This is a genomic window from Candidatus Neomarinimicrobiota bacterium, assembly GCA_018651745.1.
Classification (GTDB): Bacteria; Fidelibacterota; Marinisomatia; order Marinisomatales; family TCS55; genus JAAZYX01.
This window is the reverse complement of the sequence record JABIDL010000014.1, coordinates 1-57,671: the sequence shown is the minus strand read 5'-3', so window position 1 is coordinate 57,671 and position 57,671 is coordinate 1. Positions and strand designations below refer to the sequence as shown.

General features: G+C 38.7%; 45 protein-coding genes (1 of these 45 running past the window's edge). 36 read left to right on the top strand and 9 right to left on the bottom strand.

The features are described from left to right. The 14 genes from HOD97_02465 to hflX form a co-directional block, all read left to right on the top strand. On the top strand, positions 1–876 hold the 3' portion of the coding sequence (locus tag HOD97_02465) for a glycosyltransferase (GenBank protein MBT4280476.1). 270 nt of this gene lie to the left of the window's left edge; only the last 876 of its 1,146 coding nucleotides appear in the window; its start codon lies off the left edge, out of view; its stop codon occupies positions 874–876. Between the two features lie 4 nt (positions 877–880). Further along, complete coding sequence (locus HOD97_02460) at positions 881–1,774, top strand: hypothetical protein (protein ID MBT4280475.1); 894 nt, start codon at positions 881–883, stop codon at positions 1,772–1,774. 59 nt (positions 1,775–1,833) lie between these two features. Next, positions 1,834–2,850, top strand: coding sequence for a GDP-mannose 4,6-dehydratase (gmd, locus tag HOD97_02455; protein ID MBT4280474.1), 1,017 nt, complete (start codon positions 1,834–1,836; stop codon positions 2,848–2,850). A gap of 15 nt (positions 2,851–2,865) precedes the next feature. Further along, positions 2,866–3,438 (top strand): methyltransferase domain-containing protein, encoded by a 573-nt coding sequence (locus tag HOD97_02450; protein MBT4280473.1) that lies wholly within the window; start codon positions 2,866–2,868, stop codon positions 3,436–3,438. Positions 3,439–3,477: 39 nt separating this feature from the next. Next, entirely contained in the window at positions 3,478–4,950 is a 1,473-nt protein-coding gene (locus tag HOD97_02445; GenBank protein MBT4280472.1) for an oligosaccharide flippase family protein, read from the top strand. Further along, the gene (locus HOD97_02440; GenBank protein ID MBT4280471.1) at positions 4,950–6,125 is read left to right on the top strand and encodes a HAMP domain-containing histidine kinase; all 1,176 of its coding nucleotides are present in this window, start codon (positions 4,950–4,952) and stop codon (positions 6,123–6,125) included. The genes HOD97_02445 and HOD97_02440 overlap by 1 nt, the downstream gene beginning before the upstream one ends. Before the next feature lie 290 nt (positions 6,126–6,415). Beyond that, complete coding sequence (gene yajC / locus HOD97_02435) at positions 6,416–6,745, top strand: preprotein translocase subunit YajC (protein ID MBT4280470.1); 330 nt, start codon at positions 6,416–6,418, stop codon at positions 6,743–6,745. Next, positions 6,745–7,269, top strand: a complete 525-nt coding sequence (def, locus tag HOD97_02430; GenBank protein ID MBT4280469.1) for a peptide deformylase — start codon at positions 6,745–6,747, stop codon at positions 7,267–7,269. The genes yajC and def overlap by 1 nt, the downstream gene beginning before the upstream one ends. A gap of 57 nt (positions 7,270–7,326) precedes the next feature. Then, a complete protein-coding gene (locus HOD97_02425; protein ID MBT4280468.1) occupies positions 7,327–8,253 on the top strand; it encodes a methionyl-tRNA formyltransferase in 927 nt (308 codons plus the stop codon). Then, complete coding sequence (gene rsmB / locus HOD97_02420; protein MBT4280467.1) at positions 8,253–9,575, top strand: 16S rRNA (cytosine(967)-C(5))-methyltransferase RsmB; 1,323 nt, start codon at positions 8,253–8,255, stop codon at positions 9,573–9,575. The genes HOD97_02425 and rsmB overlap by 1 nt, the downstream gene beginning before the upstream one ends. After that, positions 9,575–10,330, top strand: coding sequence for a PASTA domain-containing protein (locus tag HOD97_02415; protein ID MBT4280466.1), 756 nt, complete (start codon positions 9,575–9,577; stop codon positions 10,328–10,330). The genes rsmB and HOD97_02415 overlap by 1 nt, the downstream gene beginning before the upstream one ends. Next, positions 10,323–10,922, top strand: a complete 600-nt coding sequence (locus HOD97_02410; GenBank protein ID MBT4280465.1) for a hypothetical protein — start codon at positions 10,323–10,325, stop codon at positions 10,920–10,922. The genes HOD97_02415 and HOD97_02410 overlap by 8 nt, the downstream gene beginning before the upstream one ends. Further along, the gene (locus HOD97_02405) at positions 10,919–13,009 is read left to right on the top strand and encodes a hypothetical protein (GenBank protein ID MBT4280464.1); all 2,091 of its coding nucleotides are present in this window, start codon (positions 10,919–10,921) and stop codon (positions 13,007–13,009) included. The genes HOD97_02410 and HOD97_02405 overlap by 4 nt, the downstream gene beginning before the upstream one ends. Positions 13,010–13,043: 34 nt before the next feature. Beyond that, positions 13,044–14,273 carry a GTPase HflX gene (gene hflX / locus HOD97_02400; protein MBT4280463.1) on the top strand — a complete coding sequence of 410 codons (1,230 nt, stop codon included), beginning with the start codon at positions 13,044–13,046 and terminating at the stop codon, positions 14,271–14,273. Here the strand turns inward: hflX and HOD97_02395 are convergent, their stop codons facing one another. From HOD97_02395 to HOD97_02365, 7 genes are all read right to left on the bottom strand, one after another. After that, on the bottom strand, positions 14,274–15,098 hold the full coding sequence (locus HOD97_02395) for an SDR family oxidoreductase (GenBank protein MBT4280462.1): 825 nt from the start codon (positions 15,096–15,098) through the stop codon (positions 14,274–14,276). After that, a complete protein-coding gene (locus tag HOD97_02390; GenBank protein MBT4280461.1) occupies positions 15,095–16,849 on the bottom strand; it encodes an FAD-binding oxidoreductase in 1,755 nt (584 codons plus the stop codon). Before HOD97_02390 ends, HOD97_02395 begins: the two co-directional genes overlap by 4 nt. Beyond that, positions 16,842–17,558 carry a 1-acyl-sn-glycerol-3-phosphate acyltransferase gene (locus tag HOD97_02385; GenBank protein MBT4280460.1) on the bottom strand — a complete coding sequence of 239 codons (717 nt, stop codon included), beginning with the start codon at positions 17,556–17,558 and terminating at the stop codon, positions 16,842–16,844. Before HOD97_02385 ends, HOD97_02390 begins: the two co-directional genes overlap by 8 nt. A gap of 3 nt (positions 17,559–17,561) precedes the next feature. Next, on the bottom strand, positions 17,562–18,719 hold the full coding sequence (locus HOD97_02380; protein MBT4280459.1) for a hydroxymethylglutaryl-CoA reductase: 1,158 nt from the start codon (positions 18,717–18,719) through the stop codon (positions 17,562–17,564). Between the two features lie 362 nt (positions 18,720–19,081). Continuing rightward, positions 19,082–20,377 carry a dicarboxylate/amino acid:cation symporter gene (locus tag HOD97_02375; GenBank protein MBT4280458.1) on the bottom strand — a complete coding sequence of 432 codons (1,296 nt, stop codon included), beginning with the start codon at positions 20,375–20,377 and terminating at the stop codon, positions 19,082–19,084. Positions 20,378–20,429: 52 nt separating this feature from the next. After that, positions 20,430–20,627, bottom strand: a complete 198-nt coding sequence (locus HOD97_02370; GenBank protein MBT4280457.1) for a hypothetical protein — start codon at positions 20,625–20,627, stop codon at positions 20,430–20,432. Then, a complete protein-coding gene (locus HOD97_02365; GenBank protein ID MBT4280456.1) occupies positions 20,620–22,689 on the bottom strand; it encodes a thioredoxin domain-containing protein in 2,070 nt (689 codons plus the stop codon). Before HOD97_02365 ends, HOD97_02370 begins: the two co-directional genes overlap by 8 nt. Positions 22,690–22,846: 157 nt before the next feature. Here HOD97_02365 and HOD97_02360 point away from each other — a divergent pair, with 157 nt between their 5' ends. Beyond that, positions 22,847–24,595 (top strand): DUF885 domain-containing protein, encoded by a 1,749-nt coding sequence (locus HOD97_02360; protein ID MBT4280455.1) that lies wholly within the window; start codon positions 22,847–22,849, stop codon positions 24,593–24,595. Positions 24,596–24,643: 48 nt separating this feature from the next. Next, entirely contained in the window at positions 24,644–26,074 is a 1,431-nt protein-coding gene (locus HOD97_02355) for a sodium:solute symporter family protein (GenBank protein MBT4280454.1), read from the top strand. Here HOD97_02355 and HOD97_02350 read toward each other — a convergent pair. After that, positions 26,071–26,691: a GNAT family N-acetyltransferase gene (locus HOD97_02350; protein MBT4280453.1), complete on the bottom strand. Its 621-nt coding sequence runs from the start codon at positions 26,689–26,691 to the stop codon at positions 26,071–26,073. The genes HOD97_02355 and HOD97_02350 overlap by 4 nt on opposite strands. 117 nt (positions 26,692–26,808) lie before the next feature. On the opposite strand from HOD97_02350, the gene pyrF reads away from it, so the two are divergent. From pyrF to traF, 20 genes are all read left to right on the top strand, one after another. Continuing rightward, positions 26,809–27,594, top strand: coding sequence for an orotidine-5'-phosphate decarboxylase (gene pyrF / locus HOD97_02345; GenBank protein MBT4280452.1), 786 nt, complete (start codon positions 26,809–26,811; stop codon positions 27,592–27,594). Then, on the top strand, positions 27,584–28,159 hold the full coding sequence (locus tag HOD97_02340) for an orotate phosphoribosyltransferase (protein MBT4280451.1): 576 nt from the start codon (positions 27,584–27,586) through the stop codon (positions 28,157–28,159). Before pyrF ends, HOD97_02340 begins: the two co-directional genes overlap by 11 nt. Positions 28,160–28,194: 35 nt before the next feature. Continuing rightward, on the top strand, positions 28,195–28,752 hold the full coding sequence (locus HOD97_02335) for a peptidylprolyl isomerase (GenBank protein MBT4280450.1): 558 nt from the start codon (positions 28,195–28,197) through the stop codon (positions 28,750–28,752). Beyond that, on the top strand, positions 28,749–29,657 hold the full coding sequence (locus tag HOD97_02330) for a patatin-like phospholipase family protein (protein ID MBT4280449.1): 909 nt from the start codon (positions 28,749–28,751) through the stop codon (positions 29,655–29,657). The genes HOD97_02335 and HOD97_02330 overlap by 4 nt, the downstream gene beginning before the upstream one ends. A gap of 36 nt (positions 29,658–29,693) precedes the next feature. Beyond that, positions 29,694–31,580 (top strand): DUF255 domain-containing protein, encoded by a 1,887-nt coding sequence (locus HOD97_02325; GenBank protein ID MBT4280448.1) that lies wholly within the window; start codon positions 29,694–29,696, stop codon positions 31,578–31,580. Beyond that, positions 31,577–32,143 (top strand): TlpA family protein disulfide reductase, encoded by a 567-nt coding sequence (locus HOD97_02320; protein MBT4280447.1) that lies wholly within the window; start codon positions 31,577–31,579, stop codon positions 32,141–32,143. Before HOD97_02325 ends, HOD97_02320 begins: the two co-directional genes overlap by 4 nt. A gap of 16 nt (positions 32,144–32,159) precedes the next feature. Continuing rightward, positions 32,160–35,117 carry a M1 family metallopeptidase gene (locus HOD97_02315; GenBank protein ID MBT4280446.1) on the top strand — a complete coding sequence of 986 codons (2,958 nt, stop codon included), beginning with the start codon at positions 32,160–32,162 and terminating at the stop codon, positions 35,115–35,117. Positions 35,118–35,364: 247 nt separating this feature from the next. After that, positions 35,365–39,624 carry a T9SS type A sorting domain-containing protein gene (locus HOD97_02310; protein ID MBT4280445.1) on the top strand — a complete coding sequence of 1,420 codons (4,260 nt, stop codon included), beginning with the start codon at positions 35,365–35,367 and terminating at the stop codon, positions 39,622–39,624. Between the two features lie 114 nt (positions 39,625–39,738). Next, entirely contained in the window at positions 39,739–41,142 is a 1,404-nt protein-coding gene (locus tag HOD97_02305) for a Do family serine endopeptidase (GenBank protein ID MBT4280444.1), read from the top strand. A gap of 124 nt (positions 41,143–41,266) precedes the next feature. Then, positions 41,267–44,563 carry an isoleucine--tRNA ligase gene (locus tag HOD97_02300; protein ID MBT4280443.1) on the top strand — a complete coding sequence of 1,099 codons (3,297 nt, stop codon included), beginning with the start codon at positions 41,267–41,269 and terminating at the stop codon, positions 44,561–44,563. A gap of 11 nt (positions 44,564–44,574) precedes the next feature. Next, entirely contained in the window at positions 44,575–44,967 is a 393-nt protein-coding gene (locus HOD97_02295; GenBank protein MBT4280442.1) for a hypothetical protein, read from the top strand. Further along, positions 44,964–45,431, top strand: a complete 468-nt coding sequence (lspA, locus tag HOD97_02290) for a signal peptidase II (GenBank protein MBT4280441.1) — start codon at positions 44,964–44,966, stop codon at positions 45,429–45,431. The genes HOD97_02295 and lspA overlap by 4 nt, the downstream gene beginning before the upstream one ends. After that, positions 45,425–46,408: an RluA family pseudouridine synthase gene (locus tag HOD97_02285; protein MBT4280440.1), complete on the top strand. Its 984-nt coding sequence runs from the start codon at positions 45,425–45,427 to the stop codon at positions 46,406–46,408. The genes lspA and HOD97_02285 overlap by 7 nt, the downstream gene beginning before the upstream one ends. Next, a complete protein-coding gene (locus tag HOD97_02280; protein ID MBT4280439.1) occupies positions 46,386–47,312 on the top strand; it encodes a tyrosine recombinase XerC in 927 nt (308 codons plus the stop codon). The genes HOD97_02285 and HOD97_02280 overlap by 23 nt, the downstream gene beginning before the upstream one ends. 10 nt (positions 47,313–47,322) lie before the next feature. Beyond that, entirely contained in the window at positions 47,323–48,948 is a 1,626-nt protein-coding gene (gene pckA, locus HOD97_02275) for a phosphoenolpyruvate carboxykinase (ATP) (GenBank protein MBT4280438.1), read from the top strand. Then, entirely contained in the window at positions 48,945–49,232 is a 288-nt protein-coding gene (gene raiA, locus HOD97_02270; protein ID MBT4280437.1) for a ribosome-associated translation inhibitor RaiA, read from the top strand. The genes pckA and raiA overlap by 4 nt, the downstream gene beginning before the upstream one ends. A 77-nt stretch (positions 49,233–49,309) precedes the next feature. After that, a complete protein-coding gene (locus HOD97_02265; GenBank protein ID MBT4280436.1) occupies positions 49,310–50,497 on the top strand; it encodes a methionine adenosyltransferase in 1,188 nt (395 codons plus the stop codon). 2 nt (positions 50,498–50,499) lie between these two features. Next, the gene (locus HOD97_02260; GenBank protein ID MBT4280435.1) at positions 50,500–51,825 is read left to right on the top strand and encodes an adenosylhomocysteinase; all 1,326 of its coding nucleotides are present in this window, start codon (positions 50,500–50,502) and stop codon (positions 51,823–51,825) included. 120 nt (positions 51,826–51,945) lie between these two features. Beyond that, positions 51,946–54,951 (top strand): hypothetical protein, encoded by a 3,006-nt coding sequence (locus HOD97_02255; protein ID MBT4280434.1) that lies wholly within the window; start codon positions 51,946–51,948, stop codon positions 54,949–54,951. Next, a complete protein-coding gene (traF, locus tag HOD97_02250; GenBank protein ID MBT4280433.1) occupies positions 54,948–56,438 on the top strand; it encodes a conjugal transfer protein TraF in 1,491 nt (496 codons plus the stop codon). The genes HOD97_02255 and traF overlap by 4 nt, the downstream gene beginning before the upstream one ends. Here traF and HOD97_02245 read toward each other — a convergent pair. Continuing rightward, positions 56,415–57,506 (bottom strand): YjgP/YjgQ family permease, encoded by a 1,092-nt coding sequence (locus HOD97_02245; GenBank protein MBT4280432.1) that lies wholly within the window; start codon positions 57,504–57,506, stop codon positions 56,415–56,417. The two genes, traF and HOD97_02245, sit on opposite strands and share 24 nt — an antisense overlap. Between the last annotated feature and the right edge of the window lie 165 nt (positions 57,507–57,671).

Here is a 57,671-nt window from a genome sequence, read left to right as displayed (position 1 = left end):
GACAAGATGAATACGGAATATGATTTAATCATAAATTCAAACAATACTATGTCTGGAATTAAAAACGGAAAATATTTTCTTCATTTTATATATTTTCCTAGAGAAGCACGGGTTTTGAAAAAATATACTAATAGCGTTTATAAACATAGTATATCAAATTGGTTTTTCAGAAAATTGTATTCCATTCATCCAAAACCGATACACAAAAATAAGATATTAGGAATTTCCCAATTTACAATTTGTGCTATTCAAAAAGTTTTTCAATATCCCCAGGATCAAATTGAATTGATATACCCACCTATAACATTCAAAAAAAAGAAACTTACAGATTTTTTTAATAAAAAAAATTTTGTTGTTTCAATCGGTAGATTTGATACGAATAAAGATCAAATTTCTCAAATTAAAATTGCCCAAAAAAATCCTCACCTATTATTTAATATTTGTGGTTATACACCAAATTCTCAATCCAATAACTATTTTAATGATTGTGAATCTCTCATCAGAGGACGTAAAATTTCTAATGTAAGATTAGTTAAAAATGCAACTTCTGAAGAATTGGAAAAAATCTTAATTGAATCAAAGTTTTTTTTACACACAATGAAAGATGAGCCATTCGGGCTTGGAACTGTTGAAGCAATTCTGCATGGATGTATTCCGCTAGTCCATGCCTCAGGAGGATCCAATGAAATTGTCAACAATCCAGAATTGATGTTCCGTTCTATTGATGAAGGTTCTAAAAGGTTGAAAGCAAAAAGTAAAATAAATTCCGAGGATTATTCAAAATTGATTAAGAGTTTACAGGAGCGTGTTAGGGAGTTTGATGAAAATAATTTTTGTCGAATTTTTACAGATAATTTAATGACATTACTTAAATAACATTATGCGTACGAAAACTCGAGTACAAAGATGGTACCGGATAATTAATAATTTTAAACAATCTCAAAAGAAAATTGAGCAATTAGAAAAAAATGTGATCAACCTTTTGAATTCTAATTTTGAAAAATTAGGATCAGATAAACGACAAAAAGATAAACTAAAGGGAAAAGAGTTTCAAATTTACTCTCAGAATGGTGAGGACGGTTTATTATTGTACATTTTTTCTTGTATTGGTACTACGAACAAATCGATTGTTGAAATTGGCATCGGAAATGGCACAGAATGTAATTCACGAAATCTGATTGAAAATTATCATTGGAATGGTGTTCTTATTGATGGATCAATGGATAAGGTAAATGTAGCGAGGTCTTTTTATAATAATATTTGCGCAGATAATACCGTAGAGGTTAAAAATTGCTGGGTAACGGTTGAAAACATTGATAGTATCTTACTGGAAAGCGGAATGAATTCTGAAATTGACCTATTATCGATTGATATCGATGGAAATGATTATTGGGTATGGAATGCAATTGAATGTATTTCCCCACGTGCTGTAATCATTGAATACAATGCCAGTTTTGGTCCAGACGAATCAGTAACAGTACCCTATGATCCAAATTTTGAGCGGTTTAATAAACATAAAAGCGGATATTACCATGGAGCGTCACTTTCAGCTCTCAATAAATTGGGGAATAAAAAAGGATATTCTCTTATTTGTTGTGATTCTATGGGTACAAATGCAATTTTTTTGCGAAATGATTTACTGAAAATTTTTGAATTTATTTTTTCCGTTGAAACTCCAAATACATGTTTTTATCCTTTAGAGAAAAGATTGGAAACTATGAGCATTGAAGACCAATTTCAGCTCATTAAACACCTTGATTTAGTAACCTTATAAAATGTTTGTTTGTCAAGGATAAATGAACTCATTTTAACTTAATAATTATTGGAGAAGTAATGAAAAAAACTGCATTAATTACCGGCATCTCAGGACAGGATGGAGCCTATTTATCAAAATTTTTACTTGAAAATGGATATAGAGTGATTGGTGGTGACCGCAGGACATCCAGAGGATCATTATGGAGATTGGAAGAATTAGGGATTCGGAATGATATTGAATTGATCAATTTTGAATTGTCTGAATTAACAAACATATACAGAACCATAGAAAAATTTGAATTTGATGAAATATACAATCTCGCCGCGCAGTCATTTGTTGCCGCTTCCTTTGAATTACCAACGATGACCGCGGATGTTACTGCTCTGGGAGTTTGCCGTATTTTAGAAGGGATCAGAAATATAAATCCCAAAATAAAGTTCTATCAGGCTTCAAGTTCTGAAATGTTTGGGAAAGCATTAGAAACACCTCAAAATGAAAACACTCCTTTTTATCCCCGAAGCCCATACGCTGTATCAAAATTATTTGGGCACTGGATTGCCGTAAATTATCGTGAATCCTATGAAATGTTCACTGTGTCCGGAATTTTATTTAATCACGAATCCCCCCTAAGGGGCGAAGAATTTGTAACCCGTAAGATTACTTCAAGTTTGGCAAAAATCAAGACAGGGACTCAAAATGTTCTCGAGTTGGGGAACCTTGATGCCAAAAGAGACTGGGGATTTTCGGGAGATTTTGTGAAAGGAATGTGGCAAATGATGCAACATGATGTACCAGATGAATATGTACTTGCTACGGGGACAAATTTTTCTGTAAGGGATTTTGTAAACGCTGCCGCTCCTCATTTTGGGTTTGATTTGATGTGGGAGGGGAAAGGAATTGAAGAGCGGGGAATTGACAGGAAAACAAACACCATGATCATCAAGATAAACCCCAAATTCTTTCGGCCGGCCGATGTAGTGGAACTACTTGGTAATCCAAGTAAGGCTAAGGCTGTCCTTGGTTGGGAACCAGAAGTATCATTCGAAGAATTGGTAGAAATGATGTCTGAAAGTGATTTAAGAAAATTTTCATAACAATAATTGAAAAAAATGAATACGGACAAAGATTCTAAAATATTAAGCCCATATGCATATAGTTTTGAGCATACTGATGTAGAAAGACATTCAAAAAAAGACTTCACAACAATTAAAGATTTTATTGGAGAAAAAAAAGATTTTGGTCAGGTGCTAGATATAGGTGATGAAAACCCTGTATCGGAAAAATTATCATCAAATTATAATATCAATATTAGTCAAACCGATATTGACTTGGATATTGAAAAATTAAATGGGACCTTTGATACAGTATTTTGTTTCGAAGTAGTGGAACATTTATTTAATCCTCTACACTTATTGCTCGAGATAAATAAGGTATTAGTTGATGGTGGTACTTTGTATTTAAGCACTCCGAAAAGACGACCGCATTTTATGTGGTACAAATACCATTTCCATGAATTTAGTAAAGAAGAGTTAGAGAATCTTATCAACCGGGCAGGATTTAAAATAAAACGGATGGATTATAAAATGTCCGGGCGCCCGTTAATTGGATACTTCAGAGGAATTCGTCCAATTCTAAGGCTATTTCTCGAAAGGAAATGCTTACTCGAAATAATAAAAGTGTGAAGTTGATTTATAAATGAAATTTACCATTTTGTCATAATAATGGTACGCCGCCAAATATTAGAATTTGGAAAAACCACCGCAGTATATGGGTTAGGAAATATTTTAAATAAAATTACTGCCTTTCTCTTAATCCCGGTTTATGTAAAATATTTATCTCTTGCAGAAGTTGGGAGTATTGCATTAATTGAATTATTAGAATCTTTTCTAATTCTTTTCCTTTTATCGGGGTTGATTCAATCTATTTGGAAACGACTTAAAAATGCACAGCGTATTGAAAAAAATAAAATTGTATTCTCAGGATGGGTCGGTCTTCTATGTTTAGCTTTCTTTTTATTCCTCGTACTTTTTAAATATAAACACTACTTAGCATTATTTTTAGGACTTAATACTCCGGAATTTGCCAATTTGGTCACATGGATTTTGTTAGGGATTTTTTGTCAGTTAGGAGGACAATTTTTATTATTTCAATTACAATTTGAAAATCGGCCAGTCTATTATATTACTTTTTCAATTTCTCAATTAATCCTAACTCTTGTACTGACAATTTATTTAACTGTATTCCAGAAAATGGGTTTGCATGGTATAATATATGCAAAAGTTTTTGTTACATTATCAGCATTTATTTATAGTTCTCTATATTTGATCAAAAGTTATTTTTGCCTGCCTTCCATAAAAGTATTCAGACAGCTTATCATTTTCGGTTTCCCCCTCATCTTTCTCGGACTCGCTACACCCATTTTAACTCTTTCCGACCGCTTCTTTTTAAATATGTTTGTTCCCCTGAGTATGATCGGTATTTACAGTATTAACTATAAATTCGGAATGCTGATAAATATGTTTCTGGTTGTTCCGCTTCAGCGGAGTTTACTTCCCATGATTTACAAACAGGGATTGCAGGATGAATTGCAACCGATTTATAAAGATACACTTTTTTATTATTCCGTTATTGGGTGTTTTATAATTCTCGGTATCACCTTTTTTATTCGGCCCGTTATTGCATGGATTTCCAGTGCGGAATATTTAGAAGCCACTTATATAGTACCTTTGGTTGCAGCAGCCTATCTCATTAGCGGTTTCCGTCCGTTTTTTACTCCGTTGATTGCACTGAAAGACAGAACAGATTTGCTTGGAAAAGTAGCTGTAGCTGGAATAACAGTTTGCCTAATCTTCAATTATATCCTCATCAAAAATTATGGAATTGACGGTGCGGTAGCATCAACCGTTCTTTCGTATTTTATTTTTACTAGTTCCGTATATATTTTAACCAAGAAAATTGCACCGATGGACTGGGGCTGGATGCGTATTGGAAAAGTAGGGGCATTGACAGCTGCTATCATAGCGGGCGTTAAAATTTCTGGAAATTATTGGAATGAAACTGAACTGGTTTTGAGAGTGATTGGAATTCTGAGTTTCCCAATCTTATTATGGGTATTTCGTATTGTCGGCGAGCGAGAAATTAATGGAATCAAATCCATCATTTCATTTACCAGAAATAAATTAAGTAAACGCTAATGCAACCCTACCGACATTCTGTCAATATCAAAGCAGGGCTATTTATTTTAGGTATTGTTCTTGTTTCAGGATTGCTGCTGTATTCCCAATCTGTGGTGGACCGATTGAGGGCAAACAATAAGGAAGTTGTCCAGCTTTATGCTGAAATTATTGCGAGTACAGTGGAGAGCGAGAGCGATGAAAATTTAAGCTTCATTTTTGATAAGATAATAAAACGAGTGCAATTCCCCCTTATTTATTCTGATGGTAAACATACTCCATTGGATTGGAAAAATCTTCCCGATGGCTTATCTGTCAAGGATGCACGGAAACATCAGGAAGAGATGGATAGTCAAAATCAACCTATTCCATTGACCTACATGCATCCCGAAACAAATGAACGGATTGCGATAGGTTACCTGCACTATGGCGATTCTATTTTGATTAAGAGATTAGAGTGGTTGCCGTTTTTGGAAATTGGTGCAGTCACCATTTTTATCCTATTGGGGTTCATCGGGTTTTCTGTCATTCGTAACAGCGAAAAAAGAAGCATTTGGGTAGGGATGGCCCGCGAAACGGCACATCAGCTTGGCACGCCTGTTTCCGCGCTTATGGGTTGGGTAGATCGTCTCAGAGAGTCCAGCGATCCGAAAATTATAACAGAAATGGATCGAGATATTCAAAGACTTGAAGATGTAAGTAATCGATTTAGTAAAATTGGATCTAAACCAACCGAAGAAACTGTTGATATTATGAAAATGCTTAAAACGGTTATTGATTATTTGAATCAGCGCGTAAGATCTGAAAGTATTGAAATTAATATCAAACCAAAACAGGGGAACGATATTGTCATTCGGGGTAATGTAACCTTACTTTCTTGGGCGTTTGAAAACCTGATTAAGAATGGAATAGATTCTTTAGAAAATGCAAAAGGCAGTATTTCAATTGAAGTTAATTTTGATCTTACTGATGTCGTAATCACCATTACCGATACAGGTAAGGGAATTCCAAAACGAGACTGGAAAAATGTATTCCGTCCCGGTTTCAGCAGCAAAGCCGGCGGATGGGGCTTGGGATTATCTTTAACGCAACGCATTATTCAAGATATTCACAAAGGATCAATTCGGATTGTAAATTCTGATAAAAATCAGGGAACTGTTTTTGAAATTAAATTAGCAGTAGTAATAAAAAACTAAACAGAAAACTCAATGTGCAAAGGATTGCAAATATGTGTTAACGAATCGTTGCGGAACATTTGTTTTAAAATGAATCGCTTTGTTCATCATTTCGTTCCAATGTACTTTTTCTCATCCTAAGTAGTGCAATTATGAGTTTGTGCATTGTTACGTGTGGAAAAAAAACTTGTCAATTTTAAGGGTTAAGAGGCAATAGTTTTTGATTATCCACATTTCATTGTGAAACCTTACCAACACTGCTAATTTCTGCACTCAAAATAACGGAGTAAAATGTGGACATATTATACGGAATGGCACAAAATGGACAGGAAGGTAGCGGCGGAATCGCTGCATTCTTCCCTTTTTTATTAATTATTTTAATCATGTATTTTTTAATGATTCGCCCCCAGTCGAAGAGGCAAAAAGAAAAGCGTGAAATGCTTGAATCGCTCAATAAAGGTGATCGAGTGGTTACAATTAGCGGTCTTCATGGTTCTATTGCGCGCTTCAAGAATAAAGGGAAACAAGTGATTTTGAAAGTAGATAAGAATCTTGAACTAACCTTTAATCGGTCTTCTATCGCCGGATTAAGTGAAAAAGTATCGGAAGAGGATACAACGGCAGTGGAAACTCAGACATAATGGCAGTTATCCCCGTTACAAAACTTGGGAATCCTATCCTTAGGAAAAAATGTAATCAAGTAACAGATTTTTCTGGTATTCCTAAAATTGTAGATGACATGTTCGATACGATGTATGAAAAAGAAGGAATTGGTTTGGCCGGGAATCAGGTTGGCTTGGATTTGAATCTCTGTGTTATTGATATTTCACATACAGAAGAAGATGATGTTCCACATGTTTTTGTGAATGGTGAAATTCTGGAACGAGACGGGGAATATCTTATGGAAGAAGGTTGTTTATCAGTCCCGGATGTCAGACTCGAATTCAATCGCGCAGAGCGGATTCGTTTTCGTTATCAAGATATTAATGGCGATTCGTACGAAAATTATTTTGATGGATTGTTAGCACGGGTCATCCAGCATGAAATAGATCATTTAAACGGAAATTTAATTATTGATCATGTCAGTAAACTTGTCCGAATGCAGCATCGGAAGCAATTAAATGAGATAAAACAGGCAGAAAAAACCATTTTAGCAGGACAATAGAATTACATTAGAACTGCAACCCTTTACTCAAACTCATAATCGATTCAGGGAATTACGATGAAAATTATATTCATGGGAAACCCGCAGTTTGCTGTTCCGTCTCTTTCAAAATTAGTTGAAAATGGCATCAGCCCTCTTGCAATTGTCACTGATCCGCCAAAACGAAAAGGTAGGGGACAATACAAACAGGAACAACCTGTATCATTATGTGCACAAGATTTAGATTTACCATTACTTCAGCCGCACTCTCTTTCAGATTCACAATTCGTTAATGATATTTCCGAATTAAATCCTGATCTTTTTGTTGTCGTTGCCTTTAAGATTTTGCCTAAAGAATTACTTGTAGTTCCCAAAGACGGATCAATCAATCTTCATGGTTCACTTTTACCGGCTTATAGAGGAGCTGCGCCCATTCAACATTCTCTGATGAATGGAGATACTGAAACCGGATTAACTACGTTTCTATTAAAACCAAAAGTGGATGCAGGCGATATTCTTCTTCAAGAAAAAGTTGAAATTATTCCAGAATACGATTTTGGCACTCTTTCAGAAAAAATGAGTCAAATAGGTTCTGCCTTGCTATTACGAACCGTCAAACAAGCAATAGATGGTACATTAAACCCAATTTCCCAAAATGATTCCCTTGCAACGCCGGCGCCGAAAATTCACCCGGATATGGGTTGTATTGATTGGAATCAATCGGCAGAAAAAATCAGCAATCTGATTCGGGGACTTTCTCCTATCCCGGGAGCTTTTTCAAAATGGAATGGAAAAACAATAAAATTCTTCAATTCTTCCTTTAAACAAGATGCTTCAGGTATGCCCGGTCAATTCTTACAAGTTGAAAAAGTCGTCATGGAAATCGGAACGGGAAGGGGACGATTAGAAATACGAGAAATCCAATTGGAAGGGAAAAAGCGATTGCCGGTTGAAGATTTTTTAAGAGGAAGCACTCTGGCGCCCGGCGATATGTTTACATCTTAATGGAGGATCCGCGGATTGTATCACAAAAAATTCTTTTGGAATTTTTTACGACAAAAAAACGGCTGAGCGTCATTACTGCAAATATCATTGCTTCTAAATCCTTGAAGTCTAAGGAAATCAATAGAATTTATGCACTAACGCGTGATGTTATCCGATGGAAGGGAAGGCTGGATTATTGGATTGATTCTGCTCTTGACCGCCCACTATCTACATTGGATAATTCTTTAAAAGTATTATTGAGAATATCAGTGTATGAACTCTTGATGGATGATACAGTGCCGGATTATGCCGCCATTGACAGTTGGGTAAACATTGCCCGAAAATCCATAGGAGAGAAAGTCACAGGAATTACCAATGCCATTCTTCGTTCTCTATCAAAAATTGAAACATCTAAACCTTTAAATGGAATAAAATCTGAAAGTGTTTTGGCTGAATGGTTATCTTTTCCGGATTGGATGATAAAAAGATGGATTTCACAATTTGGGAAATCATCAACTCGCGAATTATGTGAAACATTTAATGAAATTCATGAATACACAATTCGGATCAAATATCCAGAATCATCAATGAGCGAAATAACCCATAGGTGCAAAGAGGATGGAATTAAACTTTGTGCAGCAGAAGCCAGCACTCGTTTTTTCAAAGTTAAGGCGGGATTCAATTTATTGGCGCAACATCCGCTTTTTCTTGATGGATCCATTTCTATCCAAGATAGGGCAGCCGGAATTGCAGTGGATTTATTGAACCCTGTCCCTGGGGAAACCATCTTAGACGTTTGTGGTGCTCCGGGAACAAAGGCATTGTATATAGCTGAATTGATGGAAGACACAGGACGAATATTAGCTTCCGATCCCGATTCCGCTCGCGTTAAACTGGGAATAACTGATATGCTTCGACATAAATTAAAATCCATAGAATGGAATGTTAAAGATGCTACAAAAGATGAATTTGAATTAGCAGATGGTATTCTAATTGATGCTCCCTGCACGGGAACAGGAGTCATTGGAAAACATCCTGATATCAAGTGGAGACGGACAATGGTTAATATACACGAGATGGCAAATATTCAGTTGGCTATTTTAAATCATGTTTCGAATTATCTTAAACCCGGAGGTAGATTGGTATATTCTACCTGCAGTTTAGAACCGGAAGAAAATTGGAACGTGATCAATGCTTTCCTTAAATTGAGTCCTAAATTCGAATTAGACATGAATACACTTGACGAACATAATCATTGGGTTGATTCTCATGGTACTTTACAGACCTTACCACATAGAGATAAAACTGACGGTATGTATGCAGCAAGACTTATTAAAAATTGATGAAGACTATTTATAAAATACTCATCTCATTTGCAGTTCTTTCCTTTATTGGGATTTCTATTCTTGAAATTCTGATCATGCCAAAGTATATCCGAAAAAACGAATATCGAGTAGTAATGGACGTTATTGGGGAATCTTTAACTCAGGCGACGAAAACCATTTCATCTGAGGGATTTCGAGTCGTAATCCAAGATACAGTCCATACCAACCAACATAAACCCGGGTTAATTGTGGACCAGTATCCAGTTCCGGGAAGTAAGGTGAAACCGGGGAGGACAATTCGTTTAAAAGTTTCTCACCCGGAAAAATTAGTGAAAGTTCCGAATTTAATTGGGCAGTCGCAAAGAAGTGCGGAAATAACACTTCAACAGGCAAATCTGAATATTGATACCGTTTATATCGAGTATAATCCGGACTTCCCAAATGGTACGGTCGCATGGCAATTCCCAAAGGGTGGTGACGAATTAAAAAAATGGCTTGGTGTTCAAATCACGGTTAGCAAAGGTTCACCACCCAATAGATTTATAGTCCCACAGTTATTCGGACTCAATGAAGACAAGGCAGCGCAATCTTTAAAGGAATCACGCCTAATTCTGGGAAAAGTTTCTTATCAGCAGAATGAAGATTTATTACCATTCACCGTACTACATCAATCTATCTCGGCAGGCACAGTAACGGACCGTGCGGTAAAGATTGATCTTGTAGTCAGCGTTGTGGATTTGCAGGATATCCATAATAAATTAATGAATGAGTAATCCCCGAATCACACTTCCGGAGATGGGTCGGAAAATGATTCATATTTTCAACCTTATTATTCCAATTTCGTATGGCACATGGTTGCCGGATAAAACCAGTGTTTTAATCCTGCTTGGAATCGTGACATTTTCTGCGATTTGTACAGATTTAGCAAGGACAAGAGTTCAGTGGTTGAAATCATTATTTGTTAGATATTTTGATTCCATGCTTCGGTCACATGAATTATCCGGGAAGTTTACTGGCGCAACTTGGGTACTGATTGGTGCATGGTTCACAATACTCATTTTCCCAAAGCCAATTGCGATAATGGCACTTGTATTTATGTCCGTGGGTGACACAACTGCGGGGATCATTGGAATGCAATTCGGAAACATCAAAATCGGGTCAAAAACCTTGGAAGGATCCTTAAGTGGATTGATGATTTGTATTTTGACTGGTTGGCTGTTTCCTATAGTCCCAATAACAGTTGGGATTGTGGGATCCGTTTCAGCTATGGTAGTAGAATTGCTTCCATTAACGATTGATGATAATGTTTCGATTCCTATCACTAGCGGAACAATCATGATATTAGCTAGTAATTTTCTCATATGACATTTTTAGCACCTTCAATTTTATGGGGTTTGGCCTTGGCCTCTATTCCACTTATCATCCATTTATTAAGTTTGCGGAATACTAAGGAAGTTGAATTCAGTACGTTGCGATATATCAAGCAATTAGAACATGACACAATCCGTCGTATTCAAATGAAACAATGGTTGCTCGTTTTGCTCCGAATGCTTGCAGTTGCTGCTCTAATCCTTATGGCGGCAAGACCTGTTCAGCATGGTTTTCTACCTTCTTGGATGGCAGGTGAAGTAGAATCTCATGTCATTATTATTGTGGATAATTCTGCGAGCATGGATTTAAAAACTGACAACGGATCTTTACTGGAAATCGCTAAATCAAAGGTTCCGATAATTTTGAATTCATTGGAGCCAGGGTCCTTTATTGAAATCCATCAAACGAACCCATTGCAAAAGTTGAAAGAAGGCCGGATTCGGGAATTCCGAGAAGGAACGCAGGCGATTCAAAAAATAAAACAGTCACACGGTGATGACAAACTTTGGGATTCGGTACATAAAATTATTCAGAATTCTAAAGCCAGTACGGTTAATAAGGAATGTTTTATCTTGAGTGATTTTCAGGATGATCCGGGGCAAGATATGATCAATAAATATGAAAATAAACCAACCCAAAATCTTGAAAATTATTGGAGGTTTTTCTTCGTATCTCAAAGAGCCGATGGTGAGAATCTCGGCATCAGGGAATCGAAAATTATTAGCCAGATTAAATTGCCGAATCAGTTATTAAAGCTGAATGCAAAAATCCGAAATTCCGGAACCATTATGCAAAGGAATATACCAATTGAACTTTATCTAGATGAAACTCGTTTAGGACAGGTTGTTGCTTCATTCCCAGTAAGGAAATCCAAAGAATTTCAATTTCAAGTTTATCCCGGTAGATCGGGCCTCATCAAAGGAAGATTGGAAATTCCGAGAGATGATTTTCTTTTGGATAACGTAAAAACTTTTGAGTTATCTATTCCATCTCAGATAACCTGCACCCTATTAGCACCATCAAAAGAAAATGCATTTTTACTGAAATCTGTTTTATCATCGATGGATGGTGGGTTCGGATATCTTGATATTGATTTATATATTGATCCAAATCCTAACAGGTTATTCCTAGACAATACGGATATTTTACTGGTGCATGATCCAGGTAGAATGAGCGCTGGTGCTGTACAGGATATTCAAACCTTTCTTGAAAAAGGTGGATCTCTCATTTGGTTTGTTGGTGCTGCAAATGCACTTCCGGATCAAGCTTCACTTTTTTCTGTCCTCAAGTTGCCAAAAGTAAAAAGTCCGGAACGATTGGATGGTGACGCATTTTATTCGCTCCATACTACAGATAATATGAATACACTTGTTGATGGACTTGGAATTAAAGATCTTGCTCAGGAACTCCCGCAGGTTTTTGGGTATTACAGAACGGATTTATCTTCAGAGCATCAGCCTTTATTGAAATTTACCAATGGTGATGTATTTCTTTTAGAATACAAGCATATGGGAAATCCTGTATATGTTTTCACGTCTCCCATGAACTTAGATTGGAATGACTTGCCTATCCGTGGTCTAAGTGTTCCGCTTTTGCATCGAATCATTGTTTTGCAGGCAACGGATGAATCCAATATTATTCCAGTTGTTTCCGGGGAACCTAAATCCATCAAATTGACCAGAGAATTTATTCGAAAACAATGGGAGGTAGTAACGCCTTCGGGTGAAACGATTAAAGTGATTCCTAATTACAATTCTGAATCACTCATTTTTTCAGAAACATTTGAAATAGGATCTTATGATGTATTGGCAGATGGCGATCCATATACTGCATTTTCTGTGCAATTGCCCGATGGTGAAGATCCATTTATTCGCGCTGATCCATCGTCAATTGTGAATCAAATTGGGTCACAAAGATCACGATGGGTTGATCCTAATATTGATCTTGCCTCAACTATTAAGGATATTCGATTTGGAAAGAGTTTATGGAGGATATTTTTATTGCTTGCTTTGGGTGCGTTGATATTGGAAATGGTCATCGCTAAAACAGATCCCGATTCTTTTAGAGAAACAGGACCTTAACATTTCAAATATTATAGAAAAAGAAAATGCGTTTTTGGTTGGTGTTGTTCATGGAAAAGTTTCCAGACAAGATGTTGGTGAACATTTGGATGAATTAAATCTTCTCGCAGAAACAGCCGGTGCAAATGTATCCGGTAGAATTATTCAAAACTTAAACCGAATAAATCCAAAATATTTCTTAGGAAAAGGAAAGGCTGAGCAAGTTATAAGCCAAGCGAAGGAATTAAAAGTAAATCTAATTATTTTTGATGAAGACCTTACACCGGCACAGGTCAAGAATTATATGGATCTTACTGATGATATAAAAATAATTGATCGCAGTGCTCTGATTTTAGATATTTTTAAACAACATGCTCAATCGAGGGAATCCAAAACCCAAGTGGAAATGGCATATTATCAATATCTATTGCCTCGCCTTACCCACCAATGGACACACCTTGAACGCCAAATGGGCGGAATTGGGACCCGTGCCGGAATGGGGGAAACCCAAATTGAAGTTGACCGACGAATCATCAGAACCAAAATTGCAAAATTAAAAAAGGATTTAGAGCGGATTGAAAAGGAACGAAGTACACAGGCGCATAAACGACGAACGGAATTTCGTACAGCACTTGTTGGATATACCAACGCTGGCAAATCTACTTTATTCAAATGTATGACCGGATCCGACGTTTTTATTCAAGATCAACTTTTTGCAACACTTGATACTACGATCCGACGAATCCAACTTGGTGACACACATACATGTTTGATAAGCGATACTGTGGGGTTTATCCGCAAACTCCCTCACCATCTTGTTGCATCTTTTCGAAGCACTTTAAAGGAAGTGCTCGAAGCTGATTTGCTCATAATTGTATTAGATATTAGTTCTCCGTTTTTGAAAGATCATTTGAAGACCATCGATGAGGTGCTAAAGGATTTAGATGCCGAGAAAATTCCTCGGTTAATTGTATTAAATAAAGCAGACTTGGTTCAAGATGTAGAACAAATAAGTTCCTCAATTAATTCATTTCCGGACAGCATTGCTGTTAGCGCGCTTGAATCTCTAAGGATTGACCAGTTGAAAAATAAGATTCTTGAAATTATGGAGCAGAATTTTCAAACAATAGAAGTAGAAGTATCTTACAAAAACGGGAAAATTGTGTCAGAATCGCAAGAGGGAGTTGTCGTATTAAATAGGGAGTACCTGGAAACGGGAGTGAAATTAACAATTCGAGGAAGCCGAAGAAGAATTGAACAAATTCAATCTTCACTTCCTACTTAGTCAGGAACCGTGATCCCCAACCTTTTTTGTTATATTATTCAAAAGCCATTTTCTGAAAAATAATTTTAGGAATGGAATAAATCTTAATTTTCCGGGTATATATATTGATTTCTTATCTGTTTGGATTGCCTCAATAATTTGCTTGGTACAGATTTCCAGTCCAACAGCGTTATGATTATGACTGTGTCGTGCTTCTCCCAATTGTATTCCATCCGATCCAAAAGCATTCTCTCGCAAATTTGTTCCTTTGATCCATCCAAGAAAGGCATTCGCGAAATGTACTTGACCATCAAGTTCCATTTCTAATGACTCCAAAAACCCCTGTAAGGCATGTTTAGATGCTGCATATCCTGTATGATGTGGAAACCCGACAATAGCCTGAGCGGTAGTAATAGCTACAATTTTTCCATGTGATTTTTTTAATTCCGGCAATGCAGAATGAATACAATTCACACAACCTGTATAATTGACATCCATAATTTTTTTAAAAAAGGATACATCTTTAATTTTTTCAAAAGGCGCCCACATACTGATTCCGGCATTGAGAATGATCATATCTAATGAGCCAAAAGTTTCTACAGTAGATTCAATTAATGTCGAACAATCCTCGCTTTTTGTGATATCTGTTTGGATGACAAAAGCAGTTCCTCCATCCTGAGTAATATCAACATAAATTTGATTAAGTTTTATCTCATTACGTGAGGCTAGAACAACTTTTGCACCCGCCGATGCTAACTTTTTTGAAAGAGATTCTCCGATGCCGGATGATGCACCTGTTACTACAATTGTTTTACCGGAAAGATTGATGGGACAGCCTCTGTTTATTCAGCAAAAATTCCGTTTCGGATTCCAAACACATTAGCAGGATCATGAGAATTTTTCATATCTTTGATAAGTTTCATACTGGAATCAGAAAGGGTATCACTCATGAAATCCTTTCGAAGTTTACCAACGCCATGATGATGAGAAATTGAACCGCCGTGATCCATAATTGCTTTTCGAATGGCATGCTCAATTTCACAAAATACATCTTCAGCGTTTGGAATACCTTTGATGCTCATTCCCAACATAAAGTATATACACACTCCTGTATGATAAATTTGAGGAATGCGGTAGGAAATGTAGGGTTTGCCCGGGATATTATGTTTTGCATGAAGGTCATATAATGTTTGAGTTGCTGCTTTACATACATCAGGGATTTTACTCCACGGAACCGATGTTTCCATCGTTTCACCAATCACGTGAAATTTTGTAAGAAAATCTCGTACATATGCAATGGCATAGGTTAACATATATCCCCGTTTCCCATTTCCGGGACCACCAACCATTCCGCCATGCCTTTTGGCTAAAGATAAGGTATTTTTTTCCTGATACGATACTTCCCCGGAAGTGCCTTCCATAACAAAGGTAACAGCGCAAAGTTTTTCACCATCAAATCCTTTTAAATTTAATAGTACGAATTTTTTAATTGAATCTATCAATTTATGAATGCCTTCCGCTTTCGGTTTTAAAGCTTGTCCAAATCTGAATTGTATATTATCAACCAAACGAACACTTGAGGGAATAAAGTTGGTTTTTGATAATTCGTATAGAAATTCGACTCCTGCATCCCAATCATTAAACACAGCGGAATTGTATTTTTTTACTTCGGGTAATTTGTGAATTTTTAAGATAGCCTTGGTAATAATACCAAGATTTCCTTCAGACCCAAATAATATATTTTGAGGTTTGAAGCCGATGGATGCGCGGGAGAGAGGTGATACTTGTTCAATAACACCGTTTGGTGTAATCATAGTTACATTTTCAACGATATCTTCAATATTGCCATATTTATTCTTTTTCATTCCGCTTGCATTGGTGGCGATCCATCCACCGAGTGTGGACAATTCAACACTGTCCGGTTCGTGGCCTACGCAAAAACCTTTTTCAGCTAACCTGTTTTCCAATTCAGTTCCTGTAATGCCGGCTTGAACGCAAATTCTTCTATCTTTTTCATTAATCCATTCTACCTCATCCATTCGACGAAGATCAACAGCAACAACCATCCGGCTTTCAGCTTCCGGAATTTTTAAAGCGCTACTTACGCTAGTACCGCCTCCGAACGGGATGAGACAAACATTAAACTCGATTGCAAATTGAATCAGTTGCTTGGTCTCTTCCTCTGATTCGAGATAAAAAACCATGTCCGCTGTTCGATCAATTTTATTGTATAAAATTTTATAAACTTCTTCTGAAGTTGTTTGACCATGGCTGTGCAGCAATCGGTCTTTATCTTTTATTGAATACCGATCCTCTGGGAAAGTCTGCTTGATTTTTTCGAAAAATTCTTCATTAATATGAGATGAATTCACCGGTTTTTCTTCTACTTCAGGTAATGTTTCTTCAGGATTGATTATTATTCCAAGTACTTCCTCGATATACGGAATAAAATCAGGCATGCGTGCGCCACAGAGTTCATATCGGCTGCCGGTCATTGAAACGGTCATATCATCATTAAGGACAAACTTGGTATCTCTATAGCCCCATTTATGTCCCCAAGTTTCATTATTAATTGCGAAAAATTTATTGTCAGCCATGAATGGTGTGTCCTGCATTTTTAATTCTGGATTCAAGTTCATTGGTGAAAGCAGTGACGGGATCAGAATGATGATCGAATTCACTTGGATACATTGGATCTAGAATGTTGATTTGGATTCGAGTTGGTTTCATAAATAAATTTCCTTTGGGCCAAGAATTCCCAGAACCATGAATAAATACAGGCACAATGGGTGCATTCAATTCAGTGGAAAAACGGGCTGCGCCTTTGCGGAATGGTTTGATCTCATTTGGTTTACCACGTGATCCTTCAGGAAAAATGACCAAATTCCGTTTCCCTAATTCCATAAATGCTTTGCTAATGGTGATTGTATCTGAAAAGGGGAAAGTATCTTTATTTTTTGTAGATCTTCTAGCGATAGGAATCAAATTCATGACTAAATTTATTAGAATTCGTTTGAATGAGTTATCGAACCAATAATCTTTTGCTGCGAGCATTCCAAAATGGTTAAAGCTTTTCCCGGCTGCTGTGCTAACCAACGCAACATCCATATGACTGTTGTGGTTACTGCAAAAAATAGCGGAAGCATTTGGAATTTTTTCCCGTCCAAAAATTGTAACTGGGACGTACCAAGAAAAAACAAATCTACAGTAGATATAAAATAAGTTTTTCCATAATCGAAAAAAAATGGGTTGTTTGTGTACGAGGTAGGCATACTTGGGATTGTCAAGGACGGGAATATTTAACATCCATTATCGTCCATATTTCATATGCGCTTTGGTAAATGTATCAGAAACGATGGCAGACATTAGCGAAATCTCGAGCGCAAGACTTGAAGCGCAAATAATTTCTGCGAGTTTTTTTGAAGTATGTTTCCCTTCATGGCAATTGAGAAGTTGAAGGTTTTGATTTTGGGGGAGAAGTCTTGTGCCACCACCGACTGTTCCAATTGTGACAGAGGGAAGTGTTAATCTGAATTTCATTCCATGATCGACAGGTTCTGTTTGAAAATGACCAATCGAATTTTCTGCAACACATGCAGTATCCTGACCAGTTGCAAGATATAGAGCGGTTAGTGCGTTGGAAATATGTAAATGGCATCCTTGTGTTCCAGCCAATGTGGTTATGGTCGGACCAAGTAATTGGAATTTTTCTACATCAGAAATTTTAATTCCCAGAATTCTACGCAAAATTGAGTTAGGTATTGTTGTTTCAGCTATAACGCTATGCCCTCGTCCCAAAATCATATTTCGTGCAGATGCTTTTTTATCACTGTTAAATCCGGACTCCAGGATAAAAGAGTGTCCTGTTTTTTCTTTGATGAAATCGCAAGCAGCTTTTGCGGCAAGGGTCACCATATTTTGCCCAGCTGCATTCCCGGTGTCAAGCACCATATCAAGTACAACATAATTTTGAATTGGGTATTGATCAATCCGAATCAGCTTTCCATGATTGGATGTCGATTCTGCAATCTTCTTAATCGCTGAAAAATGGGAATCAACCCATTTCATAAATTTGGTTGACGCATCAATATCTTGAAATATAAATACTGGCGCGCGTGATAATTCTTGTTTGATATGTTTTACGGTGAAACCGCCGCTTCGCCTTGCGGCTGCCATTCCACGGTTCATGGAAATGGCTAGGGTCCCTTCTAAAGTACAAAGCGGAACATAAAATTCACCTTTAGCATGGTTGCCTGAAATAAGCAATGGACCGGCAATTGCCATTGGTATTTTCATAAAACCAATATGATTTTCAATGATTCCTTTTAGATCTTCAGGACTATTTTGGATATCATCTTTAAAATCCAACCCCGATTTGTCCTTGATCCAATCCAGTCGCTTTTTTGTGTCAGCGCTAGTAAACCCAATTGGGATCGTGATATTATTTTTTTGTTTTTTTATTGTCATGTCTTTGGAATTGCAAAGTTAGTAACCGTGAATATATTGCAAAATATAATTAATTCGGATTGGTTTTGTAAATAGGTCTTTTGGGTAATAAAAAGCCCCGCCAAGGGTTCACGCGGGGCAAATTCTTCCCGTTTTGAGACCAATTTCAGGACCGAGTATCGACACGGTGGTGGCCTCCTGAATACAGCAAACTACCTTGATCTACCACAAAGCAGAAAGGTCTGTTTTTTGCATCCAGAGTACAGCCTCCAAGATTTATTATTGTAGATCCTGAAATGGATGTACCCAAAACGGGATAATCAAAAATCATATTGAAATTTAACGAGTTTTCCGGTAGCTACCCAAGCAGGAAGAAAGCCATTTTAGATTGAGCTGGATTGGGAACGTAGCTGTCCCTCAGTTGCGGCGACCATAACAGCAACGCTGGCATCGCCAGTAACATTTGTGGTTGTCCGAAGCATATCCAAAATTCTATCGACGCCAAGTATCAAGGCAATGCCCTCACTGGGGACATGAATCGCTTCTAAAATGATAACAAGCATTATAATTCCTGCACCCGGAACTGCAGCAGTTCCAATAGACGCAAGTACAGCAGTAAGGACAATGGTGATTTGCGCACCTAATCCAAGTTCCATTCCAAGTGTTTGGGCGATAAAGACTGCCGCAACCGCCTGATACAGTGCCGTTCCATCCATATTAATGGTGGCGCCAAGTGGCAGAACAAAGGAAGATACTTCTTCGGAAACTCCCAATTCATCTTCGCATCGTTCCATCGTAACCGGCAATGTTGCGCCACTAGAACTTGTGGAAAACGCCAATAACTGAGCTGGAGCAATACCTTTATAAAAATCTTTCAATTTCATAGGCGTGAAAAATTTTAAAATGGAAGTATAAGTAACAACCATGTGAATCAAAAGTCCTGCAATTACTGCCAGCATGTAATACCCAAGTGATCCTAATAAATCAATGACATTTGAGATATTGTCCCCGGCAACGGATTGGATGGTGCTAGCAATCAGGGCAAAAACGCCTATGGGCGCCATCAACATAATGACATCCACGAGTTTGATAATTACATCATTCATTCCCTCAAAAACAACCAAAACTGGTTTGGATACATCTTTTGGAACCTGAATGAGACCAATTCCGAGAAAAATTGCAAAGAAAACAATTTGAAGCATATTTCGGTTACTAGATGCTGAATTAAAGAAATTATTCGGAACCATATCGACTAAAGGCTGAAGCGGTCCTCGATTCTTAACCGCTTCTGCGGCTCCTGCTTTTGTGGATGCTGCAGATTGGTATCTTTGCTCAAGCTTTTCCTTTATCTCTATAGGAACTGAATCACCGGGCTTAAGAAGGTTCACTGATACAAGCCCAATCGTGACTGCAATGGCCGTAGTGATAACATAAATTCCAATCGTTTTTCCGCCGATACGAGATAATTTTTTTAAATCAGAAAGTGAAGCCACGCCTGTTATCAAAGAAAATAGTACCAGAGGAACCGCAATCAGTTTCAATAGATTAAGAAAGATTGTGCCGAAGGGCGCTATCCAGTCATTTGTAAAGGATCCCCATCCTTGAACTGCTGCAATAATACCATACGCCAATCCTAAGAGAAGACCGATGATGATTTGCCAGTGGAGTTTCAACTTCATAAGGCGGGGAAGTTAGTGCATTATCAGGTGTTTGCCAAAACAGCAATTCGAATTATTTTTTACGCTTTTCCTTTTCATATGTTTTATAATACGAATCACCCATTTCAGAAAAAAAGGTGAACACTTTATTCTTTTTCCCGGTTTCACTTGATGGGTCAGATTTCTTAATTATGGTCTTTATTCCGGTATCCAGTAAATCTTGAAAATGCGCTAACAAACGTCCAAGCCCCGAAGGAAGGTTTTTATTCATCCAACAACCCCAATGCTGTATTGATATTAGTTGTGGGTTGTTTGCAGGAAAAATTTTCGCAAACATAGAATGTAGTTTTTCCTTCTACTTGAATTTGGGTTTGGGTCCAAGGTGCAAGATTCGATAATGATTTATCATTCGGGTTTTTTAGAATCAATACCCGGTTTGGATTATATTGACTCCGGATTTTTTCGATCGCAATACTGGTTTCTTTTTCTTCCAGATTACCTACGATGACAAATTCAATTGGGTTGCTCGTTTGGAAAAGATACGCTGATAGCAGTTGAGTGAATCCACGTGGAGTAGTAGATATTGATCTAGAAAAAACTTTAAAGATGGATTCTGAATAATCGAGCCATTTAGAATCGCCGGTCATTCGGCCAAGTCTTAATAAACACATTGCAGCCACAGAGTTTCCAGAAGGAATAGCACCATCATAACCGGTTTTTGCTCGGATAATCAATTCTTCATCACCCAATTTTCCAAGGAAAAACCCACCGTTTACTTGGTCCCAAAAATCAGTCACCATTTGCTCAGATAATTCTACAGCTTCTTTTAAAAATCGAGTTTCAAAAGTGGCTTCATATAATTCAATTAATCCCCACGATAAAAATGCATAATCATCAAGATGTCCGGGCAAACCGGCTTTCCCATTTCGAAATCGTTTTAATAAAGTTCCGTCATCATTCCGTATGTTCTTAAGGATAAAGTCCATTGCTTTTTTTGCGCGATTTACATAATCCTGATCACCGAGAACCGTTCCTGCTTTTGCCATTGCCGCAATCATGAGTCCGTTCCAATCCGTTAAAATTTTATCATCTTTTAACGGATGGATACGTTTCTCACGATCATCAAACAAAACACTTCCAGAATAATGAATGAATTCGGTTAACTCTTCTTCTTCCATTGAATAATTGGTTGCAAGAGTCTTCATATCTTTTTGAAGGAAAAGTATGTTTTTATCGGATGGTTTTCTCGTAGCTTCGTCTCGAAAATTCCCTTTTTCAGACATATTAAATAGAGACATAAATTGTTGAGCATCATCCACACCCAAAAGGGTTAGAATTTCATCGGTCCTCCAAACATAAAATTTCCCTTCTACGCCTTCACTATCAGCATCTTCGGCTGAATAAAACCCGCCGTCTTTGTCTGTCATATCTCGCGTGATATAAGTCAAAATTTCACGGACAACTTTTTCATAAAACGGATCCTTTGTTGAGCCGAATGCTTCAAGATATGCCATGGTAAGCATAGCCTGATCGTATAACATTTTTTCAAAATGAGGAACACGCCATTGACTATCGGTTGAGTAGCGATGGAATCCGAAACCTATTTGATCAAAAATGCCTCCTTTTCGCATGGCTTTTAAAGTTTCTTCTGCCATATTTAGTGCATGCGCATTGCCCGAAGTTTTCGCATATCGAATCAGATATATTAAATTGTGAGGCGAAGGGAATTTTGGCGATTTTCCAAACCCACCGTCCTTTGAATCAAACTGTTTTTCAAAATAGGTGTAAGCGCCATCTAGGACTGATTCCTGTAATTCAGGTCCTACAGAAGGTTGATTGTTTTTTTGGATGTATTCTATAATGCGATCTTTAGATGTCAGAATTTCATTTCGTTTATTTTTCCACGCTTCAGCAATGGCAGGAACTACTTGATACATTCCCGGACGTTGACCTCTGCGATCTTTGGGAATATACGTTCCGGCAAAAAATGGTTCTTTATCCGGGGTCATAAAAATTGTCAACGGCCATCCGCCGCCGCCAGTCATTGCTTGGCACACTGCCATGTACACATGATCAACTTCGGGGCGTTCTTCCCGATCAACCTTGATAGAAATAAAATTGTCGTTCAGCAGTTTTGCCACACTATCATCTTCAAAAGATTCATGTTCCATTACATGACACCAGTGACAGGTGGAATAGCCAATGGATAGAAAAATAGGGCGGTCAAGTTCCTTTGCTTTTTTAAATGCTTCTTCGCCCCACGGATACCAATCTACGGGATTATCCGCGTGTTGGAGTAGGTAAGGACTTTGTTCATCGGCAAGTCTATTCATGTGATTTTCTCCTGAAGGATTCGCATTTTTTCCGACATCCGATTGAGAGCAACCAGAAAAAAAAGCAATCCAAAAAAGAAATAAAATATGGTCCCTAATTTTGCTCCGCACTAATGTTGGAATTTGATAAATCATCTATTAATTTAATATTATTCAAATGGATAAACCTTCATTAAAGTATGCTGTAATTGGTGGTCTAGGTCTTTCTTTTTTTGTATTCATGGTTCTGTCTCTGGCTGTTACTCACGAATTCAAAGATTTGAAAGATTCATTCCTAAAATCGTATTATAAAACATATCCGGTTAATGCAACTTGGATTGGGGTTCACGAATATGATGGCTCGTTAACAGATTACAGCCGCAAGGCGTTGGATTCTAGAGCGTCATACTTAAAAAATATAAGTGAACAAATTGAATCTCTAGATTTTTCACGGTTAAACCAAAATGACCACATTGATTATGAAATCTTGCTTGATGCAATTCGTAGTGAACAATTTGAATTATTGGAATTAAAAGAGGCTACGTGGAATCCATTAGTGTATATGGGCGAGTTAGGGTTTGCATTCGAAAGTTTAATTGGGTTTGAGTTTGCATCAGCTTCTGAACGAGCCAATACATTTCTAAGTAGGCTAAATGAAACGCCTAATTTCTTATTTCAGGCTGAAGCACTTCTTGATTCATGTCCCCAAATTCATCTTAACACTGCCATCCGCCAATGCGATGGTGTGATGCAGATGCTGGATAGCGGAATAGATTTATTTCTAGAGGATATTGAATCTGATCTTGCGGTCAAAATAAAAAGTGCGTCAAAAATAGCTTTGGCATCTCTCACTCAGTTTAAAGCATTCCTTGAAAACAAGCTAAAGGAACCACACAAAGATTTCAGACTCGGCTCTGATCTCTACGAACATAAACTTTCGCACATTTTGCGAGAAAATTTATCAGCAAAGACTGTTTTGGAAAAAGCAGAGGAATTTTTGAAAATAACACAAGATGATATGGCTGATTTAGCATTTCCGCTTTATACCGAATGGTTTGGCGAAGAACCCAAAATTGATTCTCATGGAGATAAACAGAAAATGGTCAGGCGCGTACTGGACCGGATTTCAGAAGATCATGTTGGCAGGGAAGAGGTTATGGAAGATGCGCTCGGTACGATTTCTGAACTGACCCAATTTATTCAAGATAAAAATTTGCTCACACTTGATCCAAACAAACCTCTTGAAGTCCGACCGATGCCGGAGTTTCAGCGTGGTGTTTCGGTGGCGAATTTGCAGGCACCCGGACCGCTGGAATCAAATTTGCAGACCTATTACAATGTTTCGCCAGTTCCGGAAGACTGGGATAACGAACGAGTTGAATCTTTTTTGAGAGAGTATAATCATATTTCGGTTACAATTCTTTCTATCCACGAAGCGTTACCTGGTCATTATGTTCAGCTGTATTATGCCAACCGCCATCCGTCTCTTATTCGAGCCGTGTTTAGTAGTGGTGTTATGATTGAATGTTGGGCGCACTACACCGAAGCGATGATGATTGAGGAAGGGCTAGGTGGCGGCGATCCGCGATATGACTTGGTACAGAAAAAATGGCGATTACGAGGAATAGCAAACGCAATTATTGATCAAAAAATTCATGCGGGAAATATGACACGGGAAGAAGCCATGAATTTAATGGTAGCCGAAACATTTCAGGAAGAAGCCGAAGCATCTGCGAAATGGGTAAGAGCACAACTGACATCGGCACAACTTTCTACTTATTTTGTAGGGAGTATGCTGATTGAGGAATTGCGAAAAGATTATCAGCAAAAGCATGGAGACGATTTCAGCCTAAAAACGTTTCATGAAACATTGTTGTCACAGGGTTCCATTCCGGTGCGGTATCTTAGGCAAATCCTGTTGGACTGATGTATCTTTCAGTTCTCTATCCTTTTCGGTTACTAATATATTGAGATTATGACGCACCTGACTTTTATAACCCTTTACCTGCTGGCGCTGATTGGAGTCGGTGCATACAAAGCAGGAAAAATAAAAACACAGGAAGATTTTGCGGTCGCCGGACGATCTTTGACACCGTGGATTCTGGTAGGTACGATGATGGCAACCTGGATGGGAACCGGTTCTATTTTGGGGAATGCCGGTAAAACATACATGACCGGAATGGCGGCCTTGATTTTGCCGATTGGCGGTGTAGTCGGGATTGCGTTTCTGACGCGCATTGCCGGGAAAGTGAGATCTTTCAATAAATTCACGGTCCCTGAAATAATTGGAGACAGATACGGATCAACGGCGCGCCTGTTGAGTGTTGTGGCATTAGTTATGGCGTACATGGTAATTGTGAGTTATCAGTACAATGCCGGCGGTGCGGTGTTGTTTACGGTACTTCAAGATAGCGCCGGAAATCCAATGATCACCGAGGAAACAGGAACGATCATTGCTGCATTGTTCATCATTACATACACGGTTTTGGCCGGACTTGTGAGTGTTGCCTATACTGATGTTGTTAACGGAATTATTATGATGGTTACTTTCCTCATTGCGTTTCCTCTGCTCTGGATCAAAGCCGGCGGCGCGGATGGAATGACCGCATCATTCATTTCAATGGGGAAACCGGAGCATATGCAGTTTTTCGGAGTGTATTCCACGATTGATATTATCAATTTTTGCCTACCGCCATTTCTACTTGTAATGGGCGATGCCAATATGTATCAGCGGTTTTTCGCCAGCAAAAATGCAGAAGGTGCAAAATCTGCAACCACCGTTTTGATTTTTGCAGTCGCAATCATGGAATTGTTAATTATCGCGACAGCTTGGGTTAGCGCGAGTCTGATTCCGGATGCTGAAGTCGGCAAATATGTTCTCATTTATGCGGCACACCAATTATTGCCGACGTTCCTTGGCGCCGTTATGATGACTACCATTGTCGGCATCATTTTATCCACCGCGGATTCGTTTTTACTCGTACCGGCAACGACACTCATGAAGGATGTATATCTTGAGTATATCAATCCAAAAGCAAACCAGAAAAAAATAGTTTTCTTAAGCCGAATGTTAGTATTGGTGCTTGGGATTGTCGCCTATATTGTTTCGTTGGGATTTGCAAAATCCGCCGGATTTTTTGAGCGGGCGCTTTATGCCTACACGATTTACGGAGCGGCGATTACGCCATCGCTCGTGGCTGCGTTGTTTTGGAAAGGCGCCACGAAGGAAGGCGCAGTTGCTTCAATTTTATCGGGGACATTTATCACATTATTATGGAAGGAACTGCCATCACTTTGGACGTGGGTTCCGGCGCATATTTACGGCAGTGTGGATGAAGTGCTTCCAGCGATTAGTGCTTCACTGTTCGCCCTGATTAGTGTGAGTTTGCTGACAAAAAAGAATTAAACCTGCTCCGCGAGCGGCGGATTGTACTTCTGGAATTCACCCGGCGGCGGACCGAGATCACGGCGGTAATATTCAAAAGGTATTTCCATTCCATGCCAATTTTCCACACGATTCACGATCCGGATATCTCCGGTGAAATTTTTTGAAATTCCCGCTTTAACGTGCCCTGTAATAAAACGAATTCCATCTTTTTTCTTTGCCCAATTCAGGTACACGCGCTTCAGCATTTTGGCATAGCCGTGACCTTTATATTTCGATAAAACCACGAAAGCGTATGTATATAGTGTATTGGCTTTCCCAAAATTTTCGTCGAGCCTTGCCCATGGTTCTGAATGTATATCTTCTACAGGAATGCCGATAATATACCCGATAATTTCATTTCGGTATCGTGCAATGAAGGGAAGGGACCCGGGTTTATTGAAATATCGGCAGATGGTTGCTTTTGTCAAAACTGCATGATCGCCGTATTCTTTGGCGAGGTGTTTTGAAATTTCGATGAGCTGGGGAAAATCCTCTTCACCGGCATGGTCGAGCAATTCGATCTGAAATACCCCGGAGGATGCAATAATCCGAGACTTAGATGATCGGGAAATATCAAATGAAAGCTGTTCCATCATACTTGAATTTAAACCTCCGCAGGAAAATTGAAATTCATGTTTTGATATTTAATTTCATTTTCTTTTAATCCTGCTTTGGTTTCGAGGAAAATGAATCTGTAAATTGGTACCACAAAAATGTCTTTTAATTCACAACTTTCAGAACGAGTTAACCAATCGCAGTCAAACCTATGCGTTGGACTTGATATTGCGCCTGAAAATTTTCCAGATGCCGTAGTTGGTTTGTCTGAATTACAGGATCATTGCAAAAAGGTGATTCATGCAACTTCTGAGTTCGCCGCTGCTTATAAACCTAACCTTGCTTTTTTTGAACGGTGGGGAAGTGAAGGTATTCGTTGGCTGGAAGACACATTAAAACTGATTCCTTCAAATGCGATTGTTATCGGAGATGGAAAACGAGGCGATATTGGGAATACGGCAACGCAATATACCAAAAGCCTTTTTGAACATTTTGGGTTTGATGCAGTTACCGTTAATCCATTTATGGGACGTGATGCAATTAAACCTTTTTTATCTGACCCTGGAAAAGGTGCCTTTATCCTTTGCCGAACTTCAAACGATTCCGCTTCAGATTTGCAAAGTTCTGAGGTGATTCAAAAAACGATAGATCTTTCTATGGAAATCAATGAACTAGATAATGTTGGGCTTGTGATTGGTGCAACTGCACCCGAAGAATTAAAATCGATCCGTGATAAAGCACCTGAAATTCCGTTTCTTATTCCGGGCGTTGGCGCTCAGGGAGGCGATTTAGAATCAAGTTTAAAAAACGGAACAAGAAATGGTTTGGCGCTTATTAATGTTTCAAGAGGCATAAGTTTCGCTGGAGATTTAAGTGAACAAGCTATTCACGATGCGGCGGGGAATTATGTGAAAAAAATGAGAGATATCCTTAATGAATCCTGAAAATTTTCTAGCCATTTTCAAAAATACCGGCGCATTGCTGGAAGGTCATTTTGTTCTGTCCTCCGGACGACACAGCCCGAGTTATTTTCAATGTGCAAAGGTGCTTTCGCATCCGGAATATTTAACGCTTTTTTCCGGAACTCTCGCCGATCATTTTAGAGATAGTAAGATTGATTCTGTGATTTCACCGGCAGTCGGCGGAATTGTGCTCGGAACCGAAGTTGGCAGAATTTTGAATAAGCGGACACTTTTTGCCGAGCGAGAAAATGGAAACATGACACTGCGTAGAGGATTTGGTATTGATGAAGGCGAAAATATTTTAGTAGTGGAAGACGTGATTACCACCGGAGGATCGGCTAAGGAAGTGATACATTTGGTTGAAAGTTTAGGCGGGAATGTTTCAGGTGTAGGTATCATTGTAGATCGCAGCGGCGGTACCGTAAAACTTCATGAAAACCAGCATTGTATTGTAGAATTGGAAGCAGTGAGTTATGCACCGGATAATTTGCCGGAGGCGTTAAAGAAAATACCAATAGAAAAACCAGGGAGCAGGAGTTTAAAATGAAAAAACGAATAGGAGTATTAATTATGATGGTTATGATGGCGAATGCAAAAGAACCGGAAGTTGCGGTTATTTCAACAACGTTTGGTGATATGGTGATCGAATTTTTTCCGGAGATTGCACCGAAGCATGTTGAAAGTTTTAAGATTTTAGCGCAAGAAGGCTATTTTAACGGATCAACGTTTCACCGTATTATTCCGGGATTTGTCATTCAGGGTGGAGATCCAAATTCAAAAGATGAGGATAGGACAAAACACGGGCAAGGGGGAAGGGCCGGAAAGTTCTTTGGAATTGGAAATGAAGACGATCCAAATACTTGGTTAATTCCTGAAGAGTTCAATGATCATCCTCACCACAAAGGTGCGCTTTCTATGGCGAGGACAAATGATCCGAATAGTGCAAGCAGTCAGTTTTTCATTTGTGTGGATAATGTGAACCAACTTGATAATAAATACACCGTTTTTGGACAAATTATTCAAGGAATTGAAGTCGCAGATAAAATTGTGGCTGTAGATAGAGACCGGAGAGACAATCCAATCGAAAGGGTGGAAATGACGATCAAAATCATTCAAAAAAAATCTCTTAAGAACGAATGAGACTAAAAACAGGGCTTGCCCTGAGCGGGGGTGGTGCAAGAGGTGCTGCCCATATTGGTGTGTTAAAAGTTCTTCATGAAAACAACATCAAATTTGATTGCATAGCAGGGACGAGTGCCGGTGCACTCATTGGTGCCATGTATGCCGCAACAGAAGATCCGGTATGGGTAGAAGAAAGGTTTAAATCCTTTTTGACCAACAAAGTGTTTAACCAAATGGGCGTTGGCAAAGTGGTACCCAGCACTTTTTCTAATTCCGTTTTTGGGCAATTGGCAAGAAAAATAAAAAATAATCTTGTGATGGTTGTGTCACTCAGGCGTGATTCTATTATAAAAAGGAAACGGTTAGAAGAAGCATTTCGATATCTTGTTCCCGTTAAAACATTTGAAGAACTTAAGGTCCCACTTTTTATAACTGCCACCGAATTGGAAACGATGCAACCTCGAATTTATTCCGAAGGTGATTTGATTGAAGCAATTGTTCGAAGCAGTTCGATTCCTGGTTATGTACAGCCAACTCGAAATTCGGAAGAAATTATAGTGGATGGAAATGCGATATTCCCTATTCCAGTTCAGCCAATAAGAGATCAAGCGGATTTTATTATTGCAGTGGATATCACTCGCAAAACTTCTACAAAAATGAAACGAGTTAATATTTTTGAAATTGTGATGAGGGCCAATCAAGCAACCTATGAGAATCTTGTTAAATATAATAATGCTGAAGCAGATTTCGTAATTCGCCCGCATGTAAAAGATTTACATTGGGCCAGTTTTGATGAAGTTGACGCCTTAGTGGAAAAGGGGAACAATGCAGCTGCAGAAACAGTTGATGAAATTATAAACTTGTTAAATGAAAAATCTTCATGGATTTATAAAATGAAACAATGGGTTGGTCGCAATAATTAAATCATGGTAATTTAAAAGATATTTTAATTGATCTCTATGTGGAATAACCAACAAAAACTCAAAATTATATCGGGTTTGATACTTTTAATCCCGGCAGTTATTCTGGCTCAATTCCAGGATCCTGTTTCGGTTTCAGCTGATGTAAAAGACCCTGCACGTGCCGGCGAGGTTGTTAATATTTCCGTCCAAGCAAAAATGGATGATGAATGGCATATTTATGCACTTTATGATGTTCCGGATGGGCCCATCGCGTCTAGAATTTCCACTTCGGGCGACGGAATCGAAACCAAAGGAAGAGTGATTGAACCTGCACCAATTTTAGAATGGGACGATGGGTTTGAAATGGAAACCCGGTTCCATAGAGGGAATGTAGAATTCACGGTTCCAATTCTACTAAAAGAAGAACTTGCGCAAGGCGAATTGACTGTAACTGTTACGGTAATGTATCAAGTTTGTAATGCTTCGGTGTGCTACCCTCCAAAAGAAGTACACATTCCTGTTACAATTCAGGTTGAAGAAGGTCCAGCTCGGAATGATAGGATTTTTCTCGCTAGCTCCACCACAATAGACCAGAGTGGAAACATTGATTTAGATGCGGCTATTGAAGCAGGATTTTTTCCATTTATTTTATTGGCGCTTTCGATGGGTTTTTTAGCTTTATTAACTCCCTGCGTTTTTCCAATGATTCCCATAACAGTTTCCTTTTTTACAAAGCAAGGAGAAATGGAAGGGGAAAGTCCAATCAAGCAGGCGACGGTTTATACTCTTGGTATTATGGGAACATTTACATTGCTCGGATTAATATTGGCATTTACGCTAGGTGCATCCGGTGCCAATCAATTGGCAGCAAATCCATGGGTTAATTTTTTCATCGCATCGTTATTTATATATTTTGCATTGTCTCTTTTCGGGATGTACGAAATTCAACTTCCCCAAAGTTTTAGCCAATTCACTCTAAAGCAGGAAGGGCGTGGAGGCTATGTAGGCACCTTGTTTATGGCAGTTACATTTACGCTCACTTCTTTTACTTGTACAGTTCAGTTTGTTGGGTTGCTTCTTGTCGCTGCAGCTCAAGGGCAGTGGTTTTGGCCTGGAATTGGGATGATAGTTTTTAGCGGTGCTTTTGCATTACCTTTTTTCTTTTTAGCACTTTTTCCGCAATACCTTGCAAAAATGCCACAATCGGGCTCTTGGTTAAATGCAGTGAAAGTTGTGATGGGATTTTTGGAATTAGCTGCTGCATTTAAATTCCTTAGCAATATGGATCTCGTTTGGGGTTGGGGATTTTTTACACATAAAATGGTACTTGCTTCCTGGGCAATTTTGATGCTTTTCACAGGAATATATTTACTGGGAAAAATTCGTCTTCCTCACGATTCAAAATTGGAAACGATTGGTGTGCCGAGAATGATTTTAAGTTTTATATTTATTACTTTTGCTTTGTATTTAGGCACCGGCTTATTCGGACAAAAAATCCATGGATTGATAAATTCTTATTTACCACCTCCACTGGAGGCGAGTGTTGCTTCCGGAGGTAATGAAAACGGTTTTTCAGCGGTTCATAATCTGGAATGGTATACCGAATTGGAAGATGGCTTGGCCGTGGCTCAAAAAACCGGAAAACCTGTTTTTGTGGACTTTACGGGTTACACCTGTACCAATTGCCGTTGGATGGAAACAAATATTTTTCCTGAGAAAGAAGTTTTAGAACGGTTTGAAAAAATGATTTTAGTACAATTATATACCGATGGCGGACCGAATTACCGAGAACATCAGCAATATGAAATTGACAGGTTTGGTACAGCTGCCTTACCTTTTTATGTGATACTGAGCCCAGAAGATAAGGTGCTTGGTCGTTTTCCGGGAATGTCACGAAATATAGATGATTTTCTCGCATTTTTAGATAAAGGACTTTCCCAATGAAATACCTTTTAGTAGGGTTAATGTTTCTATTATTGATTACGCCGGCTTGCAGCCAAAAAGAAGAAAAGCCCCAAGTAAATACATCAAAAATAGACTCTTATCCACCGCGTCCTGAGGGATCAGTTTTAGCGCCCGATTTTACTTTGTTAAATAGCGTTACCAGGGATTTGGTAAAAATGCAAGATCTGTTAGGTAAAGTTGTTCTTCTGAATTTTTGGGGAACGTGGTGCGGTCCTTGCAAAATAGAAATTCCTGATTTCAATAAATTATATAAAGATCATAGAAAAGATGGGCTTGAAATTGTAGGAGTTACCTTGACCTCTGGATCGGCGAATGACATTGCAACATTCGCCAATGATTGGAATATGGAATACCTTGTACTATCTGATATTACAGGGAATGAAACCCAACAAGTTTCAGGCATGGTTGGTAAAGCTGTCGGACAACAAATTTATGCAGTTCCAACCACATTCTTGATTGATAGAGAAGGATATATCGTCAAGGGGTATATTGGACCCAGAACTCACCAAGAATTCCTTAAAGATATTATACCCTATTTATAATTCTATTATAAACAAAATGAATTCTTTATTAATGAGGATTTTGCTTGTGTGTTGTACGAGTGCAACTTTCCTCAACGCATCTAATGATTATTGGCAGCAGTTTGTGCAGTATAAGATGGATGTTTCTCTCGATATAAATGAGCACACAGTCGGCGGAAAATCCATCATTACTTATACAAATAATTCACCGGATAATATTCAAAACATGTATCTGCATTTACTACCGAACGCATTTCAGGAAGGATCGGTGAAGCATCGTGAATATCTGCAAAAATTTGGACGGTTAGGTAGGGCGGCGAAGTTTATTGAAGGAATGGATTCCTATTTCAGCAAGGTGGTTGTCAGCAATTTTTCTATCATGTTGGAAGGGACAACCTTGTCGGACACTTTTCAAATGGATGATACAATTTTATCATCATCTTTATCTAAACCGCTGAAACCCGGAGAAACGCTGACAATGGAATTTGATTGGGTGCACCATGTGGGTGAACAAGTAGAACGCGCCGGAAGAGTTGATGAACAGTACAACTTTGCGCAATGGTATCCCAAAGTGGTTGTCTATGATGAAAATGGCTGGCATAATATTCCGTTTCATGCAGAAGGAGAGTTCTACGGTGAATTCGGTACGTTTGATGTTACCCTTGATGTTCCGGCGTGGTACACAGTTGGCGCGACGGGAATAGTGACAGATGGAGATCCGGGTTGGCAGAACGTTGCCGTTGATACGTCCGCAGATTTTGAAGATTGGCTCGAAAAATATCAGGAAAACAAAGTGGATATTGATTCAGCAGCACGGAGAACCGTATCCTTTCACGCAGAACAAGTCCACGATTTCGCTTGGATAACTTCACCCAACTTTTTATACGAACATGGTGCTTGGAATGGAATTGATGTTCATGTTTTGTTTAATGAGAAAAATGGCAAAAAGTGGACGAAAAAAGTGACGGCAAGATCGGAACGAGCCTTGGAATGGCTAAGTACAAAATTTGGTATGTATCCCTATCCGCAGGTGACAACGACCGATAGGCTCAAGGGTGGAGGCATGGAATATCCAATGCTGGTTATGAATGGCAGTGAAAGTGAGAGTTTGATCGTACATGAGATTGGGCATATTTGGTTTTACGGAATCATGGGGAACGATGAAGTTTCCGAATCTTGGCTGGATGAAGGATTTACAACCTTTCAAACCGGACAGTATATGATAAATAGATATGGTGCACATGGTTTTGACTTGGATGCATCCAAACGATATAAATCATTTGAGAAAAAACATGGGAAATTCACAAGTTTTTTAGATAGGGCTCAGTGGTCCACAATTCGATTTCAAACCAGTGGGAAAGATGAACCGATCAGCAGAAAATCCTACATGTTCAACAATGGCGGATCCTATCGCTACAATGCCTACACCAAACCCGGACTCATGCTGGTAGAACTCAATTATGTATTAGGGGATTCTCTGTTTTATGCTTCTATGCAGGAATATTTTGATCGGTGGCATCTGAAGCATGTAAATGAAGAACGGTTTATTTCATCTGTGGAAAACATTTCCGGAGAAAAGCTGGATTGGTTTTTTAATCCGTGGCTGCACAACACACGCATCCTTGACTACGGAATTGATTCATGGAGTAAAACAAAGCAGTCTGATGGTTCTTGGAAAGTCGATCTCAATATCGTTAAGCACGGAACGCGGGAAATGCCTCAACTTTTAGAAATTACATTTGCTGATGGATCTGCAAAACGATTGTGGTGGATAAATCATCAATGGCGCAAGGATGATACATTTTTATTTAACGTACAACGTGATCCAAAATCTATCGTACTTGATCCGGATGGAATGACCATTGATGTTGACCGCCGCAATAACTACAGCGGGCGCATGCCCCGCGAATGGCAGTTCGACTGGATCAATACAGGATATAATCCTAGAGACTCCTTTTACGGGCGATGGACCCCAACATTATCCTACCATGAACTTGATGGATACATTCCCGGATTTCGCATGAAGAGAAAGTACGGATACTGGGAATATCTTCAGACGGGTTTGCATTATGCCTCTAAATCGAATCACGTATATTGGTCTTGGAATGTCGACAGAAAACTGGTCCACAGTTTTGCGGGATTTTCATCGTCTTTGCACGCTTTTGATTTTGGCGGTGTCAGCGGTTATGGATTGGAAATGAAAAATCACTTAAACGAAGCATTTGCAGATTTTCTTACGCATGATGCGTCTATCGGATTTTATGTAACTCATGCAATAGACACGATGCGTACCAATCTTTTTGATGTTGGCCAGGTTGTTGTTTTATTTAGTAGATACAATTTTTCAGTTCAGGAATTAGTAAATATCAATGTGGATGTATCCACGACGCCCGGCTCTATTTCTGATTGGTCTTTTACACGTTTTAATGCCATAGCATCAGTAGACTATAGTAGTGGAAAATTTGGTTTTAGAAATAGAATTATTGTGGGGCACATTTCCAGCGAAACAGGGGTGCCTTCTCAGGAACGATATACAATCGAGGGTGCTGGATCGGGTGATTTGTACAGGAAACCATTTTTACGTGATGCAACTTCTTTTTACGGGAATACTCAGTTGAGAGGTCATTATCACTTACCGGGTGACGCAAATCTACGAGGATATTATGGTGAAAATCTTGTGGGTTCTGAATCTGTTATCACGAATTCATTTGAACTATTTTTCAATCCTGGATTGAAAGTAATCAATATTGAATTAGCCGCTTTTATAGATGATGGATGGATTTGGGGGAGCAAGTTTACCCAAGGGGATGGTGGGTTTAAAGGCGACTATTTATTAGATGCAGGTTTAGGTATGAGAATGAAAAAATCTATTTTTGGAAAAGAATTTACAATCAGGATTGATGTACCGTTAATGGTAAAAGATATTAGCAGTGAGAAAAATGGTTATCAGTTTAGGTCAGATAAGTGGTTATTTAGTTTTTCGAAGGGGATTTAAAAAATATATTGAAGGATTTTTCTTTATTATAGCCAATCTTTTTTTATTGTTTCCTGTGATTGAAATCACATATAAATTTAAAATTGGATACTATTTTCTTGCCTCTACAACTGCCGGTTTCACGAGGAATTTGAAAAGCGTAAAAGCTTTTGGATAAGTCGCATTGAAAAGTAAATTCCGTCGCTTGTTACCTCTAACGATTGAGGAAAAGAATACCCATAAACAAATTAATGAGGAAAATGGTACCATGAGAAATATTAAACAGATTACATTTTTTATTACCCTTTTAGCAATTGTTGTAGGTCAGACTAATCGGGACGAGGTTGTTCAGATTACATTTCCTACTGAAGGAGTGACAGTCATGACGGACTCAATTGACGTCACATTTACCCTTGCTAGCTTTTTTGATATTGATTCCGTTGGCTGTCTTGATTGTGATGGATATCTTAAAGTGTATTTAAATGGATATTATAATTCAAGTGTTACTGCCGTAGGACCTGTTCCCATATCAAATCTTTACGAAGGAACATATCAACTTAAACTTGAAGCTGTTGATCCATCCGGAAACAGTTTCAATCCAGCTGCATTTGACACCGTCAATTTCAATGTTGATCTTCCTTCGGTAGATAATTTATGTGTTCCTACCGGTTTTTCTTTAATTGCCGGGGATGCTAGAAACTTTTTGAGCTGGAATAAACCGATTGATGCTTCTTCCGAAAACCCATTTCCTGCATCGCCGGGTTCTGCAGATTATCACACCGGCTCGGCCACTAATGCGGGTTTTACAGAAACGAGTGCTATCAAAGCAGATGCCGGAAGTTCAACAAGCCGTCAATCCGGTTGGATCCGTTTTGATCTCGCGGGAATGGTTCCTTTTGTATCTGTTGATACAATCATTTTTAATTATTATGTGAATGCAACCAATTGGCCATACTGGAATGTTACTCCAATATCGGTTGATCCCTTGTCCGGAGATGCAGGTGCATTGCATGCAGATATTAACACGGGGATCACTGCTACTGAATCCTATTTATACCAGTCAGAATCGGCAACTTTTTCACCGGGGCAATATTCTAATGTGCTAATCAATAGTGCTAATACGGATTTAGCAGCAGCTATTCAACAAGGATATTTTGCAATGGGCATTGTAGATAGAGATGCCTCTGGTACATATCATGTTTATCTTGATGGATGGAATGATGCAAATCCACCTAGTTTAGAAATTCACTGGAGCATTGGAGATTCACGAGGAGTACATCGAGCCGAAGCAATTTCTAATGATATCCCTTATTCTGATAATGAGATTTTTACTTATAAGCAGGCAATGTCACAGAATCTTGATATCTCAGATTATTTAATGGGAATCAAGGAATTTGAACAAGAATCAACACCAAATATGAATTACAATTCCCGAGAGGTTATTGATGGTTGCGGGGATCTACAGAATTATATCATTTATAATAGCGTCGGTACAGTGGTTGACTCAGTTGTAGATACAACTGCCTATATTCATGAGAACCTGACGAATGATGCAGAATATTGTTATTACGTCGTAGCCAATTATACGGGAGGAGAGTCAGACGTTTCAGAAACTCTATGTGCTACGCCAGAAGCGTTTGTTGCCAACCCACCAACGAATATCCGAGGAACAGCTTTGGACGAAGCGGCGTTTCTTGCATGGACAGTTCCCGGCACGCCAAATTATGTTTATTATGAAAGTTTTGATAATGGCATTCCTGCAGATTGGACTATTGTAAATCTAAATGATGACGAATATACATGGGCATCACCTCATGCAAACTCGAATGCAGTACTTTCAGGATTTGGAGATGCACTCTATGCAATTTGCGATTCAGATGATGCACCAAGTGATGTAGCAATGGATGAAGAACTCATTACGGGGTCTTTTAATTTTTCTACTATTGCCACTCCTTATCTATCATTTCTTACATTTTATAATGATCTAACTACTGGTGATAATTCGGACTTTGCTGCAGTGGATGTATCTACGGACGGTGGTACAACATGGACGAATATGTTTACGTGGGATGCTGATATAGGTTCATCTACAGCCCCGAGCAACGAAATAGTAGACTTAACATCTGTAGCTGGTGATTCTAGCAATGTAAAAATTCGGTTTCATTACAACGATAACAATTCTTGGGCTTGGTTTTGGGCAATTGACAATATTATTATTTATGACTCTGACCCTACAGCGGATGCATTTACTTCTCGAGCTACCGATGGCGATTTCCTTCATTATCAGGTCATTTCAAACAACTCGGTTATTGCTGATTCGATTTCAGGGAATAACACAATTGTCACAGGACTCACCAATGGAGTAGCTTACACTTTAGGCGTGACTGCTCTTTATTATCCTTTTTACAAGAGTGATACTATTGAAGTTGTAGTTACTCCAACTTGGATGTACGGCGATATCAGTGGAACAGTTTACGGTCCGGATGGAACCACGGCAATGGACAGCGCGATTGTTTCAGTAGGAAGCAAAAGGGATACGACAGGAACAGACGGCGCGTACTCTATTATGGATCTTGATCCGGGAACATATACAGTAACAGTTTCTCGTAGCGGTTTCGACGGAGAGGTAGCGGATGTAACCGTTATTGCTCAAGAAGCTGCAACAGTTCAGGATTTTACTATTCTTCCTATTTTAGGTAAACCAGCGGCATTAAATGCAGAACCGGGTGATGGTGAAGTTGATCTTACCTGGATGACTCCAGGTGCTTCGTTGCCAGGTGATTGGGTATTTTATCATGATGGAACATTCGAAAATGGTTATGGATCTACATCGGGAGGTGCAGGTCTTGGGACTTTATTTACCCCATCTGGATATCCAGCAACTGTTACCGCTGTTCGTTTTCATGTATCAACTGGTGGAACTCCAACAGATGATATTGAAGTCTATGTATTCGCAGATGATGGTGTAACTGAGTTGAGTGGTCCTTATACGGTTCCCGGTGTTAGCGATGACTTTATAGAAGTTGATATAGATGATTTTACCATTGAATCAGGTGGATTTTTGGTTGCGACTTACAATGTTGGGACTGATGGTCCTTATGTAAGTGTTGATGAAGATAGTTATAACGGTACACTTTATTTTGGTAATGCTACAGGTGGTTGGACAGAAATGGGTGCTGGTTATGGTATTTTTGCAACAGGTAGTCACGAGGCCTTAATTTCGTCTAGTAGTGGCTTAACTGTCATTATTGGGTCAGAATCAATTAGTCGTCCACAAGGGAATCGAAATGAAGCAGTTAGCGGAGAATTTGCCATGCTTTCACACCCGACCAATGATGTGATTAAAGAACTCTACCTAGGATCAAATGGCGAAGAGAATTTGGAAGTTGTATTAAATACACATCCGTCAAATTCCGCTAATTACAGAACAAGTCGTGAAGATAGTCTTGCAGGTTACAACATTTATGAAATTCGTTCTTCAGGCGATACACTTATCGGAAATAATGGGCCTGGAGATACTACATACACTGTAACTGGGCTTGCGAATTATTCAGACTATTGCTACGCTGTGAAAGCCATTTGGGATACAGACGATTTTGACACATTAGAATCAAAGTATTCTGTAGAGGTTTGTGCCAAGCCATACAAACTTGGTGATGTTGATTTTGACAATGATGTAGATATTGTAGATATCCCGACAATTGTTGACTTCGCTTTGGGTACAGATTCTCCAAGCGACGAAGAATTCCGTGCCGCTGATATTAATGATGATCGGATGATCAATATTCAAGATATTGTTATGACAGTAGATATCATTTTTGGAACGTCATCAAGTAGGACAATTGCTTTTGATCCTTCAGCTACAGCCGGTGTGAGTTTGGGGCATTCCAGTGGTGCATTGGCTGTGAATGTTTCTTATGAAAGTATTTCTAGAGGATTCCAATTCACGGTATCTTATGATCCAAATCAACTGACATTTGGAAGTCCTGTTTTGAATGCATCTACAGATGGAATGATGCTACAGCATTTAGATGATGGTGAAGGAAATTATATGGTTGTGGCGCTTGACCTGAATGGTGGTGGGTTAGATATGAAAGATGGTGCTTTTGTAACGCTTCCAATTTCAATGGCTAACGATGCTTCTGCAGGAACAGATGTTGCTTTGAGCAAAGTAATGATATCAGGTCCGGGAGGAATTTCAATTCCTGTTAGAGATGAAGGATCCTCTCTCAAAATAGAGGTGTTGCCGATGGTGTATGCATTGCATCAGAATTATCCAAATCCGTTTAATCCGGTTACGGAAATTCGATTTGATCTACCCGAAACAGCTCCAGTTACTTTGACGGTGTTTAACATCATGGGGAAAGAGGTTCGGACTTTGGTTACCGAAGATCTTAGTGCAGGATTCCATAGTGTATCGTGGAATGGTCTAAATGATGCCGGATCCCCGGTTTCAACGGGAATGTATTTTTATACTATTTCTGCCGGAACATATCATGCCACGAAAAAGATGGTGTTACTCAAGTAATTTAGTAACTGAAATTATCATTTGAAAAGCGGTCTCTTTGAGACCGTTTTTCATTTGGAACCATTTCTATTTTTCAGCATAAAAATGAGCAAACAATTCAAAAGGAAACTATCAATGAAAAAAACTATATTAATTATTTGGTCTATTTTTGTATTAAATGGATCAATTGTATTATCCGCTCAGAATCAATTTCAGCATGTTTTTGCGGATGTTGCTGAAAAAGCGAATCCTGCGGTTGTGACGATTGTTACAGATAAGATTATTAAAATGGATCAATTCCATAAAGAGTTTGAGGATTACTTTGGATGGAACTTCATTCCACCCGGTATGAACAATGGTGAACGCAGGACGAATGCCCTAGGTTCTGGCGTAATCGTTGATTCAGATAAAGGATATCTTCTCACTAATAATCATGTAGTTGCAGATGTTGATGAAATTACGGTTCGATTACTCGATAAAAGAGAATTTCAAGCGAAAGTCATTGGGACAGATCCCGCTTCTGATTTGGCTGTACTTCAAATTGATGCAAAAAATATTACATCTATTCCTTTGGGCAATTCTGATCAGATCCGTGTTGGCGAATGGGTTGTGGCGGTAGGAAGTCCTTTCTCGACTAATCTATCACACACAGTTACAGTTGGAATTGTGAGTGCGCTAGGTAGAAGCAATATCATTGGGAACAACAAATATGAGGATTTTATTCAAACAGATGCCGCAATTAATCCCGGAAATTCTGGAGGTGCGCTCTTGAATTTGGAAGGTGAATTAGTTGGGATAAACACTGCTATTGCTACGGGTGGTATTGAACGGGCAAATCGGGGAGTTGGATTTGCTATTCCTTCTAATATGGTTAAAAATGTTATGAATGATTTGATTGAAAACGGATTTGTACAACGTGCTTGGCTTGGTGTATATATTCAGGATTTGGATGATGCAACTGCTAGAGCGCTTGAAATTGAAACACGAAATGGTGCACTGGTTGGCGATGTAGTGGTAGATAGTCCGGCAGAAAAAGCTGGTATAGAGACAGGAGATGTTATTATTCGGTTTAACAATTTAGATATTCGTGACCCTTCGCATCTAAAAAATGAAGTTTCTTCAAGTGACCCTGAAAAAAAAGTAAATGTCGAAATCCTCAGAAATGGTCGCAATAAATTGTTAAAGGTAATTCTTGAAGAACTTCCGAAAGACAATCTGGTATTGTCCAAATCAAAAACCAAAACGGATGAAACGGGTATAGGGCTCAGGGTTCAGGATATCGATTCGTCATTAAGAGAACGTTATGGAATTGATCGATCTACTAAGGGCGTTGTAGTTACAGGTGTACTTCAAAATAGTTCAGCCTCTCGTGCAGGTATCAAGGCAGGTGATGTGATTACCAGAGTCGGAACTCGAAAAGTGACTAGGGCAAAAGATTTTCAAAAATTTGTTCAAAAAGCTGAAAAAAATCATATGATATTGTTGCATTTGCGATCTGGTGATGTTGCAAGGTTTTTAACGCTTCAATTAGATAAATAAGATAAAATTATTCGATTCTTGAAAGGGTGGCAGATTCTGTCACCCTTTTTTTATTTTTTACGTAGAATGTTTGTTGTGTACCGACACAAAGACCTAACTTTAGCACTTCATTTATTTAGCAGATATGATTAAAAAAGTCAAACCACAGATCGATTTTATAAAGCTCGAGCATCGTATTCTTGAGTATTGGGAAAAGAACGATGTTTTTGGTGAAAGGGTAAAAGCCAATAAAGGAAAACCTAAATGGTCGTTTATTGATGGACCAATTACCGCCAACAACCCGATGGGTGTTCACCATGCCTGGGGTCGTACAATCAAAGATTTGTATAATAGATTTAAGGCTATGCAAGGACATGAGTTGCGATATCAAAATGGTTTTGATTGTCAAGGTCTTTGGGTTGAGGTAGAGGTGGAAAAAGAGTTGGGGTTTACATCCAAGCGCGATATTGAAGAATATGGAATCGAAAAATTTGTAAATCTCTGCAAAGACAGGGTGCGGAAATATTCTAAAATCCAAACTGATCAATCTATCCGCTTGGGATATTGGATGGATTGGGATAATTCATATTTCACAATGTCTGATGAAAACAATTACACTATTTGGGCCTTTCTCAAAAAATTGTTTAACGATGGAAAAATTTATCGCGGAACCGACTCAGTTCCGTGGTCTGGTCGTTCTGGCACATCCTATTCGCAAATGGAAATTATTGAAGGACGTAAACTTGTCGCTCACAAAGCAGTATTTGTTCGTTTCCCAATAAAAAATAAAAATAATGAATATCTGCTTATTTGGACTACAACTCCTTGGACGCTTACTTCAAATGTTGCTGTAGGCATTAACGGAGATCTCGATTATGTAAAGGTGAAAGCATCTGATGGTGCTGTTTATTATTTTGCAAAAGAAAATCTGGAATTCCAACGTCTTGACAAACAGTTCAAAGAAAAAAAACAGTGGATAGAGGGTGTTCCGAAATTGAAAACATTGGCACAAATGTTTAAGGAAAAAGGTGGGTGCGAAGTGTTGGGTTCTATGAAAGGCTCCGAATTAGTCAACTTAGAATATGAAGGTCCTTTTGATAATTTAGAAGTCCAATCTGAACCTGGTGGTTGGCCGTATGTAAATGACAATTTATCAGAATTGACAGCTTCGGCACAGCACCGTGTGATTGATCCGGGTAAGGATAATATTGGGAATGATATAGTCGTGTCAGGTGAAGGAACCGGTTTAGTCCATTTAGCACCGGGATGTGGCGATATTGACCATAAGATCGGAAAAAAATTAGGCTTTGTTAATCTTGCTCCACTGAATGGGGAATCGAAGTTTATTGAAAAGTTTGGTTGGCTTACAGGCAAACTTGCCACCGATCCGGAAACAACCAATGCAATAATCATTGATTTAAAAGATCGTGGATTTCTTTTTCATGTGGAAGATTATCCTCATGTATATCCGCATTGTTGGCGCTCGGGAGATGAACTTGTTTTCCGCCTTGTAGAAGAATGGTATATCAATATGGATTGGCGAAATGATATTAAAAATGTGGTTGATAAAATAAATTGGCATCCTGAATGGGGACAAGAAAGGGAGCATGAATGGCTGGATAATATGGGTGATTGGATGATTTCCAAAAAACGGTTTTGGGGATTGGCATTACCCATTTGGACATTTGAAGATGACTCGTTTTATATTGTGGGTTCTCGAGAAGAATTGAAGGAACTCGCAGTTGAAGGATGGGAAGAATTTGAAGGTAATAGTCCACACCGTCCATGGATAGATAAAGTAAAAATCAAGCATCCGGAATCCGGATTGGTTGGAACGCGAATTGTGGATGTTGGAAATCCTTGGCTTGATGCAGGAATTGTCCCTTTTTCTACGTTAAAATATCTTTCAGATAAACAATATTGGCAAGAATGGTTCCCGGGTGATTTTGTGACTGAATGTTTTCCGGGACAATTTCGAAATTGGTTTTACTCTATGCTAGCCATGTCAGCATTGTTGGAAAAATCTCCACCATTCAAAACTTTGCTGGGGCATGCTTTGGTGAAAGATGAGCATGGAAAAGATATGCATAAAAGTACAGGGAATGCTATTTGGTTTAACGATGCTGCTGAAGAAATTGGTGTTGATGTGATGAGATGGATGTTTATCCGTCAAAATGTGGAAAAAAACTTATTGTTTGGTTATCATAAAGCAGATGACGTTAGAAAAAAACTTCTTACTTTATGGAATTCGTATTCCTTTTTTTGCACGTATGCAGAAGTGGACGGGTTTGATCCTAACGAGGGTAATCTTGAAGATTGTGAATTAACTATCCTAGACAAGTGGATTTTATCTAAACTAAATGTGTTAATCCAGGATGCAGAAAACCACCTTGAAGCATACAAGCATGATAAATATTTAAAGGTAGTTGATGCTTTCATTGAAGATCTTTCAAATTGGTATATTAGAAGAAATAGGCGAAGGTTTTGGAAGACCGAGGATGATTCGGATAAACATGCTGCTTACCATACACTGTATGAAGTGTTGCTAACACTAACAAAATTACTTGCCCCGGGTTTACCATTTGTTGCAGAAGAAATGTATCAAAATTTGACCACCGGACGCAAAAATTCCCTCATGAGTGTTCATTTATGTGACTTCCCTAAATCTGACTCAAATTTGATTGATGAGATCTTAATGCTTGAGGTGAATTCTATAAGAAAAATTGTGGAACTTGGGCGCTTCGCTCGAAATAAATCTTACATCAAGATTCGACAACCGTTGAGGTCGCTTAAATTTCATACTGAAGATAAAAATCTAATTCAATTCATAAAAACTCATAGCGATGTCATCATGGACGAATTGAATGTTAAATCAATCGAAAATGTTTCTGATTCGGCCACATTAATATCATGGAAGTTGAAACCAAACTTACCTGTTCTTGGGAAAAAACATGGAAAAGAATTGAATGAAATTCGAAAGACTTTGTTAATAGCGAATCCACAGGAGGTAATGACCACCTTAGAAGATGATGGAGAATATGTTATAAAAGTGGGGAATGATTCCATTGCATTGACTCGAGAGGATATATTAACCGAAGTTGAATCTGTTAAAGGGTTTTCAGCTGCAAATGATAGCGGTATCACCGTAGGGCTTACGACTGAATTAGATAAAAATTTAATTCAAGAAGGCATTGTAAGAGATGTAATTAGACAAGTGCAAATAATGCGAAAAAATGCTAAATTTCAGGTCGAAGATCGAATAAAAATATATGGAGTAATCGATGGTGATGTTGGAGATGCGGTAGAAGCATTCAAACAATATTTTTTGAATGAAACACTTACTGAAAAATTTGAAAATGAATTTAAACCGGGTGAATACAAAGAGACATTTACCATTAGAAAACAAAAAATGACATTAGGTATCGAACGGGAACAGAATTGAAAGGAAAAACAATGCCAAAAAAATACTCAAAAACGCACATAAAAAAATTCAGACAGACAATCCTTGATAAAATGGATGATATTGTTGAAGATGTAGATGACATAAAGGACGGAATTCGTGGAGGCACTGCTGCATCTAGGGGTGCTACTCCCGATTCTGTGTATGGTGTTCACATGGCGGATGCCGGATCAGATTCTCATGAGCGAGAAAAAAATTATCTACTTATGAATCGGGAAAGTGATTATTACAAAAATTTGGGAGCAGCGTTGGATAGAATTGAATCTGGTGATTACGGTGTTTGCGTTATTTGCGAAGAACTGATACCGGTTGATAGGTTATTAGAAGTACCGAATGCGACCAAATGTGTTGAATGCAAAGAAGAAGACAAAATAAATAATTCATGAAAATATTTGGGTTAAGCGCCTTTATTGTGATCTTAGACCAGGTTACGAAGGTGCTGACTCGTAGCCTGATGGATTTCGGCGATTCTATCCCCGTCATCAAAAATTTCTTTCATATCACACACATTACTAATGATGGCATGGCATTTGGGATTGATATGCCTTTTGGCTCTTATCTCTTGCCTATTATAACTGCTGGTCTCATCCTTTTCCTCATAAAGATGATTTTGGATGCACAAGAAAATTCAATTGTGTATCAAGCAGGTCTCGGACTGATTTTAGGTGGGGCAATTGGGAATTTTATTGATCGGATTCTTTTTGGCAAAGTAACAGACTTTCTTCACTTCATGGTTGGCGATTGGGAATGGTATATTTTTAACATCGCTGATTCGGGCGTATCAGTCGGATTCGCATTGGTTCTGTATTTCACCTTTTTCATTCAACCGAAAACTAATCCTCAATCGTGACCTCATTTAGTTTTACGGTGGGTGAAACTGATACCAATCGATTGGACAAATATTTGTCCAAAGCAATTCAGGATTTTTCCCGCACTCAGATACAACACGCAATCCGAGAAGGAAACGCTTTAGTGAACGGGCGAGTTCAAAAAGTGAGTTTTGTTCTTTCTGGCGGCGAAGATGTAGAATTATCAATAAACCCTACAGACAATGAGGCAGATTCCGTCGTACCGGAAAATATTCCTCTAAGTATTTTATTTGAAGACGACTTTATCATTGTGATCAATAAACCTGCTGGTCTGGTAGTGCATCCGGGTGCAGGACATCCAAACGGAACTCTTGCAAATGGGCTTGCGTTTCATTATAAAAATTTATCAAAAATCAATGGCGGGCTTCGTCCGGGAATAGTGCACAGATTAGATAAAGAAACATCAGGCGCAATGGTTGTGGCAAAAACAGACCCAGTTCACCAAAATCTTGGAAAACAATTTGAGGATAGAAGTGTTGAAAAAGAATATATTGGAATTGCGTGGGGTAAATGGGAAGGAACCGGCACAATTGAAAAAGCAATTAAAAGAAGCAGGAAAGATCGGACAAAGTATGAAGTTCAGGATTCCGGTCGTACTGCCAAAACGGATTATAAAGTTTCGGTATCAAATAAAGTGATGAGTATTGTTCATTTTTTTCCAAAAACAGGCCGAACGCATCAGATTCGTGTTCATTCTGAGTTCGAAGGTCATCCGATAGTGGGTGATGTTAAATACAGTGGCGGAAAAAACAGAGCAAAAGGATTTACACCTGAAACCCAGAAAAAAATTGATACGTTATTTAAGCTCGTACATCGTCATCTACTTCATGCAAAAAAACTTGTGTTTTTGCACCCGGACTCAGGTGAAAAAGTATTTTTTGAGGCACCAATCCCTGACGATATGATAAAAGTGATGGAAACAGTAAACCAATTAAATGGAAAAGAATTTATTAACTGAATTACAGGAATATTTTGAATATCTGGAAAAAGAAAAAGGATATTCGAATCATACTATTTCATCATATAAAAATGATTTGAAAGTGCAATTCTTTGGATTCCTGAAGGAAACCTATACTAGCGAAATGCCAAGTCTTTCTGATATCGATAGATCGGTCATTCGGGAATTTCTAGGAAAGGAAATTGGGTTGAAAAAATCCAGCAGAACGGTTGCACGCCGCCTTGCGTCTATCAAATCTTTTTTCAAATATCTCATTATTCGAGGAATAGTCAAAAATAATCCGGCATCGTATGTGAAGACACCAAAGCTTCCCAAGCCGCTCCCCAATTATGTTGATCAATTCAATATATCTGCATTAATGGATGCTCCGGATTGCTCTTCTGAAAAAGGGCTACGAGATCGCGCAATTATGGAACTCTTTTACAGTACGGGAATTCGATTGAATGAACTTATTCAATTGAATCTTGAACACATTCAGATTTTAACCAAAAATAAATTCCTCGTAAAAGTTTTTGGAAAAGGTGGGAAAGAACGGTTGATTCCATTAGGAAAAACTGCGAAATTGTCTCTTGATAATTACCTAAAAATACGAAATTTGTCTTTTGAAATAGCAATGCAAACTATCCCATTATTTGTAAGTACAGAAATGAAACGAATTTCGAGAAGAACTGTGCAGAACCGAATCTCAACTTATATTAAACAGGTATCCGCAGGATCAGGAATTGGTCCACATACTTTACGTCATACATTCGCAACTCATTTGTTAGATAATGGTGCAGACATACGGTCCATCAAAGATTTATTGGGGCATAGTAGCCTTTCAACAACACAGGTTTACACACATTTAAAACCGGAAACATTGAAAAAAATATATGAACAAGCACATCCACATGGTGGTAAATAGGAACACAAGGATGGATTTAACTTATTTGGGATTAGCAGATATAGGAACCATTAAAAGGAACCTTTCAGTAGAAGTTTTGATTGAAGAAGCCATTTTGAATGGTGAAGGAAAACTTGGGACACGAGGTGAATTAATGGTGGATACCGGCGAATATACCGGCAGGAGTCCAAATGATAAATATTTTGTTAAAGAGGATTATTCGGGAAACAATATATGGTGGGGGTCTGTGAATCGACCAACTGATTCTGCTGTTTTTGAGACATTATATCAAAAGGTTATAGACTATTATGAAGCAAATCATGATGATAGAGGTGTCTATATTTTTGATGGCTTTAGTGGTGCAGATGAAGATCAATGTTTAAATGTACGGATTTTGGCGAAAAAAGCTTGGCAAGCCATTTTTGTGAATAACATGTTTATTCGTCCTCAAATTGAAAAACTGGATGGGTTCAAACCTGATTTTACAATCATTAACGCTTCTGAAGTGTTGGATAAAGATTTTAAAAAGCACGGTCACAATTCTGAAACATTTATCATTTTTAATTTGGAGAAACGGGTTGCAATTATTGGTGGAACGGAATACGGTGGTGAAATGAAAAAAGGAATTTTTTCCGTCATGCATTATTATTTACCACTAAAAGGAATTTTATCTATGCACTGTTCGGCAAACGTGGATAAAAATGGTAAAAATACCGCTCTCTATTTTGGGCTGTCCGGAACAGGAAAAACAACATTGAGTACAGATGAACTACGGCCTCTCATTGGTGATGATGAACATGGATGGTCTGACAATGGCATTTTCAATTTAGAAGGTGGGTGTTATGCAAAAGCCATAAACCTAAACCCTGAATATGAGCCGGGGATTTACAATGCGATTCGTCATGGTGCATTGGCAGAAAATGTTGTCTTTGATCCGTATTCAAGAGAAATTAATTATTTTGATAGTTCAAAAACAGAAAACACAAGAATTTGTTATCCGATTCATTTTATTGAAAATAGCGTAGCGTCTGATGGACACCCAAGCGTCTCTGATCATCCGGAGATGATTATTTTCCTCACTTGTGATGCTTACGGAGTTATTCCGCCTGTGGCAAAACTCACTCCTGAACAAGCGATGTATCATTTTATTAGTGGTTACACTGCCAAGGTTGCAGGAACAGAGCGGGGCGTTACCGAACCGATTGCTACATTTTCACCATGTTATGGAGGACCGTTTTTAACATTACATCCTATCAAATACGCAGAATTGCTTCGTGAAAAAATGAACGAGCATGATGTACCCGTTTATCTCGTCAATACCGGATGGATTGGTGCTAACGCGAATTCTGGTGCGGACAGAATCAGTCTCCCGGTGACACGATCTATTATTCACGCCATTTTGGATGGGACAATAGAAAATGCAAATTTTGAAAATGATCCATATTTTGGGTTTCAGATCCCGACAACACTTGGAGAAATCGACCCGGAAATATTGAGTCCTGAAAAATCATGGAAAAATATCGATGAATATCATGCAACAGCTAAAGATCTAGTTGAGAAATTCAGGAAAAATTTTGATCAATATAATTTAACAGATCCCGCTTTATTAAAAGCAGGACCAACCTTAAACACCCTTGCTGAATTGGAGAAAATATGAATATAGAATTCACGGCACGTCATTTCCATGCACCAGATGATGTTAGAAATTATGCAGAGGAAAAAGTGCAAAAAATTACAACAATATTTGATCGGGCAATTAATTGTCAGATAATTCTTGAGCATGAACATAATGAGTATTCTACAGAATTGAATCTCTTAATGCCCCAGTTCAAGTTAAATGTAAAAGAGACTTCGAGTAATGTTTCAGAGTCAATTGATAGGGCGGTTGAAAAAATGTTAGTGCGAGTTAAAAAAGCAAAAGGAAAAATGTTTTCGCATTGATATTCGCATTTAGACTACAATTTGGAGCGTGAGGTAAACAGAAAGTAACTTCCCACGCATTAATCAAAAGGAAAAGTATGAGTTCATATTTATTTACATCGGAATCTGTAACAGAAGGGCATCCTGATAAAGTATGTGATGCCATTTCGGATTCAATTTTAGATACACTTTTAAAGCAAGATCCATCTTCGCGAGTTGCATGCGAAACATTGGTCAGCAGAGGTCTTGTGGTTGTAACCGGTGAAATCACAACCAACGGTTACGCCGAAGTAGAGCACATTGTTAAAGATACGCTTAAAGAAATCGGATATACGTCGAATGAAAGTGGAATGCACAACGAAGAAGCAAAAATTTTGACATTTATCCATCCACAGAGTAATGAAATTTCTCAAGGCGTTGACGATTACGATGGGCATGAACAGGGCGCAGGTGATCAAGGTCTCATGTTTGGATATGCTTGTACAGAGACAAAAGAACTGATGCCCATGCCAATTCAGATTGCTCATAGATTAACTGAAAAATTGGCTGAGGTTCGGAAGAATGGTACACTACCTTGGCTGAAGCCGGATGGGAAATCGCAAGTATCTATCCGCTATGAAGATGAGAAACCTGTAGCAATTGAGCAAGTGGTGATTGCTGCTCAACACAAGGATATGTTAGAGGAATTTGGGGATGTAAAAACTGAGTTATCTTTTGTAAACAAAGAAATAATTGAGCATGTCATTGAGCCCGTTCTCAAAAAATTCAATCTGCCTTATCAGAATTCACATATTGTAAACGGAACCGGTCGATTCGTTGAAGGAGGACCTGCAGCTGATGCGGGATTAACCGGGCGGAAAATCATTGTTGATACTTATGGAGGTTACGCACCTCATGGTGGCGGTGCTTTCTCTGGAAAAGATCCATCGAAAGTGGATCGATCCGGCGCATATATGGCGAGATACATTGCAAAAAATGTCGTTGCTGCAGGATTTGCAGAGAAATGTGAAGTACAATTTTCTTATGGGATTGGTGTTGCGGAACCTACATCATTTTATGTGCGTACTTTTGGCACAGGAACCATTCCTGATGAAAAATTAACCAAGATTTGTTCAGAAGTTTTTCCGCTGAAACCGGGATACATTATTGAACATTTAAAACTTAAAGCACCACGCTATCTTCAAACATCAGCTTATGGGCATTTTGGTCGAGAAGATGACAACTTTACTTGGGAGAAAGTTGATATGGTAGATGAACTAAAATCGGCAGTGGACGAAAGGAATTAATTATGGCGGAAGTAGAAATGACAAGTGAAGAGAATCTTTCTTATAAAGTAAAAGATATTTCTTTGGCCGATTGGGGCCGTAAAGAAATCACTCTTGCCGAAGCTGAAATGCCCGGTTTAATTGCAATCCGAAAAGAATACGGTCCATCCAAACCGTTAGATGGCGCACGCATTGCTGGTTGTTTGCATATGACAATCCAAACTGCGGTTTTAATTGAAACTTTGGTTGAACTTGGCGCCGATGTGTCTTGGTCTTCCTGCAACATTTTTTCGACGCAAGATCACGCCGCCGCGGCCATCGCAGCCACTGGGGTACCCGTATTTGCTTGGAAAGGAATGACAGAAGAGGAATTTAACTGGTGCATCGAACAAACATTATTTGCCTTTGAAGGTGGCAAACCGCTCAATTTGATTCTGGATGATGGCGGAGATTTGACCAATATGGCGTTGGATGAATTTCCAGAGTTAGTGGATGGAATAAACGGATTGTCTGAAGAAACAACCACTGGTGTTCATCGACTTCAGGAACGCGTGAAAAACGGAACGTTGCCCATGCCCGCGATTAATGTGAATGATTCTGTAACCAAATCAAAATTTGACAATAAGTATGGTTGTAAAGAATCTTTGGTGGATGCAATCCGTCGTTCCACCGATGTAATGCTTGCCGGAAAAGTAGCTATCGTTGCCGGATATGGCGATGTTGGGAAAGGATCCGCGGCATCTCTGCGTGGTGCCGGCGCAAGAGTCATCATAACAGAAATTGATCCTATTTGCGCGTTACAGGCCTCGATGGATGGATTCTCCGTTAAACGAATGGAAACTGCGATTCCTGAAGCGGACATTGTCGTGACGGCCACGGGGAATAAAGACATTATAGAAGGCAGCCATTTTGAAGCGATGAAGGATAAAACCATTGTTTGCAATATCGGGCATTTTGATAATGAAATTGATATCGCATGGCTGAATGAAAACCACGGCGACACCAAGGATACGATTAAGCCTCAAGTGGATAAATATACCATCAATGGAAAAGATGTGATTGTTTTGGCGGAAGGCCGTTTGGTTAACCTCGGCTGTGCTACCGGACATCCATCCTTTGTAATGAGCAATTCTTTTTCTAATCAAACATTGGCGCAAATTGAATTATGGACAAATCGTGAACAATATGGAAATGAAGTGTACGTGTTACCAAAACATTTGGATGAGAAAGTGGCAGCACTTCATTTGGATAAACTTGGAGTAGAACTGACGGAATTGAGAAAAGACCAAGCTGATTATATTGGCGTCCCTGAAAAAGGACCGTTCAAATCCGACGAATATCGGTATTAAATATCAGAATTATTACCAGTGAAAAATCCCCGTCTTTGCGCGGGGATTTTTTTGTGGAATTGCTCCCTAAATTAGAGTCAATTTCTCTTGGCTCTATAGGCAGAACCATACAAGCAAACTATGGATAATCCGAGGCAATCCAATAGCACATTAAAATGCAAGTTGTCCAGATGGAGTTTTCTGGCAATTTTGATTTGTGCGCCCAGTTGTGACTTTCAAAGTCCATCTGAATTCAAGACACCAACATGGTTTGTTGATCTCGCTTTTCCACTTATTCAGCAAAAATATTCGCTCGATGGGATGATTGACAGTACGCTTATTTTTCCTCACGATTCAACAGGTATGCAACTCGTTTTTGATTCCACATTGGCTCCTACTTCGATGGATGCTAATTACCTCCAGCAAAAAGTTAATGCTAATGAATCGGTAAGTGAATCCCAAACTGCCCCGGATATGAGTGCAATCACTATTGATACCACCATTAATATCTCTATTCCAATTGCTTCAGCGGGTTTGTATAATAATTCGATTCCTCCTGTTTTGGTAAATTTCCCAAATGCGAGTAATCAAGATATTGACAGTTCTATTTGGAACCCGCTCGCTCGAGCCTTCGCAATTCCTTCGGAAAACCAATCCGTTTCTATTCCTATCCCAATTGACGAAAGTTTGTTGCCTGAATTTGTAACTTCGGTTGATGGCTTTGTAGTCCGAAGTGATTCAAATTCGGACAGCAGTTATTACCAATCAACATTGTTGAACAATGGAATACCAACCAATGTCATTAATGCTGAATTTTTACTTCTTACAGGAAGTGCTTCCACGCCGGATACGCTTGCGAATCATCCGGCTTCAGCGATTGCTAAAGACTTACAAGATCTGCAAAATACGTTGATCGGGGACAGTCTTATGTCCAATGCAATCACCATGAAAATGAATTTCGGAATTGCTGAAACCACGGGTGGAACGGTTACAATTATTTCCGGGGATTCTGTCCAGATAAATGTGCAGATATCTTTAAAAATCACCGCATTTGATTCCGCCCGTGTTCAGATGTCAGACTATGCACTTATTGACAGCACTATTGGAGTGCCATTTCAGGAGGACGAAGATTCGTCGGGAGTTTCTATATATGGTGGAGTATTTGCTTCACCAGATAATATTTTAATAAATCATATCAATATCACTGATTTGCAAAGCACGTATCCTTTTGATATGGGCTTTTTTTTGAAATTCGAAAATTTTGTTTCTGCAGACGGCACTGATTCCGTTAAAATTGATACAGTTTTAAATTCATCCCTTGCAGCTATCACTGAAAATAAAAAAATTGATGGATGGAGTTTTGTAAATCCCAAAGGGGATTCTGTCGCACTAGACAGTATGACGATTAAATTGCAAGCATCTATCACCGCACAGGCTGCTTCCATTCCATTAGACGGGTCTCAATTGGGCGCGCTCACGATGGGAATTACGGTTGATCAGTTAAATTTTTCAAGTATTGATGCAAACATTTTGATGCCTTTGCCATCCTCAAATGAAAAAATAGATAATATGCCATCCGGTTTTGAAGGAATGGCATTTACGGATGTAAAAATAGAATTTGAAATAATGAATTCGATTCAACTTCCAATAGATTTGGATTTAGATATGAAAGGAGTACCTGAGTTCGGTGATTCAGTCATCGTTGAAGTAAGAAGTTCGATTGATACAACAGGCATTTCACTTTATGATTCTTCAAAAACTTTAATCCAACTTCATAGGGATGGTACTACGACGTATTATTTTGCACAGCCGACAGATTCTATCCCAAATGATTCAGTGGTTACACCGGTTGCAACGGGGAAAAATACGATTGTTGATCTATTAAGCTCAAATCCTCAAACTATGATCATTAAATCAATGGCATCCATCAACGGTCGAGGTCAGATCACCACAACCGGCGCTATCAAACTTGGCTATAGATTGATAGCACCATTTAGAGTAACTATGGAACCCATGACTTTTATTTCGGCTAATGAGTCTCCTATTGAAGAAATGGATCATGATACTCGAAACAGAATTCGCAACTCACTGTTTGGTGCAAGTTTGGTTACACAAGTGACCAACCAACTTCCAGTTGGTGGACAGATAAATGTTTTGCTTTCCAATCAGACATATTTCCCACTAGATACAACTGTGGGAATGCTTGCTGTGTTTAGAGATTCAATGGTGTCACAAAAAGGTTGGAATGCTACTGATGAAATTTATGCAGTCACAAATTGTGGCGCACTTAGTCCCGCAATAGACAGCATTCATATTTTCAATGTTTTAACCGATTGGTCAGAATGTGTGGATGGTCTGCTTTATCTTGTTAAAAGTACTGGTTCAGGAACAGACACACTTATATCATACATTGACACACTGATGACTGTTATTCTTCCGGATCCTACTTCTTTGTACAACGCTTCAGATTCTTCCGGTGTCTCAGGTTCAGTAAAAGAGCCGGGAACTATCACGTATTCCAGTATCATCGATACTACAAGAATCCGATTAATTACGGATCCTGGGAATCATTACACCGCATCGCGATTTAAATTAAATGGAACCGGCACCAATGAAGTATATCTTTCTAAAACGGATTATATCGAGATAAATGCCATGATGACAGTTCGTCTAAGCAGTACAGGTTTGGATGCACCTGCTTCAAATGAATTGGTAATTACCAGTCCAAATGGAGGAGAAACACTTCCAAAAAATCAGCAAACACAAATAACCTGGAAATCTTATGGCGACGCTGTGACTACAATTGATATTTCTTATGCTAAAGGAACCAATCCTGATATTTCGGATGACGCTCAGTGGGTTTTAATCGCTACAGATGAAGCAAACGACGGATCTTACGATTGGACTCCAGAAAACTCATCGGGTATCAACGATCAATTACTTCTTTCATCGCAAAAAGATAGTCTTAGAATACGCATCATGGATTCTGGGGGCACAATTAACGATATCAATGGCTGGTATTTTAGTATTTCCGGAAATGTAAGCAGGCCATCGGGCAAAGGTGCCGGTATTCTTATGGGAGGATCCTCGCAAACCATCCCGACTTCAGGAATTGATCCAAGGAATATTCGCGGAATGCTTCGATGACCAATAAATTCCTGATATTCGTTGTGGGTTTTGGCTTGGTTTTAGGGCAAGCAAAGCGGGATCCACGAGCTGTTGCCTTAGTAGGATCTTATACGACCATTGCCGATGGAATATTTTCTGTTGGATACAATCCAGCATTGTTAGCTTACCAAAAAGATAAACCATTTCAGCTTCAAGTTTTTGGAACTGATTTTGGTTTTGCCGGGAATTATATTTCTTTAGAAAATTTAAATGCATTAAGTGGTGATACCATCCAACAAAACCAGAAGGACCAGTTGTTCCGATATCTCGATAACGCAGGTGGGCTCACCTTTTTTACAGATGTGCACTTACCATTACCATTAATGAATTATTCATCCGGGAATATGGCTATTACAACGAATATGATGATTATGGGAGATTTTAAAATTCCGACAGGACTTTTACGATTTATCCTCGAAGGTAATGCCAATAATCCTTCGATTGATATGACAATGAAATATGAAGTAATGGGAGTCAACGAATTCGGGTTTTCATTTGCGGTACCATTTGATGCTTTTTCTTTTGGAGTTACGGCAAAATATTTACAAGGCTTGTTTTACCTCGGCGTAGATCCTGATTCCAGTAAGGCGAGCCTCGAGACAAGCGTTTTAGCTATGTATGGTTCCGGGAGTTATCTTTTGAGACAAGGAATCGGTGGAAGCGGATTAGGTCTTGATCTGGGATTTATCACGAGCGAAGTCAACGGCTGGAGGGTAGGTTTATCTGTTATTAATGCAGTTGGGAGTATTACTTGGAATAAACCCAGTATTATGAAGGATATTTTAGCAGGTTCCGATAATATTTACGGGAATGAAGATGATTTGTTTCATTTCACTTGGGGTGGGGAAATTTTAAATGATAGCATGGCCATTAAATATACCTACAATATTGATTCGATAAGTGCTACAAGTTTGAGTTCAGACTCACTATTTACCAGCGAATCAAAATTGGTAAAAAACATAGATGCTGACGGAAAGCTCAAGGATTTTATCATAAATTATCCGGCTACTTTTAGAATTGGCGTATCAAAACGTACGGATGATTATATCATTTCATCTGATTTGGTTGCAGGATTTGAAGATCGTTTCTTCGCACATCAGGGCTGGCGATGGTCAGTAGGTCTTGAATTACATCGTTTTCCGGCGGTTCCCCTTAGAATTGGTTTTGCTTGGGGTGGCTCAGATTTGTTAGAATTAGGGCTGGGATTCGGTATTCATAAGGGTCCCATCATGTTTGATATGGGTTTTGCCTTTAGGAATGGACTTTGGATTCATACTATGAAAGGGTTCAATCTTTCAACGGGACTTACAATTACCGGCTTTGGAGGGCGGTCTTCTGTAAAAGAAACACTATCAGGACCAGCGCCACCGGTGGAAGAACAAGAAGATAAACCATTAGATGGAAGTGAAGATGCATCTGAAGAGCCCAGCGTATCAGAAGAGTCACTTCCTAACGAGCAAGAGTAACCCGATTCCACCGGCACAAAATACTATATTACCAAGCCAAGCAGCAGTTAAAGGGTTCATCATTCCTTTATACCCGAGTGAAAGTCCAAACTTGATAAAGGCGTAATATACAAAAATCACCAAAATCCCCATACCGGCACCAAAAGTAAGCCCACCCTTTGGTCTCATAGTTACAAGCGGAATTCCAAATAGAACAATGATCAAGTTTGTGAATGCAAAAGACACTTTAAAATTGCGGTCAACTTCCCAACGTCGTGTATTAACACCATTTTCATTTAATTTTTCTATCCGTGTGCTGAGTTCATCAAAATTCATTTCTTCTGTCGATTTAGATTTCTGAAGAATATCTTGAGGAGTAACATCTAAAAATATCGTGGTATCCTGTTTTGAGATAACCACGCTTTTTTCTTGCCCTGAACCGTCAAATTCCCTTAAGGAATAAGATGCAATATTCCACGTGTGTGACGAATCATTCCAAGTCATAGATTTTGCATCTATCCTTGTTCGGACGATTGCATCTTCTAACACAAAAAAGGATACACCTTCCGCTTTATATAAGTTGACTTGATATTTTTCTATTGCAATATGAACCCGTTCTTTCTTTTGAAGAAATATATTATGCATGACACTTTTTTTCCTCTTTTTACTGCGGGATGTCATGTATTCTTTTTCGATATTGAAACGTTTTTCATGCCCACGGCTAACAATTCCATTATCAAATTGGAAGGACAGAATACTTATAAAAAATGCCACGATAAGAATGGGTAAAGCAATCCTGTACAAACTAATCCCCGATGATTTCATTGCAATTAATTCGTTACGCTGAGCGATTGTTCCAACGCTAAAGACAGAAGAAATTAGCATAGACATCGGCAAACCGATATTAACATACCACGGAAGCGAATTGAGATAGTAGTTTACTACAATTGAAATGGGAACTTTATTATCAATAAACTTGTCCATATTTTCTATGACATCCACAACAAGGATCAGCAGAACGAATCCTATAAGTGTTAAACATAGAATGGTTAGGAACTGACGCATGAGATATATATCTAGTTTTTTCATAAGACAGAATTTAAGGGATGTATGGCGTGAGCGTGCGTATATTTTGAATTCAATTTGAAAGGAAAATATTGAGTGGAACCTGAAAACTTGACATTGCTTGAACGCATAGAAGGCTTGACAGTTTCATTGGTTGAACTAGTCTGGGGAATGCCATTAATAATCCTG

Coding starts and splice junctions, on each gene's coding strand:
- HOD97_02460 (MBT4280475.1), top strand. CDS start 881: ATGCGTACGAAAACTCGAGTACAAAGATGGTACCGGATAATTAATAAT.
- gmd (MBT4280474.1), top strand. CDS start 1,834: ATGAAAAAAACTGCATTAATTACCGGCATCTCAGGACAGGATGGAGCC.
- HOD97_02450 (MBT4280473.1), top strand. CDS start 2,866: ATGAATACGGACAAAGATTCTAAAATATTAAGCCCATATGCATATAGT.
- HOD97_02445 (MBT4280472.1), top strand. CDS start 3,478: ATGGTACGCCGCCAAATATTAGAATTTGGAAAAACCACCGCAGTATAT.
- HOD97_02440 (MBT4280471.1), top strand. CDS start 4,950: ATGCAACCCTACCGACATTCTGTCAATATCAAAGCAGGGCTATTTATT.
- yajC (MBT4280470.1), top strand. CDS start 6,416: ATGGCACAAAATGGACAGGAAGGTAGCGGCGGAATCGCTGCATTCTTC.
- def (MBT4280469.1), top strand. CDS start 6,745: ATGGCAGTTATCCCCGTTACAAAACTTGGGAATCCTATCCTTAGGAAA.
- HOD97_02425 (MBT4280468.1), top strand. CDS start 7,327: ATGAAAATTATATTCATGGGAAACCCGCAGTTTGCTGTTCCGTCTCTT.
- rsmB (MBT4280467.1), top strand. CDS start 8,253: ATGGAGGATCCGCGGATTGTATCACAAAAAATTCTTTTGGAATTTTTT.
- HOD97_02415 (MBT4280466.1), top strand. CDS start 9,575: ATGAAGACTATTTATAAAATACTCATCTCATTTGCAGTTCTTTCCTTT.
- HOD97_02410 (MBT4280465.1), top strand. CDS start 10,323: ATGAGTAATCCCCGAATCACACTTCCGGAGATGGGTCGGAAAATGATT.
- HOD97_02405 (MBT4280464.1), top strand. CDS start 10,919: ATGACATTTTTAGCACCTTCAATTTTATGGGGTTTGGCCTTGGCCTCT.
- HOD97_02390 (MBT4280461.1), bottom strand. CDS start 16,849: ATGGCTGACAATAAATTTTTCGCAATTAATAATGAAACTTGGGGACAT.
- HOD97_02385 (MBT4280460.1), bottom strand. CDS start 17,558: ATGTTAAATATTCCCGTCCTTGACAATCCCAAGTATGCCTACCTCGTA.
- HOD97_02380 (MBT4280459.1), bottom strand. CDS start 18,719: ATGACAATAAAAAAACAAAAAAATAATATCACGATCCCAATTGGGTTT.
- HOD97_02375 (MBT4280458.1), bottom strand. CDS start 20,377: ATGAAGTTGAAACTCCACTGGCAAATCATCATCGGTCTTCTCTTAGGA.
- HOD97_02370 (MBT4280457.1), bottom strand. CDS start 20,627: ATGAATAAAAACCTTCCTTCGGGGCTTGGACGTTTGTTAGCGCATTTT.
- HOD97_02365 (MBT4280456.1), bottom strand. CDS start 22,689: ATGAATAGACTTGCCGATGAACAAAGTCCTTACCTACTCCAACACGCG.
- HOD97_02360 (MBT4280455.1), top strand. CDS start 22,847: ATGGATAAACCTTCATTAAAGTATGCTGTAATTGGTGGTCTAGGTCTT.
- HOD97_02355 (MBT4280454.1), top strand. CDS start 24,644: ATGACGCACCTGACTTTTATAACCCTTTACCTGCTGGCGCTGATTGGA.
- HOD97_02350 (MBT4280453.1), bottom strand. CDS start 26,691: ATGATGGAACAGCTTTCATTTGATATTTCCCGATCATCTAAGTCTCGG.
- pyrF (MBT4280452.1), top strand. CDS start 26,809: ATGTCTTTTAATTCACAACTTTCAGAACGAGTTAACCAATCGCAGTCA.
- HOD97_02340 (MBT4280451.1), top strand. CDS start 27,584: ATGAATCCTGAAAATTTTCTAGCCATTTTCAAAAATACCGGCGCATTG.
- HOD97_02335 (MBT4280450.1), top strand. CDS start 28,195: ATGGCGAATGCAAAAGAACCGGAAGTTGCGGTTATTTCAACAACGTTT.
- HOD97_02330 (MBT4280449.1), top strand. CDS start 28,749: ATGAGACTAAAAACAGGGCTTGCCCTGAGCGGGGGTGGTGCAAGAGGT.
- HOD97_02325 (MBT4280448.1), top strand. CDS start 29,694: ATGTGGAATAACCAACAAAAACTCAAAATTATATCGGGTTTGATACTT.
- HOD97_02320 (MBT4280447.1), top strand. CDS start 31,577: ATGAAATACCTTTTAGTAGGGTTAATGTTTCTATTATTGATTACGCCG.
- HOD97_02315 (MBT4280446.1), top strand. CDS start 32,160: ATGAATTCTTTATTAATGAGGATTTTGCTTGTGTGTTGTACGAGTGCA.
- HOD97_02310 (MBT4280445.1), top strand. CDS start 35,365: ATGAGAAATATTAAACAGATTACATTTTTTATTACCCTTTTAGCAATT.
- HOD97_02305 (MBT4280444.1), top strand. CDS start 39,739: ATGAAAAAAACTATATTAATTATTTGGTCTATTTTTGTATTAAATGGA.
- HOD97_02300 (MBT4280443.1), top strand. CDS start 41,267: ATGATTAAAAAAGTCAAACCACAGATCGATTTTATAAAGCTCGAGCAT.
- HOD97_02295 (MBT4280442.1), top strand. CDS start 44,575: ATGCCAAAAAAATACTCAAAAACGCACATAAAAAAATTCAGACAGACA.
- lspA (MBT4280441.1), top strand. CDS start 44,964: ATGAAAATATTTGGGTTAAGCGCCTTTATTGTGATCTTAGACCAGGTT.
- HOD97_02280 (MBT4280439.1), top strand. CDS start 46,386: ATGGAAAAGAATTTATTAACTGAATTACAGGAATATTTTGAATATCTG.
- pckA (MBT4280438.1), top strand. CDS start 47,323: ATGGATTTAACTTATTTGGGATTAGCAGATATAGGAACCATTAAAAGG.
- raiA (MBT4280437.1), top strand. CDS start 48,945: ATGAATATAGAATTCACGGCACGTCATTTCCATGCACCAGATGATGTT.
- HOD97_02265 (MBT4280436.1), top strand. CDS start 49,310: ATGAGTTCATATTTATTTACATCGGAATCTGTAACAGAAGGGCATCCT.
- HOD97_02260 (MBT4280435.1), top strand. CDS start 50,500: ATGGCGGAAGTAGAAATGACAAGTGAAGAGAATCTTTCTTATAAAGTA.
- HOD97_02255 (MBT4280434.1), top strand. CDS start 51,946: ATGGATAATCCGAGGCAATCCAATAGCACATTAAAATGCAAGTTGTCC.
- traF (MBT4280433.1), top strand. CDS start 54,948: ATGACCAATAAATTCCTGATATTCGTTGTGGGTTTTGGCTTGGTTTTA.
- HOD97_02245 (MBT4280432.1), bottom strand. CDS start 57,506: ATGAAAAAACTAGATATATATCTCATGCGTCAGTTCCTAACCATTCTA.